Raw genomic sequence first — 57,671 nt, forward strand, 5'->3', positions numbered from 1 at the left:
ATGCATCAACAAAGTGTAGTAAAGATGAGAACTTATAAAAGAAAAACACCTGCAATAAAAAATATTACAGGTGTCTAATTAAATATATTTGTCTAATAATCTGTATCGATTATTTAGGACTAGTCATCATCTCAAAGTAAATACTGGTTAACTTTTACTAATTATCAGATAATTAAGTACATATAATTTTATTAAGACTAGTCTTAACTTAGTGTTCAAAAGAATAAGAATTATTTTGAATCAAGTAAACTTATTAAAAAAGTACAATTCTATAATGCAGCATATTTTTTTACAAACAATTAACAACCAAAATTTATCCTATGAAAGAAAGAAAATTACCCCGATTTTTATCTTTTCTACTTCTTGGCCTCTTTGTGTTAACAGCAGAAAATTTAAATGCTCAGACGAATTTAGCAATGCTAAGTTCAACAAAAGTCTCTACATCTCATGTTTCGCCATGGGAAAGTCTCAGTGCTGTAAATGATGGTTTCCCCCCTATTAGTTCTGATGATAGGACAAATCCCGTTTATGGAAATTGGGACGGTGAAGCAGCCTACAACACCTATAATTGGATCCAATACGATTGGGATTTTGCCCATGAAATAAACAATGTCTCCTTATATTGGTTTACTGATTTTGGAGGTATTGCGCAGCCTACAGATGCTTATATTACCTACTGGGACGGTCTTGAGTGGATCAATGCTGGCAGCGTAGGATTAGCTTTAAACCAATTTAATGCTATTGGAAATTTAAATTTTAAAACTAAGAAATTAAGGGTTTATTTTAAGAGCAGCACAGCGACTGGTGTAGTTGAATTTCAAGTTTTTGGTGTAGAAACAACCCAGTGTGATCCAACAGGACTGACAGCCGCTGTTAAAGTAAATAACGGAAGCCAAAAACCGCTCAATTATGCTGTTGTTTCCCCAACAGAAAGTGTACAATTTTTAGCTTCAATTGCCAACAATCCAACGGGCGGTAAAATGAAATGGACCGGTCCAAATAATTTTGTATCGAACGACCAAAACATTACTTTATCTAATTTACAAATAGAAAATTCTGGAACCTATCGTTTTGTATATATTAATGAATGCGGTACCGAAAGCACCCTATCTTTTTATTTAACTGTAAAAGAAGACAATAGTGATTTCAGTACATGGCCAAGTTACGATACAACGCTTCATTATGATTTTAAAAGCGACTATCCTGATTTTCCAAAACCTACAAAAAATTTAGAAGAGGATTATCCAAATTATAATGGTTGTAATGGCGTTAAATCTACTAATGTGGGTTCATGGACTTTTGTACAAGGCCCAAATGCTAACACTTTAGTCACAGATACGGCTGTCGATTTAATGCTAAAACGTCTAGACAGTGACTTTACTTTTCTAAGAGATAATATGGGATGGCCGCCAGACAAGTTGTATAGGGCAGGATATCGCAGTTCTGTGTATTTATTTGGATCTGGTCTCTGTACTGACACAGCATCAAATACAGATTTAGGAGGATGGCAGAGCGGCGTTGGCACTCCAGATGGAGAGAGCTGGCCAATGGTTCTTTTGTCTTATTATCCAGTTGCCAGTTTCGATCCTAATACCACTTTCCCAGACGCACAGTACCAAACTGGGGCTTGTGTTCACGAAGGAATACATGCAATTTATGCTTCCCTTCCTGGATGCAGAAAATCAGCGTGGTTTCACGAAGGCTCAAATGTTTGGCTTCAAACGGTTTTAGACATCAAAAAAACTGGAAGCACAGATTATAGCAATGTCGATTTAGGTTGGTTAAGTGCTGGTTCTGTGATCGCGCCTTTTATTCCTATAGAATGCTATAGCGGTTGGCTTCAAGATGGTTCATTTGGAGGGCCTTCAGCCGAGGGTGTAGATTCTGGAGTTCAAAATTCAGAGGGAGTAACCTTAAGATTAACTAGAGATATCATTGGAGGAGTGCAGTACAGTTCTGTGTTTCCAACCTTTTTAGGAGAAATTGTAGACGAAAAAAGTTTGCCTTGGGTTTGGAATTATTGTGAAGGACGTGTATTAGAAGGCATTGCAAATGGAAATGGTGTTGTTAATGGTTTAGGAGATGCTAAAACACGCAAGATGGTTCAAGAATATAGAGCGCGATTGGCATTATCTGACTTCGGAAAATTCGAACAGCCAATTTTAAATTTATACCGCAATAATATGGGACGAGAATTGGGCCCTGAACAGCCGGCTCTTATTAATGTCGAAAAATGGAAAGCGACGCCTTATGCTGTAACTACTACAGATGAGGACGGATACTTAATTCCACAAGAAAAGACCCTTCCTGGATGGTCTGGCGCTAATTTTATTCCTATTCATGTTCAGGGAAATCAAGCTACAGTATTTTTTGAGCCATTAGGAGAAAATATGTCGATTCAGTTATGTTATCGTACCAAAGAAGGAAAAACGGTTTATACACAGCCCGTTTATGCAGGCGACTGTACAATTTCTTTTTCTCAAGGAATTCCCGCAAATGGTGTGATATTCGCTGTAATTTGTAATTCAGATTATATTTTTGAAAATAATGACACTCGTAAAAAGAAGTTTAACTACAAAATTAAACTGGAAGATGGAGCTACAAGAACAGCCAGCGTAGATAAAAATTGGTGGGATTGGAAAGCCGTTATAACTGATAATCTTTCTGTTGCGGATTTTTCAAATTCATCTTCTAACTTCTTGATTTATCCAAATCCGACCAATAATGCTTCTTTGATTAATATTAAACTATCAAATGAAAATGCTGCAACCTATAATTTAGTAATAACTAACAGCAGCGGTCAAGTAGTATTTGAAAATAAAAACTACAATCTAGAAGAACAATACCATACTGGTAATTTGTCAAAAGGGATCTATTTTGTAACTATTCAATCTCAAAATTTTAAACAAACAAAAAAGATTATTGTAAAATAATAGTGCTGGCGAAATAAATTTAGTTTAATATTTTACTGCACTTTCCAATTGGAAGGTGCAGTTTTTTTGTTATTTTCATAAAATAAAAAAAACTCCAGCGGAGCGACATATTATAGATTATAAAAATATCACTCCTCCGGAGCTTTTTATATTGTAGAAATATATTCTTTTCTATAAATATTTCGCTTCTTCGAAGCTTCCAAAAAAAACTATCCCCTGTTAAATCGTTATTTAAAATAAAACGGAACATCCATAAAAATCATTGTAACAGCAAAGACCCCAGCGGGGTAAAATATTTATAGTATTTCAATAAAAAAAAATAAAAAAAGCTCCAGCGGAGCGACATATTATAGATTATAAAAATATTACTCCTTCGGAGCTTTATATTGTAGAAATATATTTTCTTTGCTATACATATTTCGCTTCTTCGAAGCTTCCAAAAAAAACTATCCCCTGTTAAATCGTTATTTAAAATAAAACGGAACATCCATAAAAATCATTGTAACAGCAAAGACTCCAGCGGGGTAAAATATTTATAGAATTTCAATAAAAAAAAATAAAAAAAGCTCCAACGGAGCGACATATTATAGATTATAAAAATGTCACTCCTCCGGAGCTTTATATTGTAGAAATATATTCTTTTCTATAAATATTTCGCTTCTCCGAAGCTTCCAAAAAACTATCCTGTTTTAAATCGCTCTTTAAAATAAAACGGAACATCCATAAAAATCATTGTCACAGCAAAGACTCCATCGGGGTAAAATATTTATAGAATTTCAATAAAAAAAAGCTTCAGCGGAGCGACATATTATAGATTATAAAAAATGTCACCCCTTTGGAACTTTATACTGTAGAAATATATTCTTTGCTATACATATTTCGCTTCTCCGAAGCTTCTAAAAAACTATCCCCTTTTAAATCGCTCTTTAAACTAAAAAGAAACATCCATAAAAATCATTGTCACAGCAAAGACTCCATCGGGGTAAAATATTTATAGAATTTCAATAAAACAAATGAAAAAAGCTCCAGCGGAGCGACATATTATAGATTATAAAAATATCACTCCTTCGGAGCTTTATATTGTAGAAATAAATTCTTTGCTATAAATATTTCGCTTCTCCGAAGCTTCCAAAAAAACTATCCCCTTTTAAATCGCTCTTTAAACTAAAACGGAACATCCATAAAAATCATTGTAACAGCAAAGACCCCAGCGGGGTAAAATATATTTAGTATTTCAATAAAACAAATGAAAAAAGCCCCAGCGGAGCGACATATTATAGATTATAAAAATGTCACTCCTCCGGAGCTTCTTATATTGTAGAAATATATTCTTTGCTATACATATTTCGCTTCTCCGAAGCTTTCAAAAAAAAACTATCCCCTTTTAAATCGCTCTTTAAACTAAAAAGAAACATCCATACAAATCATTGTCACAGCAAAGACTCCATCGGGGTAAAATATTTATAGAATTTCAATAAAACAAATGAAGAAACTCCAGCGGAGCGACATATTACAGATTATAAAAATATCACTCCTTCGGAGCTTTATATTGTAGAAATATATTCTTTGCTATACATATTTAGCTTCTCCGAAGCTTCCCAAAAAAACTATCCCCTGTTAAATCGTTATTTAAAATAAAACGGAACATCCATAAAAATCATTGTCACAGCAAAGACTCCATCGGGGTAAAATATTTATAGAATTTCAATAAAACAAATGAAAAAAGCTCCAGCGGAGCGACATATTACAGATTATAAAAAATGTCACCCCTTCGAAACTTTATATTGTAGAAATATATTCTTTGCTATACATATTTAGCTTCTCCGAAGCTTCCAAAAAAAACTATCCCCTTTTAAATCGCTCTTTAAACTAAAACGGAACATCCATAAAAATCATTGTCACAGCAAAGACCCCAGCGGGGTAAAATATTTATAGAATTTCAATAAAAAAAATAAAAAAAAGCTCCAGCGGAGCGACATATATATCATATTCACTTCGTTATTACTTTTTTGTAATAATTGCAGACCAGCCACCTCCAGAAGCCATTTTGGCATTTACCTTCGTGTTTTTAGTAACGGCTGTTATTTCTTTTTTATAATCTTGTGCAAATGTTTCTGCATTAATACCGTCTGAAAATACTTCCATTGAAAAATTTCCCTCACCAAGGAAAGAAAGATCAATTGGTAATTCCCTCGCATCTGCATCTGTCATTCCTCCAATAAACCATTTATTGTCTTTTTTTCTTGCCACTACAATATAATTTCCAACAGAACCATGAAGCACAACGGTTTTATCCCAAACGGTTGGAATTTGAGTAATAAAATCAACTGTTTCCTGCTCTTTGTAATATGTTGACGGCGATTCGCACATCATTTGCAGAGGCGCTTCATAGACAACATACATGGCCACCTGATGAGCGCGTGTTCCCATAGTCATTGGATTATTAAAACTTATGGCAAAGTTTTTAGGCTGTTTATTAATCATCGAACCTGGTGTAAAATCCATAGGTCCTGCCGCCATTCTAATAAACGGAATCGTTACGGTATGTTCTGGCGTAATTTCATCACTCCATTTGTTGTTTTCATTTCCTCTTACACCTTCGTAATTCAATACATTTGGATACATTCGGTGTAAACCTGAAGGCTTAAATGCTCCATGAAAATCTACTAATAATTCACGTTTGGCGCATTCTCTGGCAATCTGCTCATAAGAGTTTACCATATATTGATCGTTACGCTGCATGTAATCAATTTTTATTCCCTTTGCTCCCCAGTTTTTATAAGTTTCTAGAATTTGCAATAAATTCTGATCCAATGGTTTCCAAAGTACCCAAAGAATTATACCGACACCTTTTTCTTTTCCATATCTAATCAATTCTTTTACATCCATTGCGGGATTAAAATCAAGAATATTCGTAGTCGATTTTGTCCAGCCTTCATCCAGAATTACATATTCTACTTTATTCGCTGCAGCGAAATCTATAAAATATTTATACGTTTCTGTATTTAAACCTGCTTTGAAATCAACGCCGTAAATATTATTGTCATTATACCAATCCCAAGCTACTTTACCTGGCTTAATCCAATCTGTGTTTTTAAGCACATTGGGTACCGCCAGCTGGTAAGACAAATTACTTTGTACAAAAGTGCGATCGTCATCACTTATAATAAATACACGCCAAGGGAAAGCTCTGCTTCCGCTTGTTTTGGCAATATAATCTGCTTCTTTTGTAATCGTTTGTACACGATCTGATTTTCCGTCTTTATCTACCGCTTCTAAAACATATTTTGGAAATATCGCATTTAAAGTTGTGTTTCCATTCCCTTTTAAAAATAGTCCAGGATAATCATGAAGCGCAGTTTCTGTAAATAAAACTTTCGCTTTAGGCGTAGTAAACAAAACAGGGAGACTGCAAAAATCTTTAGAAGCAATATCGTTTAAGGATTTATCTAAATACAATCGCTCATTATGAGAATACATGGACTCTTCCTGAGGAAATAAAGAACGGGAACCTTCAGGAAATGATAAAGAAACTTTTTCTGAAATTATATCTCTTTTTTCTTTAGCTTCATCTATAAATTGATAAGCTACTCCGTCATTATAAACACGGAAATTAAGCTTGTAATTTCCCTGATACGCAATAGAAAGCTCAGTATATTCGTCCTTGATCTCAGCATCTTTGATTGGTATTATTGCATGGATGTTTTGAGACACGTTTTTAACGGTCTGTTTTTTAACCTTCGAATTAAATCCAAAATTTGTTTTAGATGAAAAGGTCATTCCTGCTTCTGCATTCTCAATAATTAAATTTCCATTTAATAAAACCGACCAATAAATTTTATCAGAATTAACCACTTCTATTTGAATGCGTCCATCAGGAGATTTAACCTCATAAGTTTGAGAAGAAGCTTGAAATGCACATAGCAGTAAACCGCATAAAATAAGTACTCTTTTTTTCATTTTTGAATGCTATTATTTTTAAACTATTTTTTAGAAGGTCCTTTCGTTACTTTAGGAGTAGTTTGTTTCATCAGGTTTACAACCTCATCTTTACTTAACCCATAATCGTACATTTTCAACGATGCCATAAAACCAGAATAATTTTCTCCAATATCTGATGCACCAATTATAATTTTAGCTTTTTTTATCGCCGATGACAACATCATATTTTGAGCATTATCAAGTACGCCGTCTACATAAATTTTCTCTACCACACCATCAAAAGTCAAAACAATATGATGCCATTTATTTTGTTCGGGCACTTTGTTGTATTTCATATCAAAATGACCATCTAAATGTGGAGCGGCACCATAATGCCCGCTATTATAAGCCATTGCATTAAAAGAATTTGCCAGATTATATTCAGTACGATCACACCAAGAGGCCAGAATTTCTCCTTCTTTGGATACTTCTGGATTTTTTACCCACACAGCAACAGAGTAAGAACCATTCCACGCCAGATTTTCAGGAACTGCTTTATCAAGTATCAAAGAGCCTTTTACAAAATTAAGAGCCTTAATTTTATCTTCTTTATCCCAAGAGATGTCCACATCTCCAGTTTTCGTAAAAACACCTCCTAAAGAACCTTTGTTAGGCAAACTATTAAAAGAACTACCGTATTTTTCATTAGTAACATCAAGATCTAACAGCATTTTATGAGAGCTTAAAGTTGCGGGTGCTGTATTCGATTTTTTGTTTTGTAATTGCAGCGGAAGCTCAAATAATTCGCTGTAGACTTTTATGTTCCAAACCGCTGCATAAAGTCCTGCTTTTTCTGTACCTAAAACGGTTAGTTTTAAGAAACGAGCGGTCACATTATTATCATCAATCATTGGACTTCCAGAAGTACTATTTTTCGATTTATCGGCATACAGCTGCCAGTTTTTTCCATCTTTAGAATATTCTAATTTGTATTGATAATAATAACTTGCAAACTCAAATTGAGTCATTACCCTCTTAATTTGTTTCACACTTCCTAAATCAATCGTTAAATCCTGCGGAAGAGCATTACTGCCAGCTTTCCACATGGTAGCATTATTATCATCTGCTGCAAAATCTGGTTTGTATTCGTAATCGTATTCTAAAGATTGCAAGTGATAAAAAGATGATGCTGCTATCTGGGCATTGAGTGCTATGTTTTCTGGAACATTTGTTTGTACAGTTTTTTTAATACCGATTGAAGTAGGTATTACTTTTCTAATGGTCGAATCATTTTCAAAAATCATTTTATCAATGCAGACTTGTCTTGCCAGACCTCCACGTGTCATTGGATAATCATGTTTATGATAAACTATATAATAATCCTTTCCATCTTCTAATACCGAATGATGTCCTGGTCCGTGTGTCGTTTTGTCTTCGCTTGTACTCAAAATTGGGTTATTAAGCCCTTCTTTAAAAGGTCCGTAAGGAGAATCAGAATAAGAATATCTCACATTATAAGTTTCATCATGACAGGAAGCTCCAGAATACATTAAAATGTATTTATTTCCTTTTTTCATCATGTAAGCCGCTTCAAACGGTTCAGGAGTCTGACTTAATGGAATATTTTTAGAATTCATCATGTCTTTCATCGTCGAATTATTCAATTCTCCTACGGCATAACCTCCATTATAATGTACCCAAGTTCCCCAATAACTGTATATTTTTCCATCGGTATCTCTAAAAAATTGTGCGTCTAATGAAGGAAAACCTTCTCGTGGATATCCATTTGAAATAACGGGTTCGTCATTTTGATTTAATTTTTTCCAAGGTCCAATTGGCGTATCCGAAACGTAACCATAAATGTTACAGCCAATTTCACAATTTCCAAAATACAAATAGTACTTACCATCATTTCCAACCACAATATCTGGCGCCCAAAAATTGGTAATTGGTTTTACTGTAAAAGACGGAATTTCCATAGTATAATTATACCAGTTTTTTAAATCTTTACTATACCACACAGTTGGAGCTCCAGATGCCAGCATTTCGTTATCAGTGGTAGCGTAGATGTAATAAATATCTCCAAACTTTTTAATTGTAGGATCTGCATAATAGCCTGGCAGAATTGGATTTCCAGCCGAAAAAACAGCTGTCTCAACTTTGTTTTGACCAATACCCTGTAATGTAAAAACAAGTACAATAAGGCTGTAAAATATTTTTTTGTCTAACATGGCTAATAAATTAATTTGAAGAGCTTTAAATGATATCAATATTTCCAGACAAGTACATCGGAAGTTTTGATAGTTTTGTTTCCAATAATTGTAGCTGCATTTTTTGGTAAACTGATTTCATAGTTTTTATCCGAATAATTGACTGCAATACCAAAACCATCACGATATTCTACCATTACACCCTCAGGATAATTTTCTATTGACACATTTTCCTTTTGATATAATTTTCGCAATACTTGTTTTTCAAGGTCGCCATTTTTAGAATCTACACCAATGTAGGTTACTGTTCCTTTACCTAGACTCCTAGAAGTAACTGCTGCTTTTCCTGCATAAAACTCACTTCCATAAATTGCCCAAACGTCTGTTTCTTTATTAGGTTTTAATAAATCTCCCCAGCTTGTCCATGCAAACTCTTCATTATTAAACTTTATGATGCCTGGAGACTGAGGCATTAACAAATCATAAGATTCTATTTCTGATCCGATTAAATTCCACATTGGTTCGTAAAATTTAGCTTCCCAAAGATGCCCCAGACGATTTTGAATTCCTGATCGACAGCTCAATACCAAGTTCCCGCCATTTTTAGCATATAAAGTCAACTTGTCAATCATTTTTTGGTCAATCATTTGATAGGCAGGAACAATTAAAAATGGATAATTAGAAAAATCAGTAGTATCCCGAACAAAATCAACTGGTGCGCCAAATGATTTAACTGCCTTATAGTATTTTAAAAAATGGCCAATGGTGTTCCATTCTTTTGTCTGTTTGTTTAATTCGATCCCCATAACATTATCAGCATTAAACAAAATTCCAGTTTTGCGTTTTAAATAGTAATCTGGCAATGCCACTTTAGCATACATTTTACGCAGTGTACCTATTTCTTTAATAAACTGATTAAATTCTAAACCGCCTGGTGTTGGTGTTACCCCATCTGTACCAACAATTCCGTAATGATATTGCTCATAACCGTAGAGCGGCGCACGAAAACGATAGGTACAGGCAAATTTACTTCCACCTGCAAAAACGTGCCATAACCACATACGAACGCTTCCGGGCATTGGCTGCGGGTTTATACTTCCCCAGTTTACTTGTCCTGGCTGCAATTCCATACAGCCATACATTCCTTTTAAAGGGCGAAAAAAGTCATTTGACATACCAATACTGGTATAATCTCCTAAACGATAACCTTGTGAACCAATTCCTAAACTTCCTCCGTAAACCAAATATCGTGTGTAACAATCGAAATCCAGTTCTTTACTCATTCCAACAAAACTTTCATTATAATTGGATCTGTAGTTAGAAGTTATCCATTGATCTTTACTCGCAAATTTGCGTATGGTAATGGCCTGTGAATCCAGAAAAGTGGCTGTTTCTTCATCCGCAAATCGATAATGATCTAACTGCGAATGTAAATTCATTCCCCATTCTTTATGGAGCGGAATATTAATTTGTTCAAAATCAGTATACGTTCCACTCCAGAAATTATTTCCCCATGCGGTATTTAAAGCATTAATAGATTTGTATTTGTTTTTTAGCCAATTTCGATAACGCTGTTGCGCATCGGCTCCATAATCCAGAAAGCGTGCTGGTTCATTATCTACCTGCCAGCCAATAATGTTTTTATTATCACCATATCTTTTTGCTAATTGCTCAATCATTTTCAAAGAATAGGTTCTGTAATAATTACTTGAAAAAGAAGCATGCTGCCTTGAACCATGATCTGTTTTGGTACCATCTTCGTAAGTTGCCAGTATATCTGGATGTTTCCGAACCAGCCACACAGGAGGTGTAGCAGTCGAGGTACACATTACAATTTTCAGTTTATATTTAACTGCAATTTCTACCGCTTTATCCAGCCATTTAAAATCGTAAACCCCTTCCTCAGGTTCTAATTGTGCCCAGGCGAATTCACCAAAATGAGTAAACTCAAAGCCCATTTCTGAAATCTTTTTCAAATCTCGGTCCCATTGGCTCTGGTCCCAGTGTTCGGGGTAATAATATACACCAACGGTAGTTAGATCTTTCTTTGGGAAAAATTTTTCAAAATTTTGGGCTGCAGCATTTAAACTGATCATTATTAAAAACAATCCCAGCCAAAATCTCTCGAAAAAGTTTTTTTTTGATCTTATATTCATTTATCGTTATAATTTAATTTTGACAGCTTTATTTTTCAAAGCTATTTCATACGCACCTCTAACCTTTGGATAAGCAAGCTGTATATCTTTGTTAATTCTTAAATAAGCATTTGGAGTAAATTCATTTTGACTGCTTAAAGTAATCTCAACTTCATCCGTTTTGGTATTATAAGTAATCGTATCAAAAGTTCCTGCATCTAATGTCAGCCACAATTGTTTTGGAGCAATAAATACTTTAGATTTTGCAGCAGTAGTTAATTTTACCTGCACTAAATCACCTTTTACAGTAATATTACCACCAAAAGCCAGCCAGCCTAAATCATTATCTTTCGCAATATAAGTTGCTGTATTTACAGCGTAACCATAAAATCCAGAACCATAATCACCAGACAAATAATCAATTCGTAACTCTGTCGGATAAGAATGAAAAGCTGCAGAACCAAATCCGTCTTCAGTAATGTTCGAAATTCCACCTAAAAGTCCGCCGTAACCCACTTTTAATAAATACAAATCATCTGATTTTTTTCTGTATTGTTTCAAAACCGGAATCGCATTTAAAGAAGATCCATAATGATGTATTTGACGTTCTACTCTTGATAATTTTCCTCCGTACAAGAAATCCCAGTATCTGCGTGCATTACCATTATACGCCCAGTGAGGCATTGTTGGCATATAAGCTACGATTGCGTTTAAGGTTACATCTGCTTTTTCATCATAACCAAAATAATCGGACCACATATACACTTCTTCCTGACCTGTCGAGTCCCATGGCATTTCGCTTCCAAAAGGATAATCAAGCGCTTTCCAATGATTGGCTCTGTCTTTCATTTTTGCTTCTAAATTGGAAGCCATTTCTGTAAGATTTTCATTTTTCAAATCTTCTAAAATCAGTAAAAATACCGAACCTTCCATTTGACCAAACTGAGCATAATAAGGAGCAAGTTCTGTCATCGCGATTGAGGTATAATAAGCTTGTTTTAAATACCAGTCCCATGTCCTATTTTCTACTAAATCTTTATTATAGCGCGCCAATCTGTACATCGTCCAATAGGCAGCTGCTACGTGAGGATAGTTATACGATCTTCCTGGATCATTTGCTTCTTTATGTTTCCACGCTGCCCAGCTGTTATAATTTACATCTTTGCTGTAAGTCCCTTTTGGCAGTGAATCTGGTTCATAATAAAAAACGCTTTTTTTAACACCGAATTTATTTTTGCCCTCGCTGTACTGAATATTGCCCCAAAGGGTTTTATCAACAAATTGTTCTAATTTTTTAATTTCTTCTTTATCAGGCTGAATATGCTGTTTCATAATTGCAGCCAGCCAGCCTCCTGCTCCGCCTTCGTCACTTAAACCAGCAACCCAAGCCCTGCTGTCTTGAGTCAGCTGCTTTTTGGTTTCGTAATCGTAACTAATTACCGAAGGATTTCTTTTGAAAATTGGATCCGGCTGATCAAACCACTGCTCGGTTGTTAAGAAGTGGCCAAAATCTTTAATAACCTCATTTTCAGGTTTAATGATTTTATAATTAATGGTTTGTTTGATACCATTTTTATAATTGATGGTTAATCTCGCACGTCCCCATTTTATGCCATGAACCGTATATTTTTTTAACCCTTTTGGCGTTTTTCCGTATTCTTTTATTTGAAGAGCTCCTTTAGGTTCGATTTCAAATGAGCTCACATCCTCTTTATAATTCAAAAATAACTGTGACTGAATATCTTGTGGAAGCACATATCCAGGAATACTTGTTGCAACAGGAAGTTCTTCTTTTACAAGCGTATTTTGTATGTCCTCAATTCCTTCAGAAAGTACTAGTTTAAATGCAAAACTTTTAGACTCTTTTGGTTTCAATAGTAATGAAGTTGGTGCATTCCACTGTTGTGCATTTTTCCATTCATTTTCTGCGTAAGCTTTACTGTACACCATCCATTCATGAAAACCTTCAAAAACAATACTTCGCGGGGTTGGATCATCCAATAAAGGACGGTAAGCCTCAAATGCCATGTTTTCTTTTGGAAGTACTAATAATGCAGGTCCTTCACCACTTAATCTTTTTACTTCCAAATATCCCGCATCCATTCCGATATAAGGATCAAAAAATACATTTTGGGCATGAGTTTCATTTAGCGATTTACCTTCTAAAATATTATTGAAAACCATAGGAATACCCAATGCACCAATCTCAATCGTACCAGCTGATTTATTTGTAATCTCAAATCTCATTACCAATTCACCGCCGTCAATTTCATAAAAACGTTTAATTGTTACTGGAATATTATTTGGCAGCGTATTAGCCAAATCTGCTGCTGCCAATACTTTTGCCGAAGTTTCTAAAGGCGTAACTGCTTGGCGTTTTGCTGCTGTCGAAAAGCTCTGCCAATCACCATTTCCTTCTTTAATTTTTAAATTAATATCTCCCAGATGATAAAGCCCATCTTTATCTCTAATTTCAAGTCGGTCACTAGGCGTAAAATCAAAATTTAGATTTTTAATTGGCCTTAAACCCGCTACTGTCTGTGAAGCTTTTACCAGCTTTAATTGAAAAGCAGGTGTATTTATTTTTTGATAAACTTCTGCAATACCCAAAGAAGGTTCTTTTTGTTCAATTTTACTCCAATAATCTTGAGCCTGGATAGTGATTGTACATCCTAAAAATAATAATAAACCAAGTCTGTATTTTTTATTTCCCATCTTTGTTTTATGCTTGTTTAATTTTGTTTTTTGTTTTGTTTTCCCTTTATCCAGCTTATTTTAAAGTAACATCGAGATAAACCGAATGGCGCCCGTATGTATTGTAAAAAGGTTTAAATTGTACTCCATCAATAACAAACTCCAATTTCTCGGTATCTCCTTTTATTGATTTATTCAAATCTTTAGCATCTAATGTTATTTTACGCCATTCTTTAAGTGGTTCAGATTCCTGAGCGGCCAATAAAACTGGCCCGTAAAATAAACTTGCGATATTTTGCTGATCCATTACGGGATCTAAATGAAATTGAAAAGGCATACGCAGTTCAATCGTATCTCCGTCTTTCCATTTACGGCTTAAAGTAAGATAGCTTCCAGGAACCACTTTTACTTTTTCCTCTCTGCCATTTATTTTTACAAAAAATCCTTTTGCCGCCCAATGCGGTACGCGCACATTGAGATCAAACTTTCCTTCTCCTTTAATGGTTAATTGAGTATGATCTTCATTTGGAAAAGAAGTTTTCTGCTCTATTGTTACATTTTTTTCTTTCCATTTTACTGTTGATGGAATATAAAGATTAACATATAGGGACTTATTATCAATACTTTTGAAATAAATTGAATTTTGCAATTTAGTGCTGCTTTCCAAAGCTGTACCATTACAACAGGTAAAGCCTTCCATTTTTGGATTACCAAACTGTTTTATAGAACCAGGTCGTAAAGGAACGTGATAGGTATTTGCAGGTGTTTTTTCTGCTACTGAAGCAAGTATATGATTGTATAAACCACGTTCATAATAATCCATATATGCAGCACGCTGTTCATATAGAAATAAATTACTGGTCAGCTTCAGCATATTATAAGTTGCACAAGTTTCATTTTGCCCGCCGGCAGAAAACCCGTTCACATAAATTGTCGAAGGCTGGCTGATGAAACATTCTGCATTTGCGGGATTACTTGCCCCAGCAACGCCTCCAATACTGTACATATAATCATTCGTCGTTTTATACCAGAAATTATCTGCAATACGATAATAATCTGGAGTCTTAGAATCCTGATACATTTCAAGCGCACCCACAATTTGAGGGATATGCTGATTGGCGTGTAATCCTCGAAATGTGTCTACATTTTTAGCTAATCCATTTGAATGTTTTGCATCTCCATAAAATACTTTGATATTATCAAATAGCTGCGCCACTTCCAGATAACGTTTCTCATTTGTTATTCGGTAAAGACGTGCCAGAACTTCATTCATTCCTCCAAATTCTCCAGCAATATATCTATTCCACATACTGATAAGAATTTCATTAGGCAGTTTTTTCATTCTTGCATAAACCCAGTCTCCCATACCTTCAGCTATTTCAAGGGCTTTCTCGTTGCCGCTTACTTCATAAACATCCAGCAGACCAGCGAGAATTTTGTGTAAAGTATAATATGGTGCCCATATTTGAGTTTTTTGCCCCCCATAATTTGCCCCTTTTTCCAGCATTATAAATTGATCTGGCGGATAAGCACTGATGAAACCTGTACCCCAATTCCAATAGTCGGTACGAATACCTTCTGTACTTAGATCAGAATCATAAGCTGTTTTGCCTGGGCCAAAAGGAACTGCAGCAGGATCTGATACATATACTCCGCCAGTTTTGCGAGGCTGTCCAGACATTTTGGCCAGCTCATAAAGCGTATTGACCATATAATCCATTTTTTTTGCAAAATTTTCGTGCAATGTGCTGTCATATCCCGTACTTGCATAAGCCTGCGCTATTGCAGTTAAATAATGTCCCGTTGCATGACCGCGTAATTTAGTATCCTGAGTATCCCAAACCCCCAAAGCTTCAGCATCTTCTGGCTGTTTTTGTCCAAAAGCATTGCGAAACATATACAAGAATGAATCAGGATTTGTTTCTGCAAGCGTTTTTATGAACTTCTCTCTATTTTCAATAAATTTTGTGTCATGTTCATGAGAATCTAAGTTTAATGCTACTTCATCCAGATTAAAAGTTTTTAATTTAATTTCTGGTGTTGCAGCTTCTTTCGCAGCTTGTACTGTGACAACTGCTTTAGGCTTAAAATCTGTACCAGAAACTATTCCAGTTACAGTATATTGTCCCGCTTTTAGAACAGAGCTGTTGTCCGTTGGTGCCGGCCAGATTACTCGAACGTCAGGACCTTCCACTCCGTCTCTGTAGATACCTTTTATATAACTTGGTAACCGAGGAAGATCACCAACCACAGTCTGTACTTTTACATCTGAAATACTGGTTAAATATTGGTTATACAGCTGAGGAGTTGTCGCAGGATATTTTGGTAAATCTCCTACGGGCTGTTCTGGTTCCTCTTCTTCAGCTGCTGCATTTTTTAAAGAATTATGGTGAATTTTTCCTATCTGTTTTTCAGTTAAGGGAATTCGATAAATTCTAAAATCATGTAATTTTGCCTGTAAATAAGGATCGTGAGGCGAAATTGATTTACCTATATTCAATATATTATTTTTACCTGAATCAGCATCAAACAACTGATTTAATTTCAATTTTACATTCTTAGTCGAACCTGCTAAAACTCCATTTACATACGTATTTAAAGATTGTGATGGAATATCAATTACAACCACTAAATGAACCCATTTGTTTATTTCTAAAATTGGTCCCTCTGTCTTATATTTTTCTCCAGATGCAGTTGTAACTTCTGTTTGAAAATTACCTTTTTCCTTATTTCCAGTTGGAGCAACAAAAAGATGTGCTTTATTATTTTTTCCAAAATCAAAAAAATGCTGATTTTGCTGGTCAGAAAGTAAATATATCCATCCAGAAATACTAAGCGATTCTTCATCTGCAAATGTATTTCCTGGAATGGCAACATAAGCATTCGTATTGGCAGACAAAGAAAGTACTTTTCCAAACTGGGCATCATTTTCGAACTTCATTTTTGAATCCGACATAGTACCATGCAGATTATTTCGAGACCAATCTTTTACATCACCATCAAACACGTAACGAGCAATCAATCCTGTTTCGCCAATGCCATCCAGAATCTGATCACCACCTTGTGCCCATAAAGATGTTGTGTTTATGGAGCCAAAACTTAACATTGTAAATAGTAATAGTCCAGATATTTTCATATTTAAAAAAATTTAATATTTCGTTTTTTAATTCTCAACTTATAATAAAAAATGCGATTCTCAAGAATAGATACACCTTTTTAAAATTGAACATTAATTTCTTGTTTCGTTACGCATCGCTAAGATATCATTATGCGCTTGTAAAATTGAGAATCAAGATTGTTTTCCAGTAAAATCAATTTCTAATTTAAATAGATTACAAAATGCTTTAAGCCAAGAGATTATACTTTATGATAAAATAGGTTATTCGTGTAAAATACACATTTATCAAAAATAGCCAATAAGTGCTCGCTCTTCCAACATTTAACAATTGTAAAATTATAAGCAATAGGCAGATTAATCCAACTTTATTTTATCCTAACCCAATACTATATTATCTTAAATTAAACATTTTAACAGTTTTACCGAATAACTCAAGCATTTATTAAGAAAATGTATTTTTAATAAGAGCCAATATTTCAACAAAAAAAGAGCCAAAATATTAACTACTAATATTTCAGCTCTTTTGCTTGTTTTTATTTTGTGTTTCTTTGCGCCTTTTATTTCCCGATGCAGAAATTAACTTTCCTTATCTCATACGGGTTAAGCAATCTGAAGGTACAAATAAGGTACAAATTTTACAAAACAAAATCTTACAAAAACATCATTCGTAATCTGGCAGATAATATGGCAGATAATCTAGTTTTCAATAGAACGTTTTAATATAGTAGTTGGGTAAATATATAAAAATTAATGCTAATCTATAATCATGCATATTTCTTTTTTACCTTAAATTAAAACTAGCTTATAAAAATAAAATTACTAGTGGAACAAACTAATATAATTAAAGATTCCTACATTACTAAAAACATTATAATACAAACACTATTATAAAATTATTAAAGGAGTAGTAATTTTACAATACATATTTGCTTTGAAACATATCTTATTTCCCCGATAAATAATATGAAAAAAAATCCTTCAATCCCTTTTAAGCTCCTCTATTCTTATTATCAGAATCCTGATGTTCTCTTTCTGGCTAAAGACCTGCTGGGAAAAGTGCTCTTCACACAGGTTAACGGAAAAATAACTGCCGGGATTATAGTTGAAACAGAGGCCTATATGGGCATTGCTGACAAAGCTTCCCATGCATATGGAGGAAGAAGAACTGCCAGAACTGAAACGCTTTACCAGCATGGCGGCATATCTTATGTGTACTTATGTTACGGTATTCATTATTTATTCAATATTGTCACTGCCTGCGAAGGCGAACCCCATGCAGTTTTAATCCGTGCCGTGGAGCCTTTCAAAGGAATAGATCACATCGAAAGCAGACGCGGCCTTAAAGCTGGAAATTCCCGCATTACCTCCGGGCCAGGATCTGCTGCAAAAGCTTTGGGAATTGACAGTGGATTTAATAAAAAATAACTGGCTGGAGATGAAATCTGGGTTGAAGACCATGGCTTTCGTTATGATGATGATCAGATAGCCGCTGTACCGAGAATCGGGGTTGACTATGCAGGAGATCACGCACTCTTGCCATGGCGCTTTTTCATCAAAAACAATAAATATGTCAGCAGGAAACCAAAAATTTAAACATCCTGATTAGACTTTCCACTACGGCCTGCTTTTTATAAATAATAAATCTCTCAACAGTGTTGAGAGATTTATTATTTAATTAAAGAAAATCTTTAAATAGAGTCCGTTCTTATATTCTGATTCCCTTTTTGTGTTGAACCGGCTGTACCTGAGCCAGTCGCCCCTTTGCCTGTTGCTCCTGTAGTTCCATGCTGTCCGTTCTGCTCGGGATTTAATGTCGCAGAGGAATCCAGCGCCGGACCTATTGTATCAGCAGACATGTCCATTGTGTCGGACTTAATTCCAGTAGGATTTACATCATTATTTTCATTCTTTTTACAGGAGAATATAAAAGCTGTGATTAAAAACAGCATTATGATTTTAATTTTCAAAAGTGTTTTCATCTTCTGTTCATTTAAGTTCATAAAATTGTACACTCAAAATTAAAAAACTGATCTCCAACGGGTTTATATAATTCCTGAAATCCTTTATAGGATAATTATTACGATATAGCACTATTTATATAATTTTACACTACAAGCAGAATACCAGTACATGACTAGAAAATTCATTGTATGTTAATACTCTTTTTAAACGGACTGTCTCGCATATCGTAATATGATGAGCATTACACTGCCTCTGTCTGATGCAACGCACAGGCTCTATTTACAGTTTACAAACCTCCCTAATGGTAAAAGAAATTAACTTTTGCTTCAGCCATAATTAATCTTTATCTCTATTCTACAAGCTAAAATTATTGAACTATTTATTATCACAGTTAAACTTTTGAAGTTTTAATATCTAAAGAAACAGCATTGTCTTAATCTATAAAACTGGTTTACAAAGCAATATATAAGTGTACAAAAAATACAGTACCTTAGTCTTGAAAAGTTTTACATAAAAATGCAAACTTATGCCTAAAGAGTACCGAAAATTTGATGCTGCTTTTAAAGTGAATGTTGTAAGGTTAAGTTATGAAAAAAAATGTTTAAAAGACTTTGCTGCGGAACTTGACATAGATCAAAATGTATTGTCAAGATGGCGCAGGGAGTACAAAAAATTTGGTACAGGAAGCTTTCCAGGCATTGGTTACCCGAGAGTGCATCCAGACAATAAAAAGCTCTTCGAGCTTGAAAAAAGAAGTAAAAAATCAGATCTTAGGCTGGAAATCTTAAAAAAAGGAACACCGTACCTTTTTCAAGGGAAACCGGCGCTCTATGCATTCATAAAAGATAACGAAGATAAGTACACAATTAATCTAATGTGTGAGATCCTTGGAATATGCAAACGCATATATTTCAAATGGAAAAAAACTGGAATACCAAAAAAACATCTTCACGTGGCACTGCTAAAGGAAGAAATAACCGCTATCTTTTTAAGTTCCAAAAAAGAGTATGGCAGGGACAAGATAGCTAAAGAACTTAACAGGCGGGGATTTAAGATAGCTCCAAGAATGGTATCTAATTACATGCAGCTGCTGGGACTACGCAGCAGATCAAAAAGAAAATTTAAAGCCACTACAGATTCCAAGCATAATTATTATACAGCCCCAAATATTTTAAACCAGCAGTTTAAACCAGATTTCCCCTCTCAGGCATGGGTTTCCGATATCACTTATATTCAGACTAAGTCAAGATTTCTGTACCTGACAATCATTATGGATCTTTATGACCGGAAAATAGTCGGCTGGAGTCTGAGCGGCAGTCTTCACACTAAAACTACCATTTTGCCGGCTTGGGAAATGGCTGTGGCTAGACGTAAAGTCTTGGATGGACTGATATTTCATTCTGACAGAGGTGTGCAGTATGCCAATAGGGCTTTTGCAGCACGGCTTAATTCTTATCAATGTGTAAGAAGCATGAGCCGAAAAGGCAGTCACTTGGACAATGCAGTTGCTGAAAGTTTTTTCAGTTCATTTAAAAGGGAACTAATCTATCAAAAGACCGACCTGCTGAATGAACCAGAATTAAAAGAGGAAATAACTGACTATATAGAAAACTGGTACAATAAAAAAAGGATTCATTCAACATTGAATTATAAAACTATCGAGCAGTTCAATGCTGGTGAAAGCAGGGTTCAAATATCTCATCATGATTAATATGAAAAGAGTAAATAACGTATACGATCCCTATTTTAAGGTAAATGCTGTCCTGGTGAGTTACAAAAGAAATAATTTAACGAAACTCGAACAGGAGCTCGGACTATATGAGGGTGCAATGACCAGCTGGCGCAAAGTATATAAAAAATACGGTCCAGAGGGCTTTTCCAAAAATAATTCCTTAAAAAAGAATAAAGAAAATCATAAAGAATCTCAGTTTGAAAAAAAGATAAAAAAGTCAGAATTAGATTTTGAACTTTTACAAGAAGCGGGAGAACATCTCAAAGATGGAAAACCAAGAATTTTTCAATTTATGAAGGATAATGAAAAAAGATATTCCATAAGAAATATGTGTAAAGTTTTGGGCATTAACAGAAACACCTACAGAAGATGGAAGAATAATTATGATACAGAACAAAAAAGAAAAGAGGCAGTACAAAAAGAAATAACTGCAATATTCTTTGAAGCCAAACAAAGGTATGGAAAGCAGAGAATTAAAATTGCACTTCAAAATTCCGGCTATCACTTAGCTGTTAAAACAGTTGGAAAATATATGAGAGAGCTGGGGCTCCACTGCAAGTAAAAAGACAACAGTACTAATTTTAAAGAAATGAAAAAGCATTTAGTATCCATAATTTTATTTTATTTTTTTATGCCATATTCCAAGGCACAAATAGAAAATTCAGTCTTTGCAGTTGTTAAGATTTCATATAATATTCCAGGAGAAACCCCTGTCATAGGCGGCATATGCGGTACTGGTTTTTTAATAAAAGACTCCACCGTTCTTATTGCTCATCACGTGCTTAATACAAATAATTTCAAACCAAACCCCGGCTACAGGTTTGTACAATTCTGGTTGCTAAAGAGGGGCACAAAAATGATTATACCGCTTTCAGTAGACTACTTAGAATCCATTCCGGAAATAGAAGCTGTGGTCATTAAACTACCTGTTACTGTAAAAAGTAATGTACTGCTGTCTGAAACAAATGCAAAACAAAATGATAGTGTCAAAAATTATGGGCATTTACTTACTATGCCGATAACGACTGCCCATTGGGATACTTATAGTCTGATTATTGATGATTACAATCTAGAGACCAGTAAATCTGATGCCTCTGGTCATATTGTTGAAATACAAAACATGTCCGATAATGCCAATGACATTAAATTAACTGATATAAAAGTAATTAAGCCTTCATTTAAAGGAAATATTGGAATGTCCGGCGGTCCTTTAATTTGTAATGATAAAGTTATCGGCATGATGTCATTTGGACTTCCCGCTGATCAAGAAATTAAAGAGGCAGTATTTGCTATAGCTATTGATCAAATCATTGCGAAACTAAAATAAATACTACTGCAGACTTTCAAATAGGTAAAAATCACGTACTCTCATTTATCGTACTGCCCGATTTTTTCTTCGTTATTTTCTATCCTAAACTTTTAACATAATGAAATACCTTTTAGGCTCTTTTAAAGTGTTCTCAAGAAAATGAGAAAGAATTGAAACAGAAATTCTTCTGAAATTTTCGTAACTTAGCGTATCTTATTGAATAATATTAATTGTCTTACATATGACAGAAAATATTAGACATTACCCGCCTCTTTTCAAAGAGAACGCTGTTCTTCTAACCTATAGAAGAAATACACTTGCAGAAACTGCGACAGAACTTGATATTGATCCCAAGCAGCTTTGTAAATGGCGTAAAGTTTATGAAAAATATGGGAAGGGAAGTTTTCCTGGTGAGGGCCGTAAAAGAGTCTATTATGAAAACAAGAAAATCTACGAATTAGAAAAGAAGCTGGCAGCATCGCGGCTCCGGCTTGAAATACTCGAGAAAGGAATTAAATACATGCATCAGGGCAAACACGTCCTTTGTAATTTTATACACCAGAACAGAGATAAATATCCTTTATACAAAATGTTTGAGGTCTTAGGAGCTTCTCACTCTACCTACGATTTGTGGACAAAGCAGCCTTTTTCAAAAAGAGAAACTCGTGTCTATTTGCTTAAAAAAGAAATAAAATCTATTTTTTTTGAATTCAAACAGCATAAGGGCACGGTATTAATTACAAGAGAACTTCACAGCCGGGGCTTTCAAATTTCCGATACTCAGGTTTCATTTTATATGAAACAGCTTGGTCTGCACCGTATCGTAAAAAAGAAATTTACAGCCACAACAGATTCAAAACATAATCTATGCACTGCTCCAAATGTATTAAACCGACAATTTAAAATCGATAAACCAGCTAAGGTATGGGTTTCAGACATTACCTATATCCATATAGATAAAAGGTTTTCATATTTAACTGTCGTTATGGACTTATATGACAGAAAAATAATAGGCTGGCATTTGAGCTGCGGACTTTCAACAAAGGTTACTACCCTGCCTGCCTTTGAAAAAGCCAGAATTAATCGTCCTGTTTCAGACGGGCTGATATTTCATTCTGATCGAGGCATACAATATGCTAACAAAATATTTACCAGTAAATTGGACCAATTAAACTGTACGCGCAGTATGAGCCGTAAAGGGGACAAATATGATAATGCTGCTGTAGAAAGTTTTTTCAATACACTAAAAAGAGAATTGATTTACAGACAGACTAGATTGCTGACAGCAGATGAAATGAAAAAAGAACTATTTGAATATATAGAAAACTGGTATAATAAAAAAAGAATACATTCCAGTCTTAATTACCAGACAATCGATGAGTTCAACAGTGGAGCTTTATGAAAAACAGCAGAAAAACATATGATCGTGATTTCAAATTAAAAGCTGTGCTGTTAAGCTATGAGAATGGCAGTCTTGCTCAAACAGCCAGAGATTTACAAATAGATAAAAATCTTCTTTTTCTTTGGAGAAAAGAGTTTAAAAAATACGGAACTGGATGTTTTCCAGGCTATGGCAGCTTAATTTTAACTTCTGAGGAAAAAAAGATTTACCATCTCGAAAAAAAAATTAAAGACACCGATTTAAAGTTTGAAATCATGCAGCAGGCCAGAAAATATATCTGCCTGGGAATGCCTTTTATTTTTCAATTTATGGCAGAAAATGAAAAAAAGTATTCCATAAGGTTATTGTGCAGGGCACTGGATGTAAACAGAGGAACGTATCGAACATGGAAACGGGGCCTGCTTACAGAAACACAAAAATGGCGTATAAACCTAAAAAAAGAAATCAGTTCCATTTTTTCTATTTCCAAAGAGACTTATGGATGTTATCGTATCGCGGCAGAACTTCAAAAATCGGGTTATTTTGTCTGTCACACGACAGTACTAAAACATATGCGAGAATTAGGTTTATATGTTTCAATTAAGAAAAATACCCTGGCAGCCAGAAATCAAAGAAATAATCCATCTAGAAAGGATTAGCAATTTCTGAAGCTCTTCAGTGTACTGCAGAATCACTCTGTTTTTATTTCTATTATCACTTAAACTTTATTAGATTTATACCTCGGGTAATAAATGAGCTTCTTACCAAACAACTTTATATCATATGGAAAAGATAAAGGCCTATTTTCAAACCAGACTTCAATTAACAGCGGAGTACTGGGAGCTTTTTTCAGACAGTCTGGAAGAAAAAAAATATCCTAAAAAATCACTGCTCACAACTACCGGCACTACAGAGAAATATCTTTCCTTTATTGATAAAGGAATTGTTCGGCTTTATAACCCGGGAGAAACGGATGATCTTACTTTTGGTTTTGCCTTTGAAGGTCATTTTATTAGTGCTTATGATTCTTTCCTCACCCAGACACCCTATACTTACTCCATCGAAGCTTTAGTCAATACAAAGGTATGGCAGATCTGTTATGATAACCTGCAGCGTATTTACGAAATATCCAGAGAAGGGAATTTTATGGGAAGACTTGCCGGGGAATCTCTTTTTTTACAAAAGTCCCGAAGAGAAATTTCATTTTTAAAAGATTCGGCAGAGCAGCGTTATTTACAACTGTTTACGCAGCAGCCTGAATTAATAAAATTTATTCCATTAAAGTATATTGCTTCCTACATTGGCATTACACACCAGGCACTAAGCAGGATCAGAAAGCGAATTACTTAACCTGGGTTCATTGTGCAGCTGTGCTGTCTTTTGCAATTTTGCTTCAAATATAAAAAGACAGCACTTATGAAACTAACGGTTAATTTTATTATCAATACCCATAAAATATTGGTAATTCCTTTTGTACTTTTCTTAATGTGGTATTATGATAACTGGAGTGCCGGTCCATTCCTTTATTTGGGCCTGCACGGCACCTACTGCTTATTATGGCTTCTGAAACAGGACTTATACCCCGATAAAAGATTTGAACAAAAAATTCCATTGTGGATTGGACTTCGTACTCCATTTTTACCACTTGCCGCTTATTACATGGCGCCTTTTCTTTTAATCTCCAGAAATGTTATACTGCCCGCTTGGATTTTCGCGGCCGCGCCGGCTGTATATACTTTAGGGATTTTTATGCATTATGTCAGTGATGCCCAAAAGCATTATACACTTCGTCTTCAAAAAGGTATAATAGATGACGGCTTATTTGCACGCACCCGCAATCCTAATTATCTGGGTGAGATCTTAATTTATGCCTCCTATGCCCTTTTATCCTGGCACTGGCTTCCTTTTGTAATATTAGGCTGCTGGACTGCCTACTTCTTTCGCAACATGCGCAGTAAAGACCGTTCCATGTCCAGGCATGCTGCTTTTACTGTCTACAAAAAAAGAACTGGAATGTTGTTTCCAAAACTTTTGCGATAAAAAAGTAATAACTTAAATGGGACAACTGCATATTGTCCCATTGATGAAAAATTGGTTACTCTTAAAGAATAGTATTGAAAGTCAGGAGCGTATAGTTTTTATGAACTACTTAATTATAGGAAAATTGTTGTCCGCTTTTTACTAAAGTCAGCAGTAATTGTTTTTTTATCTGTCCGTATCACTATATCATTTACATTTGCTCAAAAAATCTTCTTTAGAATTTATTAATGGTCTTTTATTATTTACTTTTTCAAATTCTTATATCCTGGTTAATAGCCTGCGGTATTCTGGTTCTTTTCAATAGGGCAACATTCACATCTTATACAGAAGTTTACTCAGAAGCCAAATTAATTACAAATATCCTTACTGTTTTTAATGTAAATCCTTCCCTGCAGGGAAAATTAATCACCAGCAGAATACTGCACCACGTTACAGGATTATATTTTGCAGCTGCTTACTATCTGATGTGGTATTATGAATTTGTCGAAGTTTCTTGGAACACCAGTTTTCTTATAGGTATTAGTATTGGTCTATTGAGGTATATGAGCTGGATATTTCTGCTTGAAATAATTCCAAAATCCTATATTGTTAATTTTAAGGGATATTATCTTCATCATATATTCCTGCATGCTATTTTTACCATCCTAATCCTATCTGTTTATTTTTTATTTTTATTATTGTAATTGACAGTTTACAGATCAATTTTGCAACAGCTCCAGTTCTCGATAATTTATCTCTACACCTGCAGAAAGAAATCTAATTTTTTAATTAACGTCATTTTTAATGTGGATTTCAAAAAGAAGAATACAAAGAATAAATTTATGGCAAAATCTTGATACTGGTTACTCCGAAAACTAAAAATTCAGTATCAATAAGAGAGAAATGGCTTTAGAAAACCAGTAATCAGCAGTATTTTACGAAATTTTAATGCATTAAGAAGCAAGTTGGATGTTTGAAACTTAGGTCAGCATTATTAAAAAAAATTAAAGCTTTAACGTCATTTAACCAATCTTCTTTTTCAAATTCAGTATCTTTGCAAGATCTGTACTGCCATACTTTCTTTCTCAGAAAATACAATTACAGGAGCGCCGCTAATGAAGTATATAAAGTTAATATCTGTTTTTCTACTATTGCTGCTTGCCTTCACAACCGGCAGCGCATCAGGCAGATCACCTGAAACAGCTGCCAGTGCGCACTTAAAAGCAGTGCAGTTTAAAAGTGACTTTATCTCCTTTGACACTACTTTAGTCTCTTCTTTATTTTCCATGAAATATAAAGAGCTGGATGTTCATTTCAAATTTAAAAGCAAGATAAAAAACCGTGCAACTGCTTCGGAAAGCGATGCTTTAAATATTCCTTACAACACTAAATCAGCACTTTTTACAACCTTCAGAAACAGCTTAATTTACGGCATTGAAGTTATTTACCAAATTCAGCGTCATAATTACCTGCACCTCTACCAGCTTTTCTAATACCCATACCGCTTCTTTATATCAAAATGCTACTGGCTGCTTTTTTTACTGCTCTAACAGCAGGCAGCAGCCAGTATCCGTAAATACCTAAATAAAAAACGTATTATAAATGCAGTGTAAATACCTTCATCTGACGGCATCCCCACAGTGAAGTATAACCTACTGGTAATACGGAAGCTTGACTTATTCTGTTTGTAAAAACAATCTTTGTCAGCTCTCTGCTAAAAGCCAGTTGTCGGGTTTGGTTCTAAAAATTATACTGCTTGATTTTATCGTAAGCAAAATAGGCACAGCACCAAATGCCTGCAAGCTTACGGTAAAAACTTTAAATCCCGCAGCAGCCTTAAGGCTCTGCCTAAATCAAAATGAAAACAGTCCCGCAGCAGCTCCTTAAAATAAAACAGCTCCTTATCGAAGGACAGAAAAAAATAACCCGCAAACAGTTCATTTTTCTGTCAAGCATCCTAATTGGAATAATTGCCGCTTTCGCCGTCATCTTTTTAAAAGCCTTTGCCCACGGGGTCTTCTCATTTGCGACCTACATTAACGGCATAGTAAAATTAAGCTTTATCAACAGCGTGCTTCCGGTTATCGGAATCGTATTGACAGCCTTTATAGTTAAGAGGTTCCTAGGGGGCAGCCTGGAAAAGGGCACCTCACAAATCCTGTATGTAGTGGCACGTAAAGCCAGCATCCTGCCTAAAAAACAAATGTATGCCCAGATCATGACCAGTTCCCTTACCGTGGGACTAGGGGGATCGGCTGGGCTGGAAAGTCCGATTGTCATCACCGGGGCAGCATTTGGTTCCAATTTTGCCCAGCAGTTTAAATTAAGCTATCAGGAGCGCACTTTACTGATAGGATGCGGGGTGGCAGCCGGTATAGCAGCGGCTTTCAACGCGCCTATAGCCGGTGTACTTTTTGCTATCGAGGTGCTGCTGGTAGATGTGACCATTGCAGCCTTTACCCCTATTATGATTGCAGCAGCCACAGGTGCACTGGTTTCAGCGGTGGTGCTGAACGAAAATATACTGCTGGGGTTTAGAGAAAAGCAGACCTTTGATTACCACAATATTCCATTTTACGTGATCCTGGGCCTCTTTACAGGTTTCACTGCCGTTTTTTACGCCAGAAAGTTTTTAAAAACCGAACATTTTTTTGCGCACTTAAAATTCGGTCCCTATAAAAAAGCCTTAATTGGAGGAGCGGTATTGGGAATTCTTATTTTTATTTTCCCCACGCTGTTCGGTGAGGGCTATGAGAGCATTAAAATCCTGGCCGATAAGAACCCAGGCGTGCTTTTAAAGAACACACTGTTTGAATCCTATAACAACAGCTGGGTGCTGCTGGCTTTTGTGGGGTTTTCCATGTTTCTTAAAGCTTTTGCTTCAGGGATAACATTGGGAAGCGGCGGTAACGGAGGCAACTTTGCCCCTTCCTTATTTCTGGGCTCCTATGCCGGATATTTTTTCTCGAAACTTTTAAATCTAACCGGCTTAACAGATCTTCCAATAAGCAATTTTACCCTTGTAGGGATGGCCGGAATTCTCAGCGGGCTGTTTCATGCCCCGCTGACAGCGATCTTCCTTATTGCAGAAATAACCGGAGGCTATGATCTGATGATTCCTCTTATGATAGTGGCTTCTGTGAGCTTTGCTGTTTCAAAACGTTTTGAGAAACATTCACTGGATGTAAAAAACCTTGCCAGAAAAGGAAATGCTTTCACCAGCAACAAAGACAGCAATATTCTCTGCAGCCTCAACATTGAGGATCTGGTACAAAAAGATTATCTAACCCTTACAGCAGAACAGGATCTTGAAAAAGTATCAGATCTTCTAGCACATTCCGACCAGGTTGTTTTTGGAGTGGTAAGCTCGGAGAATGAGCTCGAGGGACTGGTTTATTTTGATGACATCAGAGAAATCATTTTTGATGCCTCTCAAATTAAAAACGCCATTGTAAAAAATCTCATGACCCCGCCGGTTCAAATCATTCACCTCTTTGACAGCATGGAAACCGTTATGAATAAATTTGAGAAAAGCAATAAAATTTTTCTTCCTGTGGAAAAAAACGGGAAGTACTATGGTTTTATTACTAAATCAGATATTTTAGAATCCTACCGAAACAGACTCAGATCCATGACCTTTGAATAACTGCTTTATAAATGCAAAAGATCCAAAATGCATTACTTTAAACTTAAATAAAAACTTAAAGTAATGAATTATAATATAAAACAACAGCAATACATTAAAACAACATAATACTAAAAGCAAACTAGCACCTGCTTTACCGTAACGCATGAAAAACTTACTCTTTTTTTTATTTTCTTTACTAATAGTTCAAACAGCACATTCTCAAAATAAGTCTCTAAAAAAGTTTCTAACCCAGCTCCAGCCAGGTGTTAAAGACACCATATTTCATTTAAGCACCCTGGATTCCATTACGGCAGATCTTCCCGCAACTCTAATCAAAGGCAGCCAGAGCGGTCCCACTTTTACAATAACGGCAGGTATTCACGGAATGGAATATCCCGCCATAGCCTCTTTGCTGCAGCTTCGCAGGGAAATAAATCCTCAAAAGCTTAAAGGAAATTTAATCATTATTCCCATCATGAACCTGCAGTCCTTCTACCAAAGAACTCCTTTTGTAAACCCTTCGGACAACCTGAACTTAAACCGTGTTTTTCCAGGAAACAAAACAGGAAGCATCACCGAGGTAATTGCCAATTTTATTACCACTCAGGTTTTTGACGCCACGGACGTATTTCTGGATCTGCATGGCGGGGATGTCAATGAAGATCTAATACCTTTTATATGTTATTACGATAACAAGGAATTCAAAGAGCAGACCCAGCTGGTTTCCGGTCTTAGTGAAAACAGCGGTTTTTCCACCATTGTGAGTTATCCCTATGCCATTTCCGAAGGCCAGCCGGCGATGTATGCCTTTAAGCAGGCCGTAAGGCTGGGTATCCCAGCACTCAGCATTGAAATTGGAAAGCTTGGCAGCTGCGAGAAGTCAGATGTTTCCTTTACTAAAAATGCAGTTTACCGCATGCTCAAAGAGCTGCAAATGCATGAAAGCAAAAAAGTGATACCGGCTGCTCCTGCAAAAAACAAATACAACCGACAGGCCTATGTTTCAGGACCCGGCCAGGGATTATTTTACAGCAGTTTTAAAGCTGGAAGCAAAGTTATAAAAGAAGAGGAAATTGGCTATATCACAGATGTTTTCGGACGTAATGTGAAAATAATCACAGCGCCCCAAAGCGGCACAATTCTCTATAAGGCAGGAAGACTTCCGGTAAACGAAGGCGAAACATTATTCTGTATCGGCTATAAGGCTGTGAATTAATTTTATATAATACCGAAAGCTCCAAGATCCTGCCGCTTTGAAAAGAATTAATCTACATGAACAATACTGCCTGCTGTCAGCCGTTTACAATAGTTCGGTGCCTGCCCATTATAATAGTACTATAATTAACGCACTCAGACAAATTTAAACTCCTATGAAAAAATTTCAAATTAAAAAAACAGAGCACGGAAAATGGCTTGTATCTCACAACGAAGTACCCAAATTCAGCTGTATTTTTGAAGATAAGAAATTCAATTACGACAGAACAATCATCGGCCTTTTAGATCCAGCAGGTGATCCAGAGGAAATTCAGCTTTTGCAAAAAATGGAAAAATGGCTCAAACAATACCACAAAGATAAAATCAATGGATAATAAACCAGCCGCTGCACTAATTAATCTGTTTGACCTCCATCCCTGTTATTAAAATAAATCCTATCTTTAAATACAGCAATGCAATATCACAGCGCTCACACTAACTTAGACAGCTCATGAGAAAAATTACTGATATTCTGAATCTTAGAGAAGGAGAAGACGACAGGGAAAAAACACTGGAGACCGTTAAAAAAAACATTTCCTTTAAAGGAGCCAATCTTTGGATACTGGCCTGCGCCATAATTGTGGCCTCGGTGGGTCTCAATGTAAACTCTACAGCTGTTATCATTGGTGCGATGCTGATATCCCCTCTGATGGGGCCTATCGTAGGGGCTGGTTTTGCCTTGGGCATTTATGACTTTTCACTGCTTAAAAAATCACTCAAAAACCTGCTCAATGCAACGGTTGTGAGTCTGGTGGTCTCCACGCTTTATTTTTATCTGAGCCCTTTCAAGGATGTGCAGTCGGAGCTACTGGCGAGAACCTCCCCGAACATTTACGATATTCTTATCGCTTTTTTTGGAGGTGTTGTCGGGGTCATTGCCGTTACGCGGTCAGAGAAAGGAAATCCTATTCCCGGAGTAGCTATTGCAACGGCATTGATGCCGCCTTTATGCACCGCAGGATATGGGATTGCAACTGCCCAGTGGAGCTTTTTTCTAGGAGCTTTCTACCTGTATTGCATCAACTGCGTTTTTATCGGTATCGCTACTTTTCTAATTATTAAATACCTGAATTATGCTGCTGTTAAACAGGTGGATGAAAAACACCAGCAAAGGGTGAAGTATATTATTGCTTTTCTCATTACTGCCATGCTCGTTCCCAGCAGTTATCTCGCCTACTCCCTATACAGGGAACAGCAGTTTAAAAAAAATGTAGAGCTTTTTGTTGAAAATGAGTTCAGCAGCAAGGGTTATACGGTGGTTTATAAAAAGACGGATTTTAACGCGAAGCAGAAAAAACTCGAACTTGCTTTCTTATCGAAACGATTTTCCGAGAAGGAAATTCAAAGCCTTAAAAGCAGGCTCAACAGCAATAAGTACCTTGCCGGCACCAGCCTTCGCATCAGACAGGACAGCACCGACCGCTTTAACGACATAAAAGGCGATATCTTAAATCAGATCAAGAGCAGCGAGAATGAAATGAACGTAAAGGATGTTAAAATAATCCAGCTGGAAAAAGAGCTGGCAAAAAACAAATTCGACAACAAACAGCTCTTAAAAGAAATAAGAACCTTATTTCCTGATGTCCATTCGCTTTCCATTGCCAAAAACACTTTAGTAAATTATAAAGACAGCACCACAACGATTACCGCTGTGATCTACGATGCCTCAAAAAACCTAACGGCAGAAGACAGTGAAAAACTCACCAAATGGCTCAATGAACGTCTTTTAGTGAAAGATGCCGCATTGTTTAAAAGACAGTAAGCCCTTAAAAAGAATCAACAAAAACTACTGCTGCTGTTTCTTTTTATGATACCAGCTCAGCAGTACAAAACCTGATACACCAGCCAGTATAGAAGCAGTAAGTATCGCAAATTTAGCCTCATTCTGATAGGCCTGCTCCTGAAAAGACAACAGCGCTATAAAGATGGACATCGTAAAGCCGATTCCGCCTAAAAGCCCCAGTCCCAGCACATGAGTCCATGTAGTCTGGGCAGGCAGATCAGCTGCCCTGATTTTCACCGAGAACCAAGACATTAGAAAAATACCAACGGGTTTGCCCAGCAGAAGACCCAGAATAATTCCAAGTCCGAGATTCCCCGTTAGTCCCTGCAGCATTTCGGATTCAAAAGCAATGTTAGTATTGGCCAGTGCAAAAACAGGCATGATCAGAAAATTTACCGGACGAGTCAAAGCATGTTCCAGCTTTTCCAAGGGAGAGTCCGTGTCTTCTTCATTAGTAGGCAGCGTTAAGGCCACGAGCACTCCGGCTATAGTGGCATGAATGCCTGAATGATGGATAAAATACCACATCACCACACCGGGCACCAGGTAAAAAAATAAGTTCTTTACCCCCAAACGGTTAAAAATTATAAGCAGTACAAATATACCCCCTGCATAACCCAGATACAGAAAATGAAGTTCAGAGGAATAAAAAACCGCAATGACCAAAATGGCAATCAGATCATCCACTATAGCCAGCGCGGCAAGAAAAATTTTAAGCCCCGAGGGAACCTTGTCTCCTAAAAGGGAGAGTATCCCAAGCGCAAAGGCGATATCGGTTGCCATTGGGATTCCCCATCCTTTAGCAGTATCAGGACTTTGTCCGTTAAAAAGAAAGTAAATCAAGGCGGGAACCATAACCCCTCCTACAGCTGCCAGCACCGGCAGGGCCGCATGGCGAAGAGAGGAAAGCTCTCCTTCTATCACTTCCCTTTTAATTTCAAGGCCTACCAGTAGAAAAAAAACAGCCATCAAGCCATCATTGATCCAAAGCAGCACCGGATACCGCAGCTGCAGACCAGCTGTCTCAAATCCCAGCCGATACGCCAAAAAATCATTAAAATGTACTCCGAGTCCTGTATTAGCTATTATAAGAGAAACCAGTACACATATTAGAAGAAGGATACCACCTGCTGAGGAAGATTGGAAAAAATGCGTAAAAATTTTAAGATTGATCAGTTTTGCCATCTAACAAAAATAGTGATTAACCCTTAAAAATACCAGCAGGTTCAAAACAAAAAAGCATCCTAACCAGGCGTTTTTTAATTGTACTGGAATATCAATAGTGGAAAAACTGTTTATGAACCCTATCTCCTGGCAGATAATGCTGCCTATGTATTGTTATTTTACGCAATAAAGATTAAAAAACTGGAAAGGCACATCCAAATCAGCTATAAAGTACAGAGCAAAATATCGAACTATTTCGTATTTTCCTTGCAATCTGTTTTTATATGGTTAACTTTGATGATAGAAATTATTGATACGAAGACTTTAAAACAGCAGTTGTGTAAATTCGTCAGGCCTGTACAATTACCGCTCTGATCGTTTTATGCCGCGGCTTCTCTCTAAGCCGGTATCCCTTAAGCAGTATGCAGCAAAAACACATTGATGCATACTATCCGCAGCTGCTGCATGTTTTTTTATCCGCTGTAGTACTCTTTAATTATCAGGCTGTCTCATGCTTAACACTATACTCTATTGAATCGTATTTTGAAAAACTTCCTATATGAAAAAAACTATACAAAACACCACCTTTGACAAAGGCGTAGTCATTCCCGGGCTGCTCTTTATACTAGGCATCTGCGCCTTTACAGTCTTGTTTCCAGCACCAACAGAAGCCGTACTGGAAAGTGTCAAAAACTTCATTTTTGTAAACCTGAACTGGGTGTATGTCTGGTCTGTCACCTTATTTGTGATTTTCCTGGTGTACCTGATGTGCAGCAAATATGGGAACATCAAGCTAGGCAGTAACGACAGTGAGCCGGAACATTCTTTCTTTTCCTGGATATCGATGCTTTTCGCTGCAGGTATGGGAATAGGACTGATGTACTTTGCGGTTGCGGAGCCCATGTCCCATTATGCTGGTGAGGGTTTTGCCGGTAACCATTATAACAATCAGGCAGAAAATGCCCAGCTGTATACGTTTTTTCACTGGGGCATACATGCCTGGGCCGTTTACGGGCTGGTGGGGCTTTGCCTAGCCTATTTTACCTACCGCTATCGACTGCCGTTGTCTCTGAGAAGCTGTCTGTATCCGCTTTTAAAAGAAAAAATTAACGGCGGCTGGGGAAATGCTGTGGATGTTTTTGCTCTCTGCAGCACCTTTTTCGGTATTACTACCACACTGGGTTTTGGTGTAGTGCAGATTAATTCAGGTCTCAAGGCCTTAAATATCATCCCGCAGGCGGATTTTGCCACTCAGACAGGTATTGTCGCGGTGCTCGTTACGCTGGCTGTTTTCTCGGCCATATCTGGAGTCAGTAAAGGAATCAAAATCTTAAGCAACATTAATATCTCGGCAGCTGTCCTACTAATGCTATTTGTACTTATTGCAGGTCCAACGGTCTATATCATAGGCAGTTTTACACAAGGTGTGGGAAACTACATCAGCAGTTTTTTTACCATATCTTTCAATACCCATGTATACGATGAAAAATCCCTGCCGTGGTTCTACAACTGGACCATCTTATACTGGGCCTGGTGGATATCATGGGCTCCTTTTGTGGGGCTTTTTATCGCCCGTATTTCCAAAGGACGCACCATAAAATCTTTTGTAGCAGCCGTACTTCTCCTTCCGACACTCTTTAATTTGATCTGGATGTCGGTTTTTGGAAGCAGTGCGATCTGGACGGATTTTCATATTGCAGATGGAGCCTTAAGCATCCTTGTGGATAATCCGGAAGCGCTAATGTTTAGCTTTCTGGAATACCTGCCCTTTGCTTCTATTTCAAAGGCCGTTGTAATCCTTATTGTAATTATATTTTTTATGACCTCGGCAGATTCTGGAATCCTGGTCATGGACAGCATTGCAACGAAAAACTCACAGGTATCACCCATCTGGCAGAAAATTTTCTGGGGCGCGCTGCTCGCTGTAATCTCTCTTTTATTGCTGCAGGCAGGCGGTCTGAAGGCGCTGCAGACCATGACACTCATTACCGCGCTCCCATTTGCTGTAATCATGCTCTTTATGGCAGCGGCTTTAATGAAAGGCCTGGTGATCGATTACAGCTACTACCAGCGGAGTTTTGCAGTCTCCACAGTTCCCTGGTCCGGAAGATTATGGAAACAGCGCTTAAAACAGATTGTTACTTTTAAAGACCGCAGGTCAGCAGAAGCCTTTATAATTATCAAAGCGGAACAGGCTTTTCTGGAACTACAGGAGGAATTTGCCCACAGAGGAATTCAGGCCTCGGTCCAATCTGCCTCAGATCCTTTCAGTGTGGAGCTGCAGATCCCGCATGACAGGGTGCATAATTTCATTTACGGCGTACAGGTACAGTCCAAAAAAGTCTCAGGTTTTTTGGTAGAGGAACAGAATCTGCCTGAATTCCAAAACAGCCGCACCTATTATCCCAAAACCTATTTTGGCGATACCCGGCCAGGATATGATGTGCAGTATTTTACAAAAAATGAACTTATCAGCGATGTGTTGAAACATTACGAAAGATTTCTTGACATTACTGCAGAAGAATCAAATGAAATGTTTACCAGTAAATAAAAAAGAAAAACAGTAGGTCTGCGCCCCAAAAAGTCAGCCCCTATTTGTGGGCATTTTCATGGAAAGTTAAGTAAAGTACAGTTATCAATTCAAATTGGAATGTGCAGCATTAGCAGTTATTAAAAGCAATCGGCTCACACCCTTACTGTTTTGTCACAATAATAAAACCCCTACTTCAATTTTAAAGTAAAATTAGCATTAAGGACGAACCTTCAGATTTATTGAAATAAACATACTACAGCAATTGATTCTGCCCAGAACGGGGTTAGAACCAAGCTATACAGTTGATTAAGCAAGCTTAATATGTAGAGCAATATAAGGCATTTCGAGTCTATTATCTCTTCTAATAGTAATATTCTCCACAGTCTACAGCTGCCCGGGGACTAAACGTCTATGCAGGATTTAGAAGCAATAATCCAGCATTTACCTGATAGACCGGCATAATCATTGTTCACAACGGCAGTAGTACTCTTTTTATCTCCTGTCTTTACCAGCTATGCTGGCTCAGATTTTAAGTACTAAATTTTAATGAACAGCGCATTACTTTCCTTTATATATCAATATATTGCGCAATAAATTGTTAAAAATTATAATTTGTTCAATATTTCAGAAAAATCATTAAACAAATTAAAGAATTATTTTTTAACTTAGTTTAAATATGATACGTAACTCTTTTTCACAACTCTGATGTAACGCAACTACATAGTAATAGTGAAACTCATTTACATTGTTATATAACTCTTTAACCTTAAAAACAAGTTAGCTTCGCACAGCACAATCTAAAATCAAATCGCCATGCAGTATGATATTAGGCTCTTACAAGATATCGTAGAAAACACCCCTCTGCCCATTGCAGTTTACTCCGGGGATAACCTTACCATAGAAATGGCAAATACTGCCATGATAAATACTTGGGGTAAAGGTCCTAATATAATTGGAAAACAGTATTTGGAAGTGCTGCCTGAAATTAAAGATGATGTTTTTTTTCAGCAGGTACTCACAGTATTGAAAACCGGTATTCCGTTTCATGGACACAATAAAAAGGTCGATCTAGTGGTGGACGGTATTTTAAAAACATATTATTTTAATTATAGTTTCATACCCCTGAAAGACCAGCAGGGAACTGTCTACGGGGTTATGAATACCGGCACGGACGTGACAGAACTTCATACAGCCAAACAGCAGGTGCAATGTGCAAAAGAAAGACTGCAGATTGCGATAGAATCATCGGGAATAGGAATGTATGAAATAGACCTTGAATCAAAAAAAATCATAACGTGCAGAAATTTTAATTCCATCTGCTCCATTGATTCTGATATCGCGCACCAAGAACTAATTGCCAGACTTCATCCTGAGGACCTTCCAATTCGAGAAAAAGCGCATCAAGAAGCAGAAATCACTGGAAAAATAAGCTACGAAGCCCGAATTGTCAATGAAGATCAATCAATAAGCTGGATTAAAATAGATGGTAAAATCATTAAAAATGAACAAGACATTCCCAGCACTATAATTGGAATCATCCAAGATATCAGCGAGCAGCGACAATTTCAGCAGGAATTACAAAGACAAGTGGCGTACAGCACCGAGGAGCTCAAAAGATCTAACGACGATTTACTTCACTTTGCCAGTGTAGTAAGCCATGATCTTAGAGAACCTGTACGAAAGATTAAAATTTTCAACACCCTGCTTCGTAATGAAAAAAACACCCATTTTAACGATAAAAGCATAAATTATCTCAATAAAATCGATCATGCCAGCCTTAGAATGAACAATATCATTGAAGGCATCCTGAGTTATTCTACTATTGATAAAAGCAAAACGTCCATCCAGAATATTGATCTCAATGCAATAATTGAGAGCATAAAAACAGATTTGGAACTCATTATCAAAGAGAAAGGCGCCCTGCTGATTGCTAATGATCTGCCTGAAATACAAGGTGCCCCCATTCTCATTACCCAGCTGTTTTATAACCTGCTTCAAAATGCACTTAAATTCTCCAAGGCAGACCAGCCTCCAAGAGTCATTATAAGCTGCAGCAAATCTGAAATTAATGGTGAGAATGCCGTACAGATTATAATCAAAGATAACGGAATTGGAATGGATCCCGCGTTCTCTGAAAAAATCTTTACAGCTTTTGAAAGATTAAATTCCAAAGACCAGTATGAGGGCAACGGCCTGGGCTTATCCCTATGCCGAAAAATTGTAAAGAGACATCACGGAACCATTACCGCTTATGGTGAAAAAGACAATGGTGCTGTCTTCACAGTGACCCTTCCGATAAAACAGAACGCAGAGAGTATATAATGACTACATAAGTATGCTGCTTTTGATCTATATTAAACTGCACTATTGCAGTGAGCAGCAAAGTCTGTAATAGATTTAACTTTTATTGTGAAGCGGCGGAAGTTTCTGAGAACCTAAAAATGGATGCAGGACCGCCTTTCTGTAATCAAATGCGTTATCTTATATATTTTTTTTCAGCTGCACAAAACAAAAACTAATGCGCTGTATTACTTTATATAGTTTGGAGCCACGCACTTTAGCCAGTATTCAATAACAGTTTTCATTGTCTCTTCAATTTCCTTAAAACCGGCCGGCTTTATAAAAAAGCCCTGGGCCGATTTTGAATAGGCATCCACCACGTGCTTCTGCTCAGCACTTGTGGAAAAAAACAAATAAGGAATTGTGCGCAGGCGCATACTTTCATTTTGGTGAATCCTTTCACGAAGCTCAATACCGCTGAGTTTGGGCATGTTGATATCGGAAAAAATAATAAAAGGATCAACATCAGAAGAGGTAAGAAAATCCAGGGCAGCCTCGCCGTCGCTGAAAAATATAATTTTATTTGGGTAGGAAAGTTTATCAAAAACTTCTTGTAAAATCTCCTGATCGTCCTGATCATCTTCGATAATAATTATGGGTCCTTTTCTGTTCATTTTATCTAGCATCTTGGATTAATACACAACTAAAGTACATTTTTTTTTATAAAATAAACGGATAAAAGTGAGTTTACTAAACAGATTATATCGCAGAGAATAACTCTATTTTACCACATAAGTTTAAGTCTGTTTTTGGAATGGTTCACCTCTGCTAGTTTTCGAGGCAGAATCGAGGCAAAAGGCATTTTCAAAGCTAATATCCCATAAAGACTAGACCTTAAAGCTTTAGGCTGGAGCTTTGTTTGATAAGTAAAGCTTGGATATTATTACAGAATTTCTTTTAATACAGCGACCAATTCATTAAAATTGCTGGGCTTTGTAATATACTGTGAGTCATTGATGATAGAGAGCCTCTCCGCTGCAGTTTCTGAATAGGAAGAATATAAAATCACTGGTATATCCTGTAATCTTACCACCTTACTCATTCTGCCAATAAGTTCATTTCCATTTAAAACCGGCATATTGAAGTCCACAAATATTAAATCTGGCAGTATTTCTAAATTTTTTAAATACTCCAGGGCCTGGACTGGATTATTTTGGACAAGGCAGTTGATATTTTTATCGAGTGAATTGACAGCCTCCAGAAATACATCGGTATCATCACTATCATCGTCTATTAGGAGTATCTTTTTATATAACATGGCGTTTTAGAAAAAAGAAAAAAAGAGGTTTGATCTCAGTGCTTTAAAAAGTGCCAGCTCTTTTTAGGATTGACCAGCTTAAAGCCGATTTTTGGAAAAAACCTGTTAATCACACTGAATAGTTTTGCATCGCCCACCCGGATAGTATAATGATCTTTGGACAAACCATGAAGGAGTCCCTGAACCATTTTTTCAACCGATATTTTCTTGTCGTTTCGCTCGGCGGTCATTTCAGTTGCCACAAGAGGCGGGATCAGTTCAAATATTTTAAGGCTGCTGCCAGTAATGCGCAGATGTTCCCTGAGCGATCGGGTATAGAAAGCCAGCGCCGTTTTTGATGAAGAATAAGTGGCTTCGATCAGCGAAGGTGTCAGGCTCAGTATCGAGGTTGTAGTAATTATAGCAGCCTCCTTTCTGGATTTCAGCATATCCATAAAAAGATTGTTCAGCCTGTTTTAAGATTCGCACACATTTATCTCGATAACCAATATTCCTTTTTCGTTACAAAGAGCCCTTTCCAGTGCCGATTGTTTGTTTTTTTGTCTTCGGATGCATCATTAATAAGTACGGCAAAAACACTAAAAAGCATATTTGAAACAAGCATTTAATAGAGAACCAAAACAGCCCGCAGCATCAATATGCTGCAGGCTGTGATTTCTTAAAACTGCTGAAATATTCAACTATTTATAAAAGAAGTGCTATTTAAAATAACAAATTAGCTACTGCTTGATAAATGATTTGTTTATTACACTTTGTCCTGCTTCAATACGAAGCAGATAAACGCCTTTAACCAATTGGCTGCAGTTGAACGGAATTTCTATTCTTCCAACATCATAACTTTGATTGGCGATAACATTTAACTTACGCCCATTAATATCAAACAATGAAACAACAACATTTTGTCTCTCGGCCTGCATAAAGGTTATACTGATGCTGGTTGATGCTGGATTAGGGTAAATACTCAAATCCTGTTCTGAATCAAGCACAGCTTTACTGGAAGAAAGTGTACTTACCGTGCATGTTGGTGCTGTACTAAATGCCATCTGCGCAGCCGTGAAATTGGTAAATGCTGTATTTATATCAATGTTAGAGGAATCACCGGCTCCTTTGCCATCGCATTCTGTCCTGTTATTTCTCCAATAGGGAAATTGCAGATAAACGCCCGGAGTTGAACAGCTGCCAATTTCTGCATCGCCGCCTACTACAACTGAACTTCCAAAATTTCCAGCAAACAGCATTGCATTGCCTTTAATATTAGCTGTATTAGCAGCTGATCCTCCTTCCATCCAGGCATTGCCTTCAATGACAGCATTATTAGATAACACCGCATTGTACACACATGCATTACCCCTTACAATTACATTACCGCTGATCGTTCCTCCATCTACCATTGCATATTCCTCTATGCGGGCATTCCCTGAGATATTTCCGGCTCTGACCACTGCATACGGCCCTACATACACTGTTGATGCAACACTCGCATTATTAGAAACCCATCCTCCTCCATTGCTGTGCAGATGTCCATTTGTTTTAAGGAAACTTCTAAAATCAGCTGCGGGCTGAAATCCCTCTGGATTGGCATTAGCAATTTTTAATTCATAAGGATACCTTCTTTGTTTTGGATAACCAACATCCATATTGTAATTTACATGGACTTTTGGTGCTGCAAAAACTACAAGATAAATATTGGTCTCAGAAGCGGTACTAAGAGCAAAAGAAGCTTCACCATCGGTCTTATACATTGGGCTGTAACGTGATACCGTACCATCTGCTTTTGTCGTTACAAAACCATACCTCCAGCCGGCCTGAGTCGGATTTACCTCTGCATGTCCTTTGAATTTAATGGTAACTTTCTTTTGAGTACCGCTGCAAGTGGGATACAGTGGAATTACATTGAGCCCGTAATCCTGCGGCGCCCAGTCACTATTAGTGTAATATTGATCTGTAGTACCCGCCACTTTGGTCAGCAGTGTATACTGCCTGCTGGTATAGCGCGGCATATTGGTTTTGATGCTGTTGTATACATTTCTAATGGTTTTTCCAAAGTTGCTGACGGCATTTATTTGGGAATTCCATTGAATGGGATAGTCAAAGGCAGGCTGCCTCTGGGCATATCCCCAAAGATAATCATCGAGCTGCTCTTGTGTAAATCCTTTTAACCTCTTAATTGTTTGAAGGGGATGCTCTTCATTGATCGATTCTGCCCACATTCTCCTTGTGAAATCAAATCCTTCTTTTTCCTGAACATAGTACATCAAATGAAAGTTGGTATAGTGATGTCGGGTAGAGGACCACATAAAATGTCTGGTCTGTATCCATCTGGTTAAAGTACCATCAATTTCTGCCCATTGCGGGTATGCCTGAGCCCTCATAAAATTGGCATGCCCTTCAAAAAAAGGACCGCCCCAGTCGTATCCGGCAAATGCGGTTCCATTGCCCGGATTTTCCTGAATGCGCATCATCATTTGCAGTGTATGGGCAAATTCATGAGATAAGGCCCCGCCGTCTCTGGTAGCTTCCGGATGGACAAACATTGCGCCAATGGTATTGCTAAATGAACTTGCCTGTGCAAAAGCTTCTAAGCGGGGATCCGTAGAATTCCAGGTGTTCATCATCATAATGATGATCTTATACTTTCCAAAATTTGTTGTTGGAGCATTATTAATTAAATGCAAATCGGTTATGTAGCGTTTAAAGCTGGTTTCAAGGGTATCTGCCACAGATTTTGGGACAAACCGCAATGCAGGATCGGAATAGGATGCCGGATTGGCACCAAGCTTATCGCCCCAATAAACTACAAAATTGGTAGATTCATATTTTCTGGAGCTGGATACTTTATTGTAAAATTCATTGTTGGGATCACTCCATTCTGTGGGCGTAAAGAGCGTCTTTTGTCCAATTGCAGTATAACTGCAAATACAAAGCAGAACTTGTAAGAAAAGTTTTTTCATATTACATTTTTTAGTAGGTTAAGAATATTATTCTCCTGTAAATGTATATATGAAAATATAGTACTTATAATACAATATTAGCTGAAATTAATACTATTTTACCTGTTTTAAGCTGTACAAATCACTACGCAAATTTGTACAGCTTAGCTTATAGGAATCTGGTTTTATCTTAAAAATTGGGTATTGACAAAAGCGGAATATCAAGACCTGCAGCCATAATTCTGGTTTTGCTGATGTGGACAAGAGAATCCCAAAAACCGTATTTCTGCGGTACCATTACCAGAATATCGGCATCGTAATTTGTAATTTCCTGCTTGATTTCATTCACTACTGTGCTGGATCTAATACTTTTATAAACAAATTTTACATTTTCAAATGCTTCCCTATCTTCTGCATTCCTATTTCCTTGTTCTTCAATGAGGTATTCCACTTTTTCATCTACACTGAAAAATTCTACTTCAGCCTGTAAGGCCGCTGCGATCTGCATAAACCAGCTGTATTTTTCCGCAGAGGAGAAACTCAGGCTGTCACAGGCAAAGAGTATTTTCTTGGCATCTTTAAAACGAGCATTGAAAGGCACCGCCAGAACAGGAATATTTAAATTCTTGATTACCGAAGTGGTTGTATTCCCTAATAATTCCTGCTCAAAAGTACGCTCGGCCATTCCCATCACTACAAGGGATGCTTTTGACTGCTCTATTATATGCTGGAGCTCCTGCTCTAAAAACGAATAACTGCAGAAACATTCTACTTCAATATCAAATAATGCAGCCATATCTTTTCCTAAAGAGTCCAGACGGTATGCCGCGCTTTCCAGTTCTTTCTGCATGCCCTCTGCTGAAATCCTTGAATTCGAACTGTGAATTGACAAGGTAAAAGAATTAAAAAGAATAAGTTTTGATCCTATTGTTTTGGCAAGTCCTGCAGCATAGGTTACTGCATTTGCAGCTGTACCTGAAAAATTGACAGCAGCAATTATGGGTGGAGATGGATTCATGATTTTAAGTTTATTATTTTATTTTTATTTTGCTTTATTTTTTCGATTTTCGGTCTGTCCAATTTCCTGTGATCCGCTATTGAACCATTGATGAAATCCACAGTGGCAGCAGTTTTTTTCTTTCCCCTATCATGGTATAAAACTGCCTGTTTACAACAACTGCTGAATGAGAATGAAATGCTGTACTGACTATGGGAAGAAGAACCATTCCAATGAGGTTCAATAGCATTTGTCCAGGATTAAAATTATTTAAGCGACTTTTCCTGAGTTCCAGCAGCTGCAGCTGGAAGCAGGAATTAAAAAGCTTTTCTTTCATAATTACAAGCACATCTATTTTGTCAGACTCCGATACTATTTCATTAAGAAGGAATATGGCGAAATCGGGTTTTTCAAGAAGCAGATGGGTATATTCCAGCACTAAAAATTCAATTTTTTCAACAGCAGTTTTTTTTCTATCATCCAATACTTCATGTAAGGTGTTAAAAAGTACCATGACATTTTGGAAGATTACCTTATTGAAAATCCTTGTCTTATTGTGAAAATAATAATTTACAAGTGACGGATTAGTTTCATTGTAGGAGCTGATATCCCATGTTTTATACGAACTGTAATCTTTGAGTGTAAAAAAGAACTTGGCTGCAGCTATAATTTTCTGCTGTCTGGTTTCTTCCATATAAGTTCTTATGGTTTTTTCTGCCTTCATCTAATTAAAATTTTATACTGCACTTTTGGTTTCCATCTGAATACAGCTGCTTTACTCCGAAGCCATTTACAATACCATGAAGAAAAAAACTATTGATATAGGATAGAACAGTAAATTTTTCTAAAGCTGTTAAGGAGTCGTCTTCCAAGGTCAAATCGATCTGCCTGAAATATAACTCTCCGGTAAGCTTTCCATCAACAGATTTCCTGTAACAGCCTTCCTGGACTCCTCTTTTTATATTTTCCATAAAAAAAGGCAGGAATTTTTTGGATCGGTATTCTCTAATACAATCATTCACAGCGGGGTAAAACTTGAAAAGATCACTGATGAACACCGGAGTAAATACAGCTATATTGTTTTGTATGAACTTAAAAAAACGGATGAGATCGCAAGCGGCATCCGAGGAAGTTTCAGAAAGTGTACTTGCATATTTTTCTGTTCTGGACAGCGCATTTTCAACTATATCTTTAATTACAGCTTCCTTATCAGAATAATACGTATAGAATGTCTTTTTGGAAATCCCGCACTGACGGCTTATAATTTCTACGGAGGTTTTCTTGATTCCCCCTTTCGAAAATAACACAGCGGCCGTTTCCAGGATTTCCAGTTGTTTGTTTTTCATGACTTCACCCTTTTAAATTCAAGTTTTGCTACAGCACTTTTGATCAATTAAATGCACAATCAATACACAAATGAAAACTGACAGCTTTCACTCCTGTTACTTTAAACTTAAATTAACCTTTATACTTATTTTACAAAGATATTGGCAAGTACAACATTGAAAATGGTTGATTAATCGCCAAGATTAGTTTATTTGTCGCTTTATTTTAACTTTGCATCTGTATTTGGGTTTATTTGGAATTGATCGAAATGAATCCTATTTAAGACTGCATAATTTCTCAACACTGCATGGAAAAACAAATTTATAACCTGACTCTGGAAGAACTCATAAGTCAGGTTAAGACAGATCTGATCACTAAGGAATATGTTGTATGCGACATGGATAAGACCAACTACAACATCGAGCTTAATATGCTGCATAAGGCAGATTTTTTTGCGCTGGTTCTTATTGAAAAAGGATCCTGCAGTTACACGGTAAATGCCAGGAAATCAAAAATCACAGCAAATGATGTTCTTTTCTGTCCCATGCATGAAACTTTTACTATCGATCATATTTCCGACGATTACAAGGCTAAATATATCCTTTTTACCCTTGACTTTATTTCGCAGGCTGGATTCAATTACAGATCGAATGATATTTTAAAAAGTTTTTCCAATAATCCTTTTATTATCATAAGCGGTGAGATGGAAATCTTTGAAAGGATTAAATTTTATCTCAATCAGCTGCAATCGCTCAATAATACCCAGCAGGATAACTACTATTTCAATGAACTGATCTGGCATTCCTTTTCACTGCTTATTTACGAAGTGGATAATTACTTTAAAAGTATTGAAATAACAAAGCCTATTTCACCCAGAGGTGAAGACCTTGCAACAAAATTCTTTATGCTGCTTCGAGAAAATTTCAAGGAACATCATGATGTGCAGTTTTATGCTGACCGCCTGTTTGTCACCAGAAAATACCTAAGCAAAATGATCAAGAAAACAATGCTGAAGTCCAGCAGGGAGATCATAAACCATGTATTGGTCACCGAGGCCAAAATACTGCTTCGAAATTACCATATCTCTGTCAGCGATGCTGCCTTGGAATTAAACTTTTCAGATCAGTCCGTATTTAGCAAATTTTTTAAAAAACATACCGGACAGACTCCCTCAGACTATAAAAAAAATGACCATTTTTAATGCACTGCAATCGTGCTTTAAAAAAAAAACTTCCTGCTGTAGATTCTTCTGAGCTGCTCTCTGACTGCTAAATACTATTGTTCGATCTGTAAAATACACGTTTAAACAGCCGCTGAAATTTAGGCGACTTTTGGACTAATATAGGCGACTTCTGCTTTTTTTTTAAGCTTTTTTTTAATCGAAATTTGCACCCGATTATTAAATTTCTAATTAAAAAAATCAATGAATCGATATTCTATTTTCAAGTTTTCAGTATTTTTTTCTATCCTTGTTTTCTTACAGGGATGCGGTAAAGAAAATCAAAATCAAGGTACTCAGCAAGGAGCAGCAGCCCTTCCATTGGCAACTGTCGCCAGCGGACAAGCAACAATTTCAAAACAATACAGTACTAGTATCGAAGGTGTGGCTGATGTGGAAATCCGCCCGCAGATCTCAGGATATCTTCAAAAAATACTAGTTGATGACGGTGCCTATGTCAAGGCGGGACAGACCCTGTTTATTATTGAGAGCAGTATTTACAAAGAACAATACAATACTGCCCTGGCCAATCTGGCTTCCGCTAAAATCGAACTGAACAGAAAAAAAGAACTTGCTAAAAGTAAAATTGTTTCAAATCTTCAGGTAGAGCAGGCACAGGCTGTTTACCAGGCGGCTGAAGCACAGGCAGGTTCTGCGAGAATTAATCTTAACTTCTGCACCATAAAAGCTCCCGTCAGCGGTTATATTGGCAGAGTCGGCTACCGTCTGGGAAGTCTAATTGCTCCGTCTAACCCTGCTCCTATAACTATTTTATCAGATATTCACCAGGTAAATGCCTACTTCAGCATGAGTGAAAATGATTTTCAAACCTTTCAGAGCCAATATCCTGATAAAAACATTCTTAAAAGCAGTCCAAAGGTTAATTTTCAACTTTCCAATGGAGAAGAATATGAAATTGCGGGTAAAATTGATGCCGTAAATGGACAATTTGACGGAAATACGGGATCAATTACGTTACGTGCAAAATTTGATAATCCAAAAACGGTCTTAAGAAGCGGCAGTACCGGTAAGATCCTTATGAAACAAGAAACCAAAGATGCTGTTTTACTGCCTATCGCTTCCACTATGGGCGTTCAAGATAAAATCTTCGCATACACTGTAGACAAACAAGGGAAGGCCGCGCAGGTTGAAGTAAAAATATCTGGTAAATCAGGTACAGACTACATTGTCTCTGAAGGTTTAAAAGCTGGCGATACTTACATCGTATCCGGATTTGACAGACTGCAGACAGGAACTCCAGTTACAGCACAAAAAACGGCTAAAAAATAAGAATTACCTATTCTCAAAAACGAAAACATGTTAAAAACAATTATAAAAAGACCAGTCCTGGCAACCGTAATTTCATTATTACTGGTAATACTGGGTGTGGTAGGAATGCTTGGGCTTCCTATAACCAAATTTCCAGATATTGCACCCCCTACGGTAACTGTTGTGGCTGTTTATCCTGGTGCGAATGCTGAAACTATTGGCCGTTCGGTTGCGCCTCCTTTGGAGAACGCCATTAACGGGGTGGAAAATATGGATTATATCAATTCCGTGTCCAGTAATGATGGTACATTAACCATAACGGTTATTTTTAAATTAGGAACTGATCCTGACCAGGCCGCTATCAACGTTCAAAACAGGGTGTCGCAGGTGACCAATCAGCTTCCTGCTGAAGTGGTGCAAGCTGGCGTTACAACCCTAAAAAAACAGAATAGTATGATGGCCATGATCACTTTAAGCAGTGATGGCGGTAAAATTGATGATTTATTTCTAGAGAATTATGCTAAAATTAATATCATTCCTGAAATTAAAAGGATTAAAGGTGTTGGGGATGCCATGGCTTATGGAAATAAAGACTATTCTATTCGTGTATGGCTCGATCCTGCTAAATTAAACGCCTATAATCTTTCTCCTTCCGATGTTTCACGTGCCATACAGTCTCAAAATCTAGAAGCAGCTCCAGGCAGATTCGGGGAAAGAACTGGAGAATCAATGGAGTATATAATGCGTTACAAAGGTAAGTTTACAGAACCACCTCAATATGAAAACATCGTTATAAGAGCTAAAAATGACGGTTCCATCCTGCGATTGAAGGATGTTGCCAAAGTAGAATTTGGGGCCTATAATTATGCAGTTTCTGCTAAATATAATAAGGACGCAGGAGTTGTTATGGCCATTTTCCAAATGTCAGGATCTAATGCCAATGAGGTGCAGATTGCCATAGAGGCACGAATGAAAGAACTCGAAAAATCATTTCCCTCAGGTATGAAGTATGACATTCCTTATGCAACAAAGGAATCCTTGGATACATCGGTAGATCAGGTAATTCATACGCTCATTGAGGCCTTTATCTTGGTATTTATTGTGGTATTTATCTTTTTACAAGATTTTAGATCTACGCTTATTCCAGCCATTGCGGTTCCGGTATCTATCGTGGGTACGTTTTTCTTTATGCAGCTTTTTGGATTTTCAATCAATACCTTAACCTTATTTGCATTGGTGCTTGCCATTGGTATTGTGGTAGATGATGCCATTGTGGTTGTGGAAGCCGTTCATGCCAAAATGGAGAAAAGAGGGCTTAATGCAAAAGCCGCTACCATGTCTGCGATGAGTGAAATTTCGGGAGCGATTATCTCCATTACACTGATCATGTCTGCTGTATTTGTACCGGTTGCTTTCATGGAAGGATCAACAGGATTATTTTACAAACAGTTTGCCATAACATTAGCCATCGCAATTGTCATTTCTGCTGTAAACGCATTGACTCTTAGTCCTGCACTTTGTGCAATATTACTTAAACCGCATGATCCTAGTCACGAAAAAACAGGATTTAAAGAGCGTTTTTTTGCGGGCTTTAATGCTTCATTTGATAAAATGACCTCTAAATATGCCAAATCCATTTTATTTCTATTAAAAAGAAAATGGGTAGCCTTTTTACTTATTGCCGTTTTTGGTGCTCTATTTGCATGGATGTCCATGACCACTCCAAAAGCTTTTATTCCTGATGAGGATCAAAACTTTATCATTGTTACTGCCAACCTTTCTGCAGGAGCATCACAAAATAGAACCGGACAAGTTTTAGGTGATGTACAAGACAAACTTATTGCAAATCCTGCCGTAGACAAAGTTATTACCGTTGATGGTTTGAATCTTTTCAGCGGTTCGCTTTCTTCTTCTTCAGGTACTTTGTTTGTGAAATTAAAGAAAAGTCAACAAAGAGGAGCTGTTCAAAAGTTAGGCGATGTGATGGGACAGATTCAAGGGGAATTAGCTGCCGACAAAAGAGCTGGTTTTCTTGTACTTAATGTGCCTACCGTAGACGGATTTGGAAATACCAGCGGTATCGAATTAGTATTGCAGGACCGTACCAATGGTGAACTGAAAAAGTTAGGGACTGTTTCCTACTCTTTGATCGGAGCACTAATGCAGCGTCCTGAAATTGCGGTTGCTTTTACTACATTTAATGTGGAATATCCGCAATTTGAAGTTTTAGTTGATGAAGCAAAAGCAGCCCAATTAGGAGTTACCACTGCCGATGTGTTAAGTGCCATGCAGGGCTATTACGGTAGTGTTCAATCTTCTGATTTTACCCGATTTGGAAAATATTACCGTGTTTTAGTTCAAGCTGATCCACAAAACAGAAAAGACAAAGAATCCCTTAACAGCATTTTTGTAAAAAATACTGCTGGCGAAATGGTTCCTCTAAATACCTTAGTTCGTTTAAAAAACACCGCTGGGGCTGAAGTCGTGGATCGTTTTAATTTATTTAATGCTTCTAACCTGACAATTATGCCAAAACCTGGCTACAGTACCGGACAAGCAATGGCAGCAGTCAAAGAAGTAAGCGAGCAGATTCTTCCAGCTGGATACACCTACGATTATAAAGGAATGAGCCGTGAAGAAAATTCTTCCAGTTCACAATCTACAGTCATTTTTGCATTGTGTTTTATTTTTGTATTCTTTTTGTTAGCAGCTCAGTACGAAAGTTATATTTTGCCTTTAGCAGTACTAACTGCCATTCCTGTTGGATTAAGCGGTGTATTCATTGGAATTTCAATGGCGGACATCTCCAATAACATTTATGTACAGATTGCCATGGTAATGCTTATAGGCCTGCTGGCCAAAAATGGTATTTTGATTGTTGAATTTGCCATTCAAAGACGCCAGGCAGGGAAAAGTCTTATAGCATCGGCAGTGGAAGGAGCTAAAGCAAGGCTCCGCCCTATTTTAATGACTTCACTGGCTTTTATTACAGGTTTATTACCTTTAGTATTTGTTGTAGGACCTTCTGCAATGGGTAATCATTCCATAGGATATGCTGCTATTTTCGGAATGCTGGTGGGAACCATATTAGGAGTTTTTATCGTTCCAGTTCTCTTTGTGGTATTTCAGTACCTGCAGGAGAAAGTGAGCGGTAAAGAAATAACAGATGCAGATTGGGAATACTAATTCAAAATAAAAAAAATGAATTCATTTAAAAAAATAATATACATCACAACACTCTCAGGATTCATTGTATCATGCTCCGTTCAGCAATACACCCCCCCTGAAATCGAACTTCCCGAGTCTTTCAGAAATGAAGATTCTTTAGTACAAAAAGACAGTACAAGCAGCATTGCGCGTATTAGTTATAAAGCGTTTTTTAAAGATCCAGTCCTTGTCACATTAATTGACAAGGCAGTAGAAAAAAACTACGACCTGCAGACGGCCCTTAAGCAGATCGAATTTGCCTCACTGGGATATTCCCAGTCAAAGTGGGCTAATGTACCAACGGTAAGTGCAACGATTGGACAGGCCAGTATCTCACGCCCGTCTGATAATAGTTTAAACGGACTTTCCTTAGGACAGTTCTTGGGACAGAAGTATATCGAAGATTACAATTCTTCTATAAATATTTCCTGGGAAGCAGATATATGGGGCAAAATAAAAGGAGCTAAGCAGGAGGCACTGACCGATTACCTTAAGACACAGGAGGCTGCAAAAGCCGTAAAAACACGATTAGTTTCTGAAGTAGTCAAAGGATATTACAATCTTTTGATGCTGGACAAACAGCTAGAGGTTACACAGAACAATTTATCTTTTGCCGACAGCACTCTTACCATTGTAAAAAAACAGCAGGAACTTGGGTTAATTACTTCTCTGGCTGTAGAGCAGCAGGAAATTACCAAAGCCCAGATTTTAAAAAGCATTTCTGTTATAGAAGGCTCAATCAATATTCAAGAAAATGCCTTAAGCATCTTAACCGGTACTATGCCTTCCAGAATTGAAAGACAAGCAAGACTTGACGATGTTATTGTACCTGAAGGATTATCTGCCGGATATCCTTCTGAAATACTTTCATTAAGACCTGATGTTAAAAGCAGGGAACTGGACGTTCGAAAAAGCGTTGCCAGCATACATATTGCCAAAATGAGCATGTATCCCGCTTTGAACATAACAGCACAGGGCGGCTTAAATTCTTTTAAAGCCAGTAACTGGTTTGAACTGCCTGGATCGCTTTTTGGTTTGGCAGCAGGATCTATTGTCCAGCCAATCTTGAATGGAAAAAGGCTTAAAACAAGATTTGAACAGACAAAAATTAGCTCGGAACAAGCTGAGCTTAATTTTAAATCATCTGTGCTGACAGCCGTTGCAGAGGTTTCAGATGCTATGGTGCAAATAGAAAAGTTAGAAGCGCAGCAAAAGATAGCCGAAGGGCTGGTAGAGCGAACCAAAAGTGTTGTAACCAATTCCCTGACGCTTTACAAATATAACGAGGCCACTTATCTGGATGTCATTACGGCCCAGACTAGTAAACTGCAGTCAGAATTGGAACTGGCTTCAATTAAGTCACAGAGACTTAATGCCGTAACTACATTGTACCGTTCTCTGGGAGGAGGATGGCAGTAAACTGAATCCTGACTCTGCTGTCAAAAACAGGCAGCAGAGTTTTAATTACAAAGGCCTGTGCCATGAAAAATACCACTTCAAGAGAAGCCATAATAGTACTGCCGGATTGCAGCGGTTTTACCGAATTTGTTTACAAGACAAAGATGTACACCGGCCAGTATATAGTAAGGGAACTTTTAACGGAATTGATTCAGTCCAGCAACAGCAGTTTCTGTATTTCTGAAATTGAAAACCACCCCATCCTTTTTTTCAAATATGATAAAAGGCCTTCATATAAAAAAACAATGGAGAGTCTGCTTGATATGCTTAAGGCATTCGAAAGTAAAATTTCAATCCTGAGCGCATCTCTCAACATTAAAATTGAATTTTCTCTAAAATTAATGGTGCATTACGGAGCGTTTACCAAATATCAGCTAAAAAATTACAGCAAATTGTACGGATCGACAATCGTGGAGGCACACAAACTTTTAAAGAATAAGTATGCGGAGCATCCCTGCTGTATTTTACTGAGTAACTCCTTTTTAAAATCTTCCCAAACACCAATGTCTGAAATTACAGCAAACAGCAAAGTTTTCCCCGAAATTGGAGCTATTTTATATATTTAATTATTTTTTTTACTTTTCCCGACGTCTGCCAATTGACAGATATCGGGATTTTTTTTAACTTTTATACTGCTGTCGTTTTAAATCAGGCACAATCAAATAGCCTTCGTCCTGATTTCCTAAAGCCTCAAAATGACCCGAAAGATAGCAAAGTCCAACCAGACAGCAGGTGATGGCATCAATCTCGTCGTGCACTATCCCAGGGCCGTCATAAGAACCCTGAATACCAAATGTCTTAAGTCCAGCAATTAAAGCTTGGAGATCTTTTTGTTTTCGGGGCAGGCCTAAGATGTCCTGAGCCCCTCCAGGATAACTCTCAATTACTGTAAATCCGAGATTTCTGATGCTCTGGGCAAGTGTAATGCCGCGCTGCGTTAATTGCTGCATACTTTTGATCAAAGGCGGATAGGACCTTATTCCCCTTTTGAGCAGCAGTCTCTCGCATTCCCTGGTAATTCCAAACTGATACCTGCCCGGGTCATCATCTCCCACCCTAATTCTTCCTTTGGGCAGGGACAGCGGGCAGTCTATTGAAACCAGCGACGGATTCAAATGGATAATTTCGGCAATAATTGCTGCATCGGTTTTGATCCGTTTGGTACTCACATGACCATCTTGTAAAAAAGCCCACCCGCTCGCTTTTTTTTCAGAACCTGTTAAGTCTAAACCTATTATTTTATAATTAAAAGGAATTTTAAATTGGGCTATCCCACCAATCACAGCAATATCTGATTGAGCCGTATTGATTCCAATCTGTATCTTTTTCTCCTCATTATCCTTTCCCATGGTATATATTCTCTAACTCTTACAATGGTAATATACAGCTTTATCAACTATTTTGAATGTTTTTTTTCTCTTAAGAAAATGCTTTTTAATAAAAACGGTAGAATGTCGGCTTCAGCACAAAGCCCACTCGGAGCATGCCCCTCTCCTTTTTAAAATCAATAAGGCTCTCACTGTAACCCTGCCAATACTGAAGGGTGATCAGCTGATTGGCATTCTTTGTCAGACGATAGCTTATGGCGCTGTTTAAACTTCCTTTAAAATCCCAATCAGCCCCTTTCCTTACGGTAACATCAAAAAATAACCTGTCCCTTAAAATTATCCATTGCAGCTGTGCTTCGCCATAACCAATATATTTTGGAAGTGAAGGATTATTATCAATAAGAAATGGAATCCATGCCTTTACCGTGAGAAACAACTGCGGCGAAAATATGCGGGTAAACCCTGCAGAAACCGCATTAAAACTGCGGGAATAAATACTGTCGCGTCCGTTGGATTCATGCTCAATTCCCATTGTCACCACTCCAAAAAACTTTTTATCGCGATACACAGGCTTTAAGAGCATCAAACCGGGATTATAATTGCTTTCCTCAAAGGGACTCGAAGCTTTATACACTTTCCAGAAGGATTTCTGTGTATAGGTCAAATAAGGATATGCCCCTAGAATTGAGGGTTTATCATCTAAACGCTGTTTAAAACTAAACTGAAATTTAGCATCCAGGGTATTTCTTGTCGGCTGCTCTCCCAAATGCACACCCGTGACAAAATAGTTGTCCTTATAAATAGAAAATGCCGGAAGCCTGGTTATAATTTTATCAATAGAATCCCGCTCTAAAGGGAATTGGGCATATGCCGAAAAGAATAGAAGAGTCAACAAGAACGAAAATTTAAATTTCATGCGAAAGTGTATACGATTTAGCGCAAAGATATTCCATCAAAATCCCTGCAGATACGTCTTATTATCGCCTGTATTTGTTCATTAGTCGCTTTCCTGTGCAGTTACACCTAAACTGCTGTATAATTAATATCCAGTAGAATTTTTATCCAAATTATTTTCCAGTTCTACTTACCTCTCCTTTGAACGTTTTGAGAAAGATTTAAAATGCAGCGAGATCAAAACACAAAAAAGTGTCCTTACAGAAATAGATTTCTGTCCGCATCCCAGTTCTTTTCCAATGCTTCAAAATATTCTATTGTAACCCCGTCAATTTTTCTGTAGATATCTCTGCTTACCTTATCAGGAAAAGTATTGAGTTCTGAAAAATTAAGCGTTAAAATCATTCGGCCGCAGCCAAAGAAGATCGACGTAATACCAAGAAGTATATCTGTATCTCCCCAATCACTAAGCACTATAAATAATGCTGTTATAGATAATAAAACGACAGCCCGGTTCAAATTAGTAAAACGTGTCCAGTCTATCATTCCATACTGCGCTAGTGAGCCTGCCAGAGTAAGATTAAAGAGCCCCGCTATAAAAAAGTAAGATAAAAAAACCTCATTTACATTAATAATATTTACCAGATCAAAGAAAATCAATGCTCCTGTAAGTATGGTAAACATTCCAGATTGTATGAACAATCCCCAGCCTTCTAATTTTGCTTTATTGGAAAGGGAGAAAAAGATTTCGCCTGCGCCATTTATAATCAATAAAAGAGCAGCTATTCCGATGATGTAAAACTCTACAGCATGCGTTATAAATAAAGAGATGCCCCAGGTGATGTTAAACAGCAGACCGCTGATAAAAAATATAGAATTAAAGCGAAGCTTTTGATTCAAAAATTTAGGAAAGAAGGGAACCTTTGTCTTTTTTGTCGTATTAAGTTTCATGGAATGATTGCTTTAAATTTTAACCTAGCAGCTATTAAGTGCAAATGTAGCTTTTTGCCTTATAGAACCGAAAACAATATGTCGCTTAAAAATGTCCTAAAGTCGCTTTTAAACAATAAAGAATAACACCATAATGAAAATTCACAATTAATGCATTATCTCAAAATTTTTAGGATCTTGTAAAACTGCATTAAGACTGACTGCAGAGTACTGCAGCGGCAGACTTGGCTAATTTGATGGGTACCGAACTTTCATCGGCTTTGCTTCGCAGAATCGCGCCTTCAAATAACATAAGAATCTGAACAGCCAGCGACTCACTTTCTTTAATTTCTGCCTCTGACAGATACTTTTCAATAAGCCTGATCAGTGCATTAGTATGGACATCGCAGGCTGCTTCTATTTCAACTGCCTTATGGGCATATTCTGTTTTTGCATTCATTGCAAAGCAGCCGTCAACATTGCCGGCATTTACTAATTCTCCCAAAAAATCAAAAAGCATCAAGGCCTTATCAACCGGATTGTCGAATGAAGATTTTTCTATATAATCGGTTATGGCCTTAAACATGATCTGGTGGTAATAATTTACAGCAGCAATAATGAGCCCCTCTTTGGAGGTGAAGTGTTTGTAAAGTGTTCGTTTGGATATTCCAGTACGCTCCACAATGGCATCTACTCCCGTGGCATGGAAACCGTTTTTGTAAAAAATGTCATAAGCACTTTGAATCATTTCATCCCTTTTTTGGGAGTTTGACACTTGATTTATTTTTTTTTCCATGAATACAAAATTTTATTGCAAATGTAAACTAAACGGTTTACATTTGCAATATGTAAACAGATCAGTTTACCATTCACAAACAGGAATGTGAAAAACATTCCAAATTAAAATTTTCAAAATGACACAAAAAAATAAAATGGGCACTGCGGTAGTAACCGGTGCATCTTCAGGTTTGGGTGAAGTATTTGCCGACAGATTGGCACAACGCGGTTATGATTTAAAATTGGTAGCACGCCGTAAGGACAGACTGGACGCGCTGGCAGGAAAACTCAAAAGCCAATATGGAATTAATGTAACGGTCTTAGCTGCTGATTTAGGTTCAGATACAGATTTAGAAAAGGTGGCTGAAGACTTAAGAAATGACAAGAGCATCACACTGCTTATTAACAATGCAGGCACTTCTACACTTACCTCAGTTACTAAGACCAGCGTGATAAAACAAAAAGAGATGGTCAATGTAAACGTAACTGCTTTAATGCTGTTATCGAATGCTGTTCTACCGCAGTTTTTAGAGAAAAATGAAGGTACTTTAATTAATATAGCCTCAGTACTTGGGTTTTATTCCTTACCTATAAGTGCTGTCTACAGCGGTACGAAAGGTTTTGTAATTCAATATACCAAAGGCCTGCAGGAAGAAGTAAAAGGAACCAATATCCATGTCCAGCTCGTAAACCCTGCAACTACTGCAACCGAAATATGGGAAGTTGGCGGGGTTCCGCTATCTGCATTGGAACAGTCAACGATTATGAAAACGGAAGATTGTGTTGATGCCATTCTTGCCGGACTTGATAAAGGCGAGTCAGTTACATATCCGTCTGTAAACGACCAGAATCTTATTGATGCTTATGAAGACGCGCGTATAAAACTACTGCAAGGTTCACAAACGGGACAGCCTGCCGATAGATATACCCAAAACTAAATCTTTTCTCTGCTGAAACAAAACAGCACACCAGGCTGTACACAGGCTGCAAATTCAATTGTAAATCCTCAATCCTTTCATTTGATTGAGGATTTTTTATTATACTGATTGAATCCGTTAGTATGGCATAATGAAAAAATTAAGATTTGATCTTTTCTATGCATACACTTCTTGCCAGGCATAGATGTAATTTTAAACAGTACGAGGCTCCATTTGTAATGTAAAAAGCGTAAGACCATAGATATCCCAACGCTTACGGGTTATAAGGCTGTCCAAGCTTTTTGAATCATTTCTATAGTAGGAGTTAATTCGGAGACGCCTTCTGAATAGCGGGCTGGATCATAAAAATGATCCAAGCTCATTACTGGGGCGGATTGCAAATCAGCACTATCGGAATGCTCCGAATCAAAAATACCTCCATGAGATTTATTGAATCTCTATACCAATTTTGCCATAAAAGTTTGGATCTCCAGCTTTTGTTTCCAATAAGCTGTGGGCTTTTCCTATCTCTGACAACGGGAAAACCCTATTGAGAATTGGCTTGAGCTTATTGCTTTGAACCAGCTTGGTAATTTCATCCATCTTATTCCTATTCTGGCGGGTAAAGACAAAATGATATGTGGCATTTTTTCCCCACGCTTCAATTAGATTTTGGGGTTTTTCAATATCTACCAGGGTGATTACCTGTCCGAGCTGGCTTAGAATCTTGCCACTGTCCGAGAGCGTATTGCCACCTATGCTGTCAATTACGACATCAACCCCCTTATTGTTTGTCAATCGCTGAATAGCTGCGATGTAATCTTCACTCTGGTAGTCAATCACATAATCAGCGCCCAGCTCAGTAAGAAACTGATGGTGTACCTTTCGCGCTGTAGTATATACAGTTGCCCCAATCGCTTTTGCAATTTGAATTGTTGGTATACCAACACCTCCGGCTCCGCCGTGGATTAATATCGACTGGTTGATCTTCAGCTGTGCCCTTGTCACGAGCATCTCCCACGCCGTCCCTGCAGCCAGGGGAAGC

The 57,671-nt window shown here is 37.2% G+C and carries 41 protein-coding genes and 1 pseudogene (1 of these 42 running past the window's edge); 23 read left to right on the plus strand and 19 right to left on the minus strand.

What is annotated here, in order from left to right; translation table 11 throughout:
- Positions 1 to 320: 320 nt before the first annotated feature.
- The gene (locus BSF42_RS18250) at positions 321 to 2,933 is read left to right on the plus strand and encodes a T9SS type A sorting domain-containing protein (RefSeq protein WP_095954540.1); all 2,613 of its coding nucleotides are present in this window, start codon (positions 321 to 323) and stop codon (positions 2,931 to 2,933) included.
- A 2,001-nt stretch (positions 2,934 to 4,934) separates the two neighbouring features.
- Here the strand turns inward: BSF42_RS18250 and BSF42_RS18255 are convergent.
- From BSF42_RS18255 to BSF42_RS18275, 5 genes are read right to left on the minus strand one after another with little or no spacing between them, the layout of a single operon-like run.
- Positions 4,935 to 6,893 (minus strand): glycoside hydrolase family 97 protein, encoded by a 1,959-nt coding sequence (locus tag BSF42_RS18255; protein ID WP_095954541.1) that lies wholly within the window; start codon positions 6,891 to 6,893, stop codon positions 4,935 to 4,937.
- Positions 6,894 to 6,916: 23 nt separating this feature from the next.
- Complete coding sequence (locus BSF42_RS18260; RefSeq protein ID WP_095954542.1) at positions 6,917 to 9,085, minus strand: family 43 glycosylhydrolase; 2,169 nt, start codon at positions 9,083 to 9,085, stop codon at positions 6,917 to 6,919.
- 35 nt (positions 9,086 to 9,120) lie between these two features.
- Positions 9,121 to 11,220 (minus strand): beta-galactosidase, encoded by a 2,100-nt coding sequence (locus BSF42_RS18265; RefSeq protein WP_095954543.1) that lies wholly within the window; start codon positions 11,218 to 11,220, stop codon positions 9,121 to 9,123.
- A 6-nt stretch (positions 11,221 to 11,226) separates the two neighbouring features.
- On the minus strand, positions 11,227 to 13,914 hold the full coding sequence (locus BSF42_RS18270) for a DUF5695 domain-containing protein (RefSeq protein ID WP_095954544.1): 2,688 nt from the start codon (positions 13,912 to 13,914) through the stop codon (positions 11,227 to 11,229).
- A gap of 55 nt (positions 13,915 to 13,969) precedes the next feature.
- Complete coding sequence (locus tag BSF42_RS18275) at positions 13,970 to 17,029, minus strand: beta-L-arabinofuranosidase domain-containing protein (protein ID WP_095954545.1); 3,060 nt, start codon at positions 17,027 to 17,029, stop codon at positions 13,970 to 13,972.
- A 945-nt stretch (positions 17,030 to 17,974) separates the two neighbouring features.
- Between BSF42_RS18275 and BSF42_RS18280 the strand changes: the two are divergent.
- Positions 17,975 to 18,604 (plus strand): annotated as a pseudogene (locus tag BSF42_RS18280) (DNA-3-methyladenine glycosylase).
- Between the two features lie 95 nt (positions 18,605 to 18,699).
- On the opposite strand, the gene BSF42_RS18285 reads toward BSF42_RS18280, so the two are convergent.
- The gene (locus BSF42_RS18285) at positions 18,700 to 18,990 is read right to left on the minus strand and encodes a hypothetical protein (RefSeq protein ID WP_141248478.1); all 291 of its coding nucleotides are present in this window, start codon (positions 18,988 to 18,990) and stop codon (positions 18,700 to 18,702) included.
- A 509-nt stretch (positions 18,991 to 19,499) separates the two neighbouring features.
- Here BSF42_RS18285 and BSF42_RS18290 point away from each other — a divergent pair.
- From BSF42_RS18290 to BSF42_RS18355, 13 genes are all read left to right on the plus strand, one after another.
- Positions 19,500 to 20,684, plus strand: coding sequence for an IS3 family transposase (locus BSF42_RS18290; RefSeq protein WP_095954547.1), 1,185 nt, complete (start codon positions 19,500 to 19,502; stop codon positions 20,682 to 20,684).
- The gene (locus BSF42_RS18295; RefSeq protein WP_172426720.1) at positions 20,677 to 21,267 is read left to right on the plus strand and encodes an IS3 family transposase; all 591 of its coding nucleotides are present in this window, start codon (positions 20,677 to 20,679) and stop codon (positions 21,265 to 21,267) included. Before BSF42_RS18290 ends, BSF42_RS18295 begins: the two co-directional genes overlap by 8 nt.
- 27 nt (positions 21,268 to 21,294) lie before the next feature.
- Positions 21,295 to 22,032, plus strand: a complete 738-nt coding sequence (locus BSF42_RS18300; RefSeq protein WP_095954549.1) for a trypsin-like serine protease — start codon at positions 21,295 to 21,297, stop codon at positions 22,030 to 22,032.
- Positions 22,033 to 22,255: 223 nt separating this feature from the next.
- Positions 22,256 to 23,416, plus strand: a complete 1,161-nt coding sequence (locus BSF42_RS18305) for an IS3 family transposase (RefSeq protein WP_095954550.1) — start codon at positions 22,256 to 22,258, stop codon at positions 23,414 to 23,416.
- The gene (locus tag BSF42_RS18310) at positions 23,413 to 24,054 is read left to right on the plus strand and encodes a transposase (protein ID WP_095954551.1); all 642 of its coding nucleotides are present in this window, start codon (positions 23,413 to 23,415) and stop codon (positions 24,052 to 24,054) included. The genes BSF42_RS18305 and BSF42_RS18310 overlap by 4 nt, the downstream gene beginning before the upstream one ends.
- 124 nt (positions 24,055 to 24,178) lie before the next feature.
- Entirely contained in the window at positions 24,179 to 24,745 is a 567-nt protein-coding gene (locus BSF42_RS18315) for a Crp/Fnr family transcriptional regulator (protein ID WP_095954552.1), read from the plus strand.
- A gap of 66 nt (positions 24,746 to 24,811) precedes the next feature.
- A complete protein-coding gene (locus BSF42_RS18320; protein WP_095954553.1) occupies positions 24,812 to 25,435 on the plus strand; it encodes an isoprenylcysteine carboxylmethyltransferase family protein in 624 nt (207 codons plus the stop codon).
- 227 nt (positions 25,436 to 25,662) lie between these two features.
- Positions 25,663 to 26,118, plus strand: a complete 456-nt coding sequence (locus BSF42_RS18325; RefSeq protein WP_095954554.1) for a hypothetical protein — start codon at positions 25,663 to 25,665, stop codon at positions 26,116 to 26,118.
- Positions 26,119 to 26,529: 411 nt separating this feature from the next.
- Complete coding sequence (locus tag BSF42_RS22365; RefSeq protein WP_141248479.1) at positions 26,530 to 26,907, plus strand: hypothetical protein; 378 nt, start codon at positions 26,530 to 26,532, stop codon at positions 26,905 to 26,907.
- A 365-nt stretch (positions 26,908 to 27,272) separates the two neighbouring features.
- Positions 27,273 to 29,060 carry a chloride channel protein gene (locus BSF42_RS18340; RefSeq protein WP_095954557.1) on the plus strand — a complete coding sequence of 596 codons (1,788 nt, stop codon included), beginning with the start codon at positions 27,273 to 27,275 and terminating at the stop codon, positions 29,058 to 29,060.
- A gap of 145 nt (positions 29,061 to 29,205) precedes the next feature.
- Positions 29,206 to 30,258, plus strand: a complete 1,053-nt coding sequence (locus BSF42_RS18345; protein WP_095954558.1) for a succinylglutamate desuccinylase/aspartoacylase family protein — start codon at positions 29,206 to 29,208, stop codon at positions 30,256 to 30,258.
- Between the two features lie 154 nt (positions 30,259 to 30,412).
- Entirely contained in the window at positions 30,413 to 30,631 is a 219-nt protein-coding gene (locus tag BSF42_RS18350; RefSeq protein ID WP_095954559.1) for a hypothetical protein, read from the plus strand.
- A gap of 116 nt (positions 30,632 to 30,747) precedes the next feature.
- Complete coding sequence (locus tag BSF42_RS18355; RefSeq protein ID WP_095954560.1) at positions 30,748 to 32,058, plus strand: TIGR00341 family protein; 1,311 nt, start codon at positions 30,748 to 30,750, stop codon at positions 32,056 to 32,058.
- Positions 32,059 to 32,082: 24 nt separating this feature from the next.
- On the opposite strand, the gene nhaA is transcribed toward BSF42_RS18355, so the two are convergent.
- Complete coding sequence (gene nhaA, locus BSF42_RS18360) at positions 32,083 to 33,264, minus strand: Na+/H+ antiporter NhaA (RefSeq protein WP_095954561.1); 1,182 nt, start codon at positions 33,262 to 33,264, stop codon at positions 32,083 to 32,085.
- 538 nt (positions 33,265 to 33,802) lie between these two features.
- On the opposite strand from nhaA, the gene BSF42_RS18365 reads away from it, so the two are divergent.
- The gene (locus BSF42_RS18365; RefSeq protein WP_095954562.1) at positions 33,803 to 35,794 is read left to right on the plus strand and encodes a BCCT family transporter; all 1,992 of its coding nucleotides are present in this window, start codon (positions 33,803 to 33,805) and stop codon (positions 35,792 to 35,794) included.
- 795 nt (positions 35,795 to 36,589) lie between these two features.
- Positions 36,590 to 38,098: an ATP-binding protein gene (locus tag BSF42_RS18370; protein WP_095954563.1), complete on the plus strand. Its 1,509-nt coding sequence runs from the start codon at positions 36,590 to 36,592 to the stop codon at positions 38,096 to 38,098.
- Positions 38,099 to 38,304: 206 nt separating this feature from the next.
- Here BSF42_RS18370 and BSF42_RS18375 read toward each other — a convergent pair whose 3' ends face one another.
- The 7 genes from BSF42_RS18375 to BSF42_RS18405 form a co-directional block, all read right to left on the minus strand.
- Complete coding sequence (locus BSF42_RS18375) at positions 38,305 to 38,730, minus strand: response regulator (protein ID WP_095954564.1); 426 nt, start codon at positions 38,728 to 38,730, stop codon at positions 38,305 to 38,307.
- 269 nt (positions 38,731 to 38,999) lie between these two features.
- The gene (locus tag BSF42_RS18380; RefSeq protein WP_095954565.1) at positions 39,000 to 39,374 is read right to left on the minus strand and encodes a response regulator; all 375 of its coding nucleotides are present in this window, start codon (positions 39,372 to 39,374) and stop codon (positions 39,000 to 39,002) included.
- A gap of 35 nt (positions 39,375 to 39,409) precedes the next feature.
- Positions 39,410 to 39,808 (minus strand): SDR family NAD(P)-dependent oxidoreductase, encoded by a 399-nt coding sequence (locus tag BSF42_RS18385; protein ID WP_095954566.1) that lies wholly within the window; start codon positions 39,806 to 39,808, stop codon positions 39,410 to 39,412.
- A gap of 285 nt (positions 39,809 to 40,093) precedes the next feature.
- On the minus strand, positions 40,094 to 42,325 hold the full coding sequence (locus BSF42_RS18390; RefSeq protein ID WP_095954567.1) for a DUF6055 domain-containing protein: 2,232 nt from the start codon (positions 42,323 to 42,325) through the stop codon (positions 40,094 to 40,096).
- 169 nt (positions 42,326 to 42,494) lie between these two features.
- A complete protein-coding gene (locus tag BSF42_RS18395; protein ID WP_095954568.1) occupies positions 42,495 to 43,322 on the minus strand; it encodes a universal stress protein in 828 nt (275 codons plus the stop codon).
- Positions 43,323 to 43,398: 76 nt separating this feature from the next.
- The gene (locus BSF42_RS18400; RefSeq protein WP_095954569.1) at positions 43,399 to 44,025 is read right to left on the minus strand and encodes a TetR/AcrR family transcriptional regulator; all 627 of its coding nucleotides are present in this window, start codon (positions 44,023 to 44,025) and stop codon (positions 43,399 to 43,401) included.
- A 4-nt stretch (positions 44,026 to 44,029) separates the two neighbouring features.
- Positions 44,030 to 44,647 carry a TetR/AcrR family transcriptional regulator gene (locus BSF42_RS18405; protein WP_095954570.1) on the minus strand — a complete coding sequence of 206 codons (618 nt, stop codon included), beginning with the start codon at positions 44,645 to 44,647 and terminating at the stop codon, positions 44,030 to 44,032.
- Between the two features lie 287 nt (positions 44,648 to 44,934).
- Between BSF42_RS18405 and BSF42_RS18410 the strand changes: the two genes are divergently transcribed.
- The 5 genes from BSF42_RS18410 (at position 44,935) to BSF42_RS18430 (ending at position 52,346) form a co-directional block, all read left to right on the plus strand.
- On the plus strand, positions 44,935 to 45,828 hold the full coding sequence (locus BSF42_RS18410; protein ID WP_095954571.1) for an AraC family transcriptional regulator: 894 nt from the start codon (positions 44,935 to 44,937) through the stop codon (positions 45,826 to 45,828).
- A gap of 222 nt (positions 45,829 to 46,050) precedes the next feature.
- The gene (locus BSF42_RS18415; protein ID WP_095954572.1) at positions 46,051 to 47,136 is read left to right on the plus strand and encodes an efflux RND transporter periplasmic adaptor subunit; all 1,086 of its coding nucleotides are present in this window, start codon (positions 46,051 to 46,053) and stop codon (positions 47,134 to 47,136) included.
- Positions 47,137 to 47,163: 27 nt separating this feature from the next.
- A complete protein-coding gene (locus BSF42_RS18420; RefSeq protein ID WP_095954573.1) occupies positions 47,164 to 50,301 on the plus strand; it encodes an efflux RND transporter permease subunit in 3,138 nt (1,045 codons plus the stop codon).
- Positions 50,302 to 50,316: 15 nt separating this feature from the next.
- Positions 50,317 to 51,741 carry a TolC family protein gene (locus BSF42_RS18425; RefSeq protein ID WP_095954574.1) on the plus strand — a complete coding sequence of 475 codons (1,425 nt, stop codon included), beginning with the start codon at positions 50,317 to 50,319 and terminating at the stop codon, positions 51,739 to 51,741.
- A 62-nt stretch (positions 51,742 to 51,803) separates the two neighbouring features.
- Positions 51,804 to 52,346, plus strand: a complete 543-nt coding sequence (locus BSF42_RS18430) for a DUF2652 domain-containing protein (protein WP_095954575.1) — start codon at positions 51,804 to 51,806, stop codon at positions 52,344 to 52,346.
- A gap of 54 nt (positions 52,347 to 52,400) precedes the next feature.
- Here the strand turns inward: BSF42_RS18430 and BSF42_RS18435 are convergent, their stop codons facing one another.
- From BSF42_RS18435 to BSF42_RS18450, 4 genes are all read right to left on the minus strand, one after another.
- Positions 52,401 to 53,063, minus strand: a complete 663-nt coding sequence (locus BSF42_RS18435) for a DUF429 domain-containing protein (RefSeq protein WP_172426721.1) — start codon at positions 53,061 to 53,063, stop codon at positions 52,401 to 52,403.
- Positions 53,064 to 53,214: 151 nt separating this feature from the next.
- Entirely contained in the window at positions 53,215 to 54,024 is an 810-nt protein-coding gene (locus tag BSF42_RS18440) for a phospholipase A (RefSeq protein ID WP_095954577.1), read from the minus strand.
- Between the two features lie 236 nt (positions 54,025 to 54,260).
- Positions 54,261 to 54,953 (minus strand): hypothetical protein, encoded by a 693-nt coding sequence (locus BSF42_RS18445; RefSeq protein ID WP_095954578.1) that lies wholly within the window; start codon positions 54,951 to 54,953, stop codon positions 54,261 to 54,263.
- A gap of 190 nt (positions 54,954 to 55,143) precedes the next feature.
- Positions 55,144 to 55,728 (minus strand): TetR/AcrR family transcriptional regulator, encoded by a 585-nt coding sequence (locus BSF42_RS18450; RefSeq protein WP_095954579.1) that lies wholly within the window; start codon positions 55,726 to 55,728, stop codon positions 55,144 to 55,146.
- Between the two features lie 118 nt (positions 55,729 to 55,846).
- Here BSF42_RS18450 and BSF42_RS18455 point away from each other — a divergent pair, with 118 nt between their 5' ends.
- On the plus strand, positions 55,847 to 56,647 hold the full coding sequence (locus BSF42_RS18455; protein ID WP_095954580.1) for an SDR family oxidoreductase: 801 nt from the start codon (positions 55,847 to 55,849) through the stop codon (positions 56,645 to 56,647).
- A 426-nt stretch (positions 56,648 to 57,073) separates the two neighbouring features.
- On the opposite strand, the gene BSF42_RS18460 is transcribed toward BSF42_RS18455, so the two are convergent.
- Positions 57,074 to 57,671, minus strand: partial view of a zinc-dependent alcohol dehydrogenase family protein gene (locus BSF42_RS18460; protein WP_095954581.1) — the 3' portion only. Its footprint extends 368 nt past the window's final position; 598 of the gene's 966 nt are visible here — the last part of the coding sequence; its start codon lies beyond the right edge, outside the window; it ends in the stop codon at positions 57,074 to 57,076.

It is taken from the genome of Flavobacterium sp. ACN6 (assembly GCF_002304005.1).
Taxonomy (GTDB): Bacteria; Bacteroidota; Bacteroidia; order Flavobacteriales; family Flavobacteriaceae; genus Flavobacterium.

Coding starts and splice junctions, on each gene's coding strand:
- BSF42_RS18395 (WP_095954568.1), bottom strand. CDS start 43,322: ATGAATCCATCTCCACCCATAATTGCTGCTGTCAATTTTTCAGGTACA.
- BSF42_RS18375 (WP_095954564.1), bottom strand. CDS start 38,730: ATGAACAGAAAAGGACCCATAATTATTATCGAAGATGATCAGGACGAT.
- BSF42_RS18380 (WP_095954565.1), bottom strand. CDS start 39,374: ATGTTATATAAAAAGATACTCCTAATAGACGATGATAGTGATGATACC.
- BSF42_RS18410 (WP_095954571.1), top strand. CDS start 44,935: ATGGAAAAACAAATTTATAACCTGACTCTGGAAGAACTCATAAGTCAG.
- BSF42_RS18285 (WP_141248478.1), bottom strand. CDS start 18,990: ATGAAAACACTTTTGAAAATTAAAATCATAATGCTGTTTTTAATCACA.
- BSF42_RS18275 (WP_095954545.1), bottom strand. CDS start 17,029: ATGAAAATATCTGGACTATTACTATTTACAATGTTAAGTTTTGGCTCC.
- BSF42_RS18400 (WP_095954569.1), bottom strand. CDS start 44,025: ATGAAGGCAGAAAAAACCATAAGAACTTATATGGAAGAAACCAGACAG.
- BSF42_RS18255 (WP_095954541.1), bottom strand. CDS start 6,893: ATGAAAAAAAGAGTACTTATTTTATGCGGTTTACTGCTATGTGCATTT.
- BSF42_RS18355 (WP_095954560.1), top strand. CDS start 30,748: ATGAGAAAAATTACTGATATTCTGAATCTTAGAGAAGGAGAAGACGAC.
- BSF42_RS18385 (WP_095954566.1), bottom strand. CDS start 39,808: ATGGATATGCTGAAATCCAGAAAGGAGGCTGCTATAATTACTACAACC.
- BSF42_RS18430 (WP_095954575.1), top strand. CDS start 51,804: ATGAAAAATACCACTTCAAGAGAAGCCATAATAGTACTGCCGGATTGC.
- BSF42_RS18300 (WP_095954549.1), top strand. CDS start 21,295: ATGAAAAAGCATTTAGTATCCATAATTTTATTTTATTTTTTTATGCCA.
- BSF42_RS18340 (WP_095954557.1), top strand. CDS start 27,273: ATGAAAACAGTCCCGCAGCAGCTCCTTAAAATAAAACAGCTCCTTATC.
- BSF42_RS18250 (WP_095954540.1), top strand. CDS start 321: ATGAAAGAAAGAAAATTACCCCGATTTTTATCTTTTCTACTTCTTGGC.
- BSF42_RS18370 (WP_095954563.1), top strand. CDS start 36,590: ATGCAGTATGATATTAGGCTCTTACAAGATATCGTAGAAAACACCCCT.
- BSF42_RS18365 (WP_095954562.1), top strand. CDS start 33,803: ATGAAAAAAACTATACAAAACACCACCTTTGACAAAGGCGTAGTCATT.
- BSF42_RS18310 (WP_095954551.1), top strand. CDS start 23,413: ATGAAAAACAGCAGAAAAACATATGATCGTGATTTCAAATTAAAAGCT.
- BSF42_RS18415 (WP_095954572.1), top strand. CDS start 46,051: ATGAATCGATATTCTATTTTCAAGTTTTCAGTATTTTTTTCTATCCTT.
- BSF42_RS18325 (WP_095954554.1), top strand. CDS start 25,663: ATGGTCTTTTATTATTTACTTTTTCAAATTCTTATATCCTGGTTAATA.
- BSF42_RS18305 (WP_095954550.1), top strand. CDS start 22,256: ATGACAGAAAATATTAGACATTACCCGCCTCTTTTCAAAGAGAACGCT.
- BSF42_RS18260 (WP_095954542.1), bottom strand. CDS start 9,085: ATGTTAGACAAAAAAATATTTTACAGCCTTATTGTACTTGTTTTTACA.
- BSF42_RS18265 (WP_095954543.1), bottom strand. CDS start 11,220: ATGAATATAAGATCAAAAAAAAACTTTTTCGAGAGATTTTGGCTGGGA.
- BSF42_RS18350 (WP_095954559.1), top strand. CDS start 30,413: ATGAAAAAATTTCAAATTAAAAAAACAGAGCACGGAAAATGGCTTGTA.
- BSF42_RS18295 (WP_172426720.1), top strand. CDS start 20,677: ATGATTAATATGAAAAGAGTAAATAACGTATACGATCCCTATTTTAAG.
- BSF42_RS18270 (WP_095954544.1), bottom strand. CDS start 13,914: ATGGGAAATAAAAAATACAGACTTGGTTTATTATTATTTTTAGGATGT.
- BSF42_RS18445 (WP_095954578.1), bottom strand. CDS start 54,953: ATGAAACTTAATACGACAAAAAAGACAAAGGTTCCCTTCTTTCCTAAA.
- nhaA (WP_095954561.1), bottom strand. CDS start 33,264: ATGGCAAAACTGATCAATCTTAAAATTTTTACGCATTTTTTCCAATCT.
- BSF42_RS18345 (WP_095954558.1), top strand. CDS start 29,206: ATGAAAAACTTACTCTTTTTTTTATTTTCTTTACTAATAGTTCAAACA.
- BSF42_RS18315 (WP_095954552.1), top strand. CDS start 24,179: ATGGAAAAGATAAAGGCCTATTTTCAAACCAGACTTCAATTAACAGCG.
- BSF42_RS18455 (WP_095954580.1), top strand. CDS start 55,847: ATGACACAAAAAAATAAAATGGGCACTGCGGTAGTAACCGGTGCATCT.
- BSF42_RS18405 (WP_095954570.1), bottom strand. CDS start 44,647: ATGAAAAACAAACAACTGGAAATCCTGGAAACGGCCGCTGTGTTATTT.
- BSF42_RS18320 (WP_095954553.1), top strand. CDS start 24,812: ATGAAACTAACGGTTAATTTTATTATCAATACCCATAAAATATTGGTA.
- BSF42_RS18290 (WP_095954547.1), top strand. CDS start 19,500: ATGCCTAAAGAGTACCGAAAATTTGATGCTGCTTTTAAAGTGAATGTT.
- BSF42_RS18425 (WP_095954574.1), top strand. CDS start 50,317: ATGAATTCATTTAAAAAAATAATATACATCACAACACTCTCAGGATTC.
- BSF42_RS18440 (WP_095954577.1), bottom strand. CDS start 54,024: ATGAAATTTAAATTTTCGTTCTTGTTGACTCTTCTATTCTTTTCGGCA.
- BSF42_RS18450 (WP_095954579.1), bottom strand. CDS start 55,728: ATGGAAAAAAAAATAAATCAAGTGTCAAACTCCCAAAAAAGGGATGAA.
- BSF42_RS22365 (WP_141248479.1), top strand. CDS start 26,530: ATGAAGTATATAAAGTTAATATCTGTTTTTCTACTATTGCTGCTTGCC.
- BSF42_RS18420 (WP_095954573.1), top strand. CDS start 47,164: ATGTTAAAAACAATTATAAAAAGACCAGTCCTGGCAACCGTAATTTCA.
- BSF42_RS18390 (WP_095954567.1), bottom strand. CDS start 42,325: ATGAAAAAACTTTTCTTACAAGTTCTGCTTTGTATTTGCAGTTATACT.